This is a genomic window from Photobacterium obscurum, assembly GCF_026191635.1.
Lineage (GTDB): Bacteria > Pseudomonadota > Gammaproteobacteria > Enterobacterales > Vibrionaceae > Photobacterium > Photobacterium obscurum.
On the sequence record NZ_JAKRRW010000011.1, the window covers coordinates 1 to 57671 of the forward strand.

The following is a 57671-nucleotide window of genomic DNA, read 5'->3' on the forward strand; positions in this document are numbered from 1 at the left end:
GTATCTATTGCATTGTCAAATTATTACTTTAGCTCATCTACTGTCTCTGTTTTCCTCAAGCGTCCCACACCTTCTGCGATTGAAAGTAAGCTTTATATCAATACTATGAGCTGCCTCAGGCCTGATGGGACAAATGTCCTCCTCAATCTATTTTCTCCTCTTTATAATCCTCGCCAATAACTAAAAGCCATAAATGATGCCCTGAAACGGGCTCGCGAACATCCCCTTTCCGGCACCCCATTGCAATGCTGGAGAAACGACTCCAAGGATTAAAGATATGAATGTACTCGTTATTGATGGACATCCAAACCTGGCCCGGTCGGTCGCTAACTCGACCATTCTGGCTCACCAGACCCAGCAGACGAACTGGAGCATCAATCACGTTGCCCACTTTAACGGTGATATTAAGGTGGAGCAGGATTTGCTGCTCCGTGCTGATCTGATCGTGGTGCAGTTTCCGCTCTATTGGAGCACCTACCCGGCGGTACTGAAAAAGTGGGTTGACGATGTATTCACTTACGGCTTTGCATTCGGCCCGGATGGCAGCCGACTAAAAGACAAACCGGTGCTCTTCTCGATAACGGCCGGTGCAACCGAAGACTCCTACAGTGAAAGTGGGTTTAACTTCCTGCCTTTCGATGCCTATCAGGCAGCCTATGAGCACCCGTTCCGCGCAGCAGAAGTGAATATTGTCGACACCATTATCACGTTTGAAATGAATGCGAATCCGGAGGAAGGCGGCGATCAGGCCAACACTATCGCTCTGGCGCATACACATGCAAAATCTGTATTTGAGGCAATAAACCAACTGGCGGAGACATACGCATGATCCAGTCTGTTATCGGTATTGTTTCCCTACTCTGCGTGGGCTTTCTGTTCTCTGAAAACCGTCAACAAATCAGCTGGCGCGCTGTCAGTGGCGCCTTCGGCATCATTCTAACCGTGGCGTTTTTTGTACTGGCTACCGAAACCGGTGGCGAAGTACTGCTGTCGGTCTCCAATGCCGTCGGCAAGGTCTTTGGCTATGGCGTCGAAGGCATCCGTTTTGCCTTTGGCAGCTTGGTCAACTTCAGCGTAGACGGGATTGGTTTTGTCTGGGCGCTGCAGGTACTGCCGCAAATTATCTTTACCGCATCGCTGACTTCTCTGCTTTATTACCTGGGTATTATGCAGTGGTTTGTGTTTATTATCGGTGGCGGCTTGCAGAAAGTACTCGGTACTTCCCGTGCCGAGTCAATGAACGCAGCCGGTAATATCGTACTGGGCCAGACCGAAGCCCCACTGCTGGTGAAACCGTATCACCGCGTACTGACCCGTTCGCAGATCTTTGCTGTAATGGTGGGCGGCCTGTCCTCGATTGCCGGCTCGATCCTGGCAGGGCTTGCCGGAATGGGCGTTGAGCTGAACTACCTGATCATGGCGTGCTTTATGTCTGCGCCGGCCGGCTTGATGTTTGCAAAACTGATCATTCCTGAAACTGAAACGACCATTGATGAAGTGCCTGAGCTGCCTGACGACGAGAAGCCAAGCAGCTTCATTGATGCCGTCGCCAAAGGGGCTATCGCCGGGATGGGTATTGCCGCTATCGTTGGTGCGGTGATCATCTCCTGTATCGGTCTGATGGCCATGCTCAATGGTGGCCTGGGTGCCATTGGTGAGATATTTGGCGTACCGGAGCTAACTGTGGATGTCATCCTGGGTACGCTGTTTGCGCCAGTTGCCTGGCTGATCGGGATTCCATGGGAAGAAGCGATGACTGCAGGCTCGTTCCTTGGCCAGAAGATCGCAATGAATGAATTTGTTGCCTTCGCCAACATGGGTAATGTCGAGCTGACCCAGCGCTCAAACGCAATTATGACCATTGCACTGTGTGGCTTTGCCAATATCGGTTCTGTGGCCATGGTGTGTGGTGCCTTGAGCAAGATGATCCCTACTCGGGCCGGGGTGATCGGCCAGCTGGGTATGAAAGTACTATTGGCTGCAACTCTGGCAAACCTTATGAATGCCGCCATTGTCGGACTGTTTGTCTGATCCCCTAGAGTATGTCCCTAGCGCTGCGGGCAGAGCTTGAATACTGCTCGCAGCCTCCCTCTTTTTCCCAGTTTTAATCATTTAGGTAAGTTATGAGTAAACAGCCCCATATTTTGGTGGAGCCACATCAGGTCTCTGACAAAGTCATCGTGTGCGGCGAACCAGACCGAGTCAACCGAATCGCCGAGCATCTCAGCGACGTTGAGTTTCTGGCCGAGAACCGCGAGTTTCGTCTGGTACGCGGCTTATATAACCAGTCGTGGGTCACCGTATGCAGCACTGGCATTGGTGCCGCGTCCGCTCTGATTGCCCTTGAGGAACTGCAGCAGTGCGGAATGAAACAAATGGTCCGGGTTGGTTCTGCCGGAGCCCTGCAAAATGCGATCGCCCTTGGCGATATCATTATCGCCGAAGCGGCAGTGCGCGATGAAGGCGGGTCAAACAGCTATGTGAAGAACGCGTTTCCGGCCTGCTCTGATACCAGTTTGGTAAACGGTTTGAACGAGTACTGCGATCAGCAACAGATTAGCTTTCATTCTGGTGTAGTGCGCTCTCACGACAGCTTTTATACCGATGAGGAGCAGGAGATCTGCCGCTACTGGCATCAAAAAGGAGTACTTGGTGCCGATATGGAAACATCTGCTCTGCTTACCGTTGGTCGGCTGCGCGGCGTGAAAGTTGCTGCTATTCTGACCAACGTGGTTCTGTTTGAGCAGGATGTGCAGCAAGGGGTAACCGATTATGTGGCCGAATCAGCAGCTACCATGCAAGGTGAGCGCCACGCTATTCTGGCCGCCTTGCACGCACTGACCCGATAACCCAACGCTCGCTAGGCAAAGACAGTATGATTGGCAACCGGGATAATTCTGGTTGCCAATATAGTTTTTTGTGATATCGCAGCTATTAATCATCCGGCGAAGTGCGTATGTTGCCCGCTTCATTTTGTGAATGCGAACCAGTATGCAGTTGCACCCTTACCCGTCCACCCGGTTTACCTCAGTGTTAGCCCAGCGCCGCCAGGAATTTCAGCGCGCTTTGTATGACTGCCAAACCGGTACCCAAGTCTTTGAAGCCGGTGATACCATTCTCGAGCAGGGACAACCTATCCACCAGCTGTATGTGATCTCGGTGGGTAAGATTTCGATGCATATTTGCGCGCTGAATGGACGCCGTTTTCAGCTCGGAGAGCTCAATTGTGACCACCATATTTTTGGCGAAATGGAATTTTTTACCAGCCATCCCTGCCAGTGGAATGTAGTGGCCGATGATAGAATGGAAGCCGATGTCATTTGTGCTACCCAACTGCAGCAATGCCTGACCGAGCAGCCTCAACTGGCACTGTTTTTTGCTACCGCACTGGCTTGGGATTACCAAGAGTCGATGGACATCTACACCAACCGGGTGCTGCACCCTATTGCCTACAATATCGCGTTTGATTTATGGCAACGCGACATCAGCCACGCCTCCCTCGGCGCCTTCGATAAAGTCGAACACGAAGCGGAACGTTTTGGCACTTCCAGTAGAGTATACCGCCGAGCCCTGAACTCTCTCATCGAACAAGGGCTGATTGAAAAAAACGATAACCAGATCCAAATCCGTGACAGGCAAGCACTGGAGGCCTTTATCGCTATTCGTTAATTGGTCTGTATTTCGTTTGACGCCACCACATTTGGAATGGCCACCGATTTTATCGATGGCCTTTATCTTTTCTATTACCCGGCCATTCCTCTTACGCATTCTGATAGCGCTATATTGCTCCCAGAGTGAAAAAATGCCTGTCTCGTGACTCAAATACCCAAGCAGCAATTTACTCATTTGTCAGTTCAGCCAAAAACTCTTCAATTTTAACATTCCTATAAGGCATCTTATTTTTGACCGACTACTGAACTCACTTTTATTCGCCAGAGGCCAGAATTTCATCGCATTAATGGTCTATCTATTCACGTCTGTCATCAGTTATCTGCCCTTGAGCATTTAGCAAAGAAATAGGACGAACCACAAATAACAATAATGTCAATTTGAACAAATTCATTAATAAACAGTAGCTTAAACTGGTGCATTTCTATACATTATTAACAACCAGAAATATTCAATCGCCATCACACCTACAAACCATGATCCTGCTTCCAGTTTAAATATTGGCCACAGGCTTAATTTGCGTTCGAAATTTTGTTCCATTTTTTACCCATCACTACAAATAGGAATATTCCTTTAACGAAATCAATCGCACTTTTTATGCTTCACCGATTTCTTTCGGTCCGTTATCAGTAAAATTGTTTATAACTTTTAAGAATGCCTTTTGCATTCAAATTAATACTGTGAGCAGGAAGCTAGAGATTATGGAATATTTAGAGAGAATTAAGCGATTAGCTAAAATCCAGGGGATCAGCCAAAAACAACTTGGCGAGGCCCTAAGCCTTCAGCAAGGTACTATGAGCCGTAAGCTTTCAGGTAAATACGGTATTGAAGTCCGTGAACTTGAAAAGATTGCCGAGACACTGAGTACGTCAATCAGCTACCTGCTAACCGGCCAAATCGATACTGGTACCCAGGCAACCACGACCATCTCGAATGAACCTGCGCAAGGTACAACGAGTACCTATATCCCAATTATCCACCGTAAGGATTTCATCTCCTTCAGCAAAGGCGCAACGGTGGATGTTGTTAGCAAGCGCGCCATTCCAAACCACCTTGAGCGTGAAGAATGCCTGGGGTTACTGGTCGACAACGAGAACATTGCGCAATGTGCGCCGGTTGGTAGTTACGCGCTTGCAACACGTAAAGCCTCTTACCGCCCTAAGCAGCCTGTATTTGCCTCTGTACGCGGCAGCGAACCAGATTTCTACCACATGACCCAATTGGCTGATGGTGTCGTTTTCTCAACGTCGCAACCAGATTTCCCAAACCTGTTTGTGAACAATGATGAATTCCAAATCCATGGGTATATCATTCAATCTGACTGGGCGTATGACCGTTAAGTCATCTATACGTTATTTGTTTACGTGACTTCAGGTAAACAACCCGTAAAATAGCCGGGGTGGAGGTAATTATATGTCATCAGTTATCATCGCCTCAGCTAATCCTGCCAAAATCTCTGCAGTCGCTGACGCTTTTTCAACCGCCTTTCCGGAGCAAGTGTTCTCTTATAAAGGGATCAGTGTTGCCAGCGAAGTGCGCGATCAGCCTATGTGTGCCGACGAAACCCTAACTGGCGCCCGTAACCGGATCAACAATGCTCGCCGCGAGGTTCCTGATGCCGACTACTATGTCAGCATTGAAGCGGGAATCGACGGGCAATTTACCTTTGCCTGGATGGTAATAGAAAATGCCACTCAACGCGGCGAGGCACGCTCTGCATCTTTGCCATTGCCGCCGACAGCCCTGGATCAAATCCATCAGGGAATCGAACTGGGGGATGTCATGGACGAAATGTTTGAGCAGCGTAATGTCAAACAGCAAGGCGGGGCTATTGCCATGCTAACCAACCACAAACTCAGCCGCAGTTCGGTTTATCAGCAGGCTTTAATCCTGGCTCTGATCCCATTTATGAATCAGGAGCTGTTTCCGGCCTGATCACGAGTACGATAGCGTTATAGCCGATATAAAAAACCCTGTCGGTATGGGACAGGGTTCGCTCTTCACTTCATTCGACCAGTCAGTCAATGCACCTATTTGGTTTGATCCCGAAGCAATTGTGCCAGCCAGGTTTTCGTCGTGTCATCGTGGTGTTTTAGCTCATTCGAGCCACGGGTGATCGTCGCAACACCAACGCCTAACAACTCACTGATTTTGCGTTGGCTCCTGTCACCATTTAATAGCTCATGAAAAATATTAACCCGAGACAACAAAACGCTTCGCTCATCTGGCGTTAGTAGCAACTTCAGCAAAGTATCATCTTTTTGTTCAGTCGCAGCCTGGCGCACAATATCAATTACTTGCTGCCATTCAGTGAACTCAGGGGTTTCTGGAGTGGAAGACATTTTAACCTCATCAACGAGTACAGTTATCTACCTCGAATTCTATCTTGTTCTTTGCATACAACCAAGCCAGTGCCACGCCACCGCTCTGATTAATACTTTGCTTTTAGCTCATTCGGTTTTAACAGCGGGTTCTTCTTGCCTGTAAGATCGCCATAGTACACTTCAAACATCAAGATATTCTGGACATAACCACGGGTTTCGGTAAACGGGATCGCCTCGATAAACTCATAGACATCCAGCTGGCCATCCGTTTCCTGCCGCCAGCGCTTTACCCGGGTTGGGCCGGCATTGTATGCGGCAAAAGCAAAGATGCGGTTGTTATCATAGCGATCCAGCATCATTTTTAGGTAACCGCTGCCAAGGCGTATATTAACGCCTGGATCAAACAAGCTTTTCTTTCCCTGATAATTACGCCCGAGTTTTTTCGCCGTTTCTTTTGCTGTCGTTGGCATCAGCTGCATTAGCCCACGGGCGCCAACTGGCGACACCGCTTCTACATTGAGCGCACTCTCCTGTCGAGCTAAGGCCATCATCGTAGTTACCGGCAGTCCCCGTTTTTTACTGAAAAAATCAAACCACCACTTGTGTGCTATTGGGAAACGCAGCTCAATATAGTCCCACAGCTGACCTGAAATCGTTGCCTGCACCGCCAGGTGATGCCACTTATTGGCTGCTGCGTAGGTTGCCAGCATAACAACCTGGTCATTATCCATACCATCAAGTAAATAGTGCCATTCACGGTTGGCTGCAAATATCTTGTCTAGTGCTATCAGCTCTTTAATACGGAGTAGTGTTTCTGCATATTCGTGAGTCAGCAGGTTTGCGCCCGCAGATGTTTTGACCGGATAGACAATCGGCTTTCCGAGCACCGTTGCAGCCGCCACGCTATAGAAATCCCGCTGACCAAGGATCGAGCTATAAAGTTTATCTGCGGCTTTTTTCTTCCCCTGCTTAGCCAAAATATTAGCCTGCCAAAACGTCCAGCGCGTGGTTTCGCGGGCACTCAATGGTAAGCGGGCTATCCAGTGTTCCGTTTCTTTCCAGTTGGCCTCCCGGATTGCCATGCGGATCCGGCGCTCCAGTAATCCCACATTACGGCTAGCCGCCAGTTTCTTGTCTCGCCAGCTGATCAACTTTTTGTCTTCGGTTGAAAACAACCGACTGGCCGTATAATCCGCCAAACGCTGTCGCTTGGCTGCTGAAAAATGCTGGCCGTCCATCGTGCGCTGGTACTGCTTGACCGCCTCTTTCACATCATCGCGAACCAGGCGCTTATACGCTAGCACTGTCAGGCTCTGGTTGAACGGAGTCACTTTGCTACGCTTGGCAAAGCCGGCTACCAGTTCGGGATTGTCATACAGGTCAAGTACCGCTTTTCCGTTGGTCTTTCCACTGCCGGAAAGCTGCTTGTTCAGGTAGTTAAGGCGGTTACGATTCCCTTCCGCAAACACCAGTAACATACGATCTAAAATCACTGTATTACTTCGCTGGCCAGCCTTCTGCCATTTAGCGAGCAGCGGATCGCAGGCATCGCTAATCGACTTACCGGTCAGCCATAACGACTCTGCTCCCTGCCAGGCCACTTCCGTATTACCAAGCTTGCTCTGGGCATAATAATAATGGCACTTTAGCACCTCGCTCCGCGGCGGCATGGGCTGTACCTCAACAAAGTTCTGCCAGCGCTCGGCATTGGCCAGGTGTTGCAGGTAACGAGACTTAATCGTGGTACTAAAGGGTAGGCTCTTGTGCTCAGCGATAAACGCTTCAACCTGCTCTGGGGTCTTGTTTGTTAAATTGCGAGAGAAATCACGATAGTCGAGATAGGGAGACAAGGGATAGTCGTCGAGCTTTTTACGCAACTGACGATAGGCTTTGAGATTATTATCTTCCAGTGCAACACCCGCCCGCTCATACCATTCGCGCTGTTGTTCAAGTGAAGCTGCCTGACTGGCTGGCACAGCCAATATGCCCGCAGCAACTAGGACAACCGAAAAAAACTTACGGATAAATAAGCAAATCAAAACACAATCCTATTCCGGCTTCAGTCCGGTTGATTCCATCCAATGAACCATTCAGCCAATAACTATGCCCTTGGTTGCCTATATTACCTAGAGATTTTTTTCTAGTCGCTTGGTTCGCAGTTACAGCATCCAGGATCCGGCTGGTATTTATTCATCTTAAACGCTAATTATGAACAATGCTGTTAAACTTATGTCCAGAACAGGTAAAATACCCCTTTCCTTTAGATTAGAGATTGCAAACGGATATGGCTGAATACGTCTATACCATGTCGCGCGTGGGCAAAATTGTTCCGCCTAAGCGCCAAATTCTGAAAGATATTTCCCTTAGCTTTTTTCCTGGCGCCAAGATTGGTGTTCTGGGCCTAAACGGTGCCGGTAAATCGACCCTGCTTCGCATCATGGCAGGTATCGATACCGATATCGAAGGTGAAGCTCGTCCGCAGGCGGGCCTAAAAGTCGGCTACCTGCCACAGGAGCCGGTACTGGACGAAGAAAAAACCGTTCGTGAAGTGGTTGAAGAAGCGGTAGCAGACGTTAAAGAGGCGCTGACTCGCCTTGACGCGGTATACGCAGCTTACGCCGAGCCAGATGCTGACTTCGATGTACTGGCAAAAGAGCAAGGCGAGCTGGAAGCTTTGATCGAAACCAAAGACGGTCACAACCTAGAAATGCAGCTTGAGCGTGCTGCCGATGCCCTACGCCTGCCAGAATGGGATGCCCAGATCAAATTCCTGTCTGGTGGTGAGCGTCGCCGTGTAGCCATTTGCCGCCTGCTGCTGGACAAGCCAGAAATGCTGCTGCTGGATGAACCAACGAACCACCTTGATGCAGAATCTGTCGCTTGGCTTGAGCACTTCCTGGTTGACTACAGCGGTACTGTTGTTGCAATCACCCACGACCGTTACTTCCTGGACAACGCTGCAGGCTGGATCCTCGAACTTGACCGTGGTGAAGGTATTCCATGGGAAGGTAACTACACCTCTTGGCTAGAGCAGAAAGACGCACGTCTGAAGCAAGAAGCCTCACAAGAGAAAGCGCGCCAGAAAACTATCGAGAAAGAGCTTGAGTGGGTACGTCAGAACCCTAAAGGCCGTCAGGCGAAGTCGAAGGCACGTATGGCTCGCTTCGAGGAGCTTAGCACCACCGATCACCAGAAGCGTAATGAAACCAATGAACTGTTCATCCCGCCAGGCGAACGCTTGGGTGACAAGGTAGTAGAAGTCACCAACCTGACTAAATCGTTCGGCGATCGTGTTCTGATTGACGATCTGTCATTCAGCATGCCTAAAGGTGCGATTGTCGGCATCATCGGTCCGAACGGCGCAGGTAAATCTACCCTATTCAAGATGCTAAGTGGTACGGAGCAACCTGACTCGGGCACCATCGAGCTAGGTGAAACCGTTAGCTTGGCCTCTGTAGATCAGTTCCGTGACAGCATGAATGACAACAACACGGTTTACCAAGAGATCTCCGAAGGTGCCGACATCATCAAGATCAACAACTTTGAAATCCAAGCGCGTGCTTACTGCTCACGCTTCAACTTCAAAGGCAGCGATCAGCAAAAACGCATCGGCGATCTGTCTGGCGGTGAGCGTAACCGTGTTCACCTTGCCAAACTGCTTAAAGCCGGCGGCAACGTACTGCTACTCGATGAGCCAACCAACGACCTTGACGTTGAAACGCTACGTGCACTAGAAGAAGCACTGCTAGAGTTCCCAGGCTGTGCCATGGTGATCTCGCACGACCGCTGGTTCCTAGACCGAGTGGCGACCCACATTCTGGACTACCGTGACGAAGGTCAGGTTAGCTTCTTCGAAGGTAACTATACCGAGTACACCGACTGGCTGAAGAAAACCCTTGGCGCTCAGGCTGCAGAGCCACACCGTATTAAATACAAGCGTATTGCCAAGTAAGGTCTCTGACCGCATACCGAGAAGGGCTGCCTCTGGCAGCCCTTTTTGTTGGGCTTCTTTCTCCCTTATACCAACCGGGATAAATCAGTGTTCGGATAATAGCGCAGGAAAAATGATCAAATACTTATGTTAATTAGCATCATGCCTGATTTTTACTCTTTTCAATCAATCTCAGTGCCGGAGTAGCACATTTTTGTGATCGTATTCCTGGAGAAACATCCCATTTCTGATTACACTTAAGTGACTAATAAATCAAAAAAGTATTGCTATGGTTGAACGACGCCACTTTATCCGCATCCTCTACCAGACTCCAGCGACGTTACGTCACTCGCAGGGAGAATGGTCTGCGGAAGTCCGTGATCTTTCATTGCAGGGGATCCTGCTTACCTGTCCGGCAAACTGGACTCCCAGTTCGGATAAGCACTATAGCGTCAGTTTCTGCCTGCACGACAGTGATATCGAACTGAACATGGAAACTCAGTTAGTCCATCATGATAGCAATTACCTGCGTATGCAGATCCATCATATTGATATTGAAAGTGCCAGCCACTTAAAACGCCTAGTCGAACTGAACGTCGGTACGGATGAACTATTACATCGAGAACTAGAACAACTGGCAGATTTAAAAAAGCACCTTAACGAGTAGTAGTCATTCACCATGTCGGAAAGTATTTGTATCTCGGTCTCAGATAGCCGAGGCACCTCTCATTATTTAATCAACCGCTTTAAAAAACGCTATTTTGCCCTCGCTTGCGTCATTGTGTTGTCCATGATCGCGTCAGCCAGTTATAGCGTCTACAGCCTTTATCAACAAACAATTGAATCAGACCAACAGCTTAATGAGTTAAATGTACAAACCGAACAGCTGACGGCCTCCCTGTCGGAAGAAAGTGCCGCCAACCAGGCGCTTAACCAAGAACTGGCAGACAAAAAAGCAGCTCTGGCCTTACTGACCCAACGTATCGATGATGTCGAAACCATTCTGGGCCTGCAATCAAACGACGGTGAGGAACTCCCCTTAGAGCAGCGTGTTGACAGTGCTGCAATAAGCTCCGCAGTAAGGGGAACCCTGTTCCGACTGCTGCCAAACGGCAGCCCGACACCCGGGATCCGCATGTCTTCCCAGTATGGCGTCCGGATCCATCCGGTTACCGGACGACGCAAGTACCACCGCGGATTGGATTTCGCCGCAAATATCGGCACCCCTATCTACGCCCCGGCAGACGCCGTCATCGAGGTGATCCGCCCGAGCAAGAAAAAAGGCTCCGGCAATTTCCTCAAACTCAACCATTCAATGGGTTTTGCCACAACTTACTCGCACATGAAAAAATTTAATGTTAAGCGCGGTCAGTTCGTTCGCAAGGGCGATCTCATCGGCTGGTCAGGCAATACCGGACTATCAACCGGGCCACATCTGCATTATGAAATTCGTTTTCTGGGACGCGCGCTCAACCCTCGCCCATTTGTCGAGTGGACGCCGGATAACTTTGATTCGCTGTTTGAAAAAGAAAAGACTGTGCAATGGACGTCCCTATTGGAAATGGTTAATAACGTAGTTTCGATGCAAGTACAATTAACCCATGTCCCCGAACCACAAATGCCGATTAAAACGGCAAGCAATCAGTCGCTGTCACCAGAGCAGCGTAAGCTCTGATACCCCAAGCCTTCGCGGCAAAATAGCGCCACAAACAAAAAACGAGAGCCAAAGCTCTCGTTTTTGATCACGTTGCAAAGTGGCTTTAAAGAGCAACCTGCTCAAAGGCAGTTAGCGCCTCCTGCAAATCCTCCACCGCAATGATTTCAATACCATTCACCTTACGACTGGCATTGGCCTTGGGCACAATAGCCCGGGTAAAGCCTTGCTTGGCTGCTTCGCGAATACGCTCAATACCATTGGCCGCCGGACGAATATCAGCATTCAGGCCAATTTCGCCAAACACCAGTACATCCTGGGGGATAGGCGCATTCTTGAAACTAGAGAAAATTGCCAACAGTACCGCCAGATCTGCCGATGTTTCATCGATTTTGATCCCGCCGACACAGTTAACAAAGATATCCATATCAGACAGCATAACCCCGCCATGACGGGCCAATACCGCAATCGACATGGCCAAGCGGTTGGAATCATAACCCACCGTCAAACGACGAGGATTTTCCGTTACCGAGTTATTGCATAATGCCTGAACTTCCACCAGCAAGGGGCGAGTTCCCTCCCACAACGTGGTACAGGCAGATCCCGCATGGTTCTTGTTCGAGCGGCTCAAAAAAATCGCCGATGGATTTTTCACCTGTTTCATGCCAGTTTCCGTCATCGCGAAGAAGCACGACTCCGAATCCGCACCGAAACGGTTTTTCGACGTCCGCAACACCCTGAACTTTTCATCCGATGTCGATGACAAGGCAAACAGACCATCGACAATGTGGATCAGCTGCATCGGTCCCGCTACGTTGGAGTCTTTGTTGATATGCCCCACGATCATAAAGGTCACCCCTTCAGTCTTAGCGAAACGGGTCAAGGCGGCGGCTGACTCTTTGACCTGACTCGGGCTACCGGCCGCCGACTCATTATGGGCAACCGTCATGGTCTGAATCGAGTCAATAATCACAAATTCCGCTTTCTGCTGCGTAACATGATTCAATACTTGCTCGACAGATGTCTCGGCCACTACGTTGATCTTATCGATGTTCTGGGTACCCAGGCGCTTGGCACGCTGCGATATCTGATGGATAGACTCTTCACCAGAGACATACAGCGCGGACTTTTCGGCCGCAACCGAACCAATACTCTGCAGTAACAACGTCGATTTACCGGCTCCGGGATCACCGCAGAGCAGCAATACCGAACCCGGCACAATCCCACCGCCCAGCACTCTATCGAGTTCTGAAATACCGGAACCAAAACGGGGCAAATCCTTGCTTTCAACTTCTGATAGCTTCTGAATTTTTGTTGCAGCACCAGCATAACTACTGGTCGCTGACTGCGCCCCTGCGCCAATCGCGGATCGCGTTTTCGGGATTGTAAATTCTGTAATGGTATTCCAAGCAGCACAGGCACTGCACTGCCCCTGCCAACGAGGAAAATCTGCACCACACTCACTGCACACATAAGCGCGCTTTGTTTTGGCCATGTTTCACCTTAACTCTTGATCAACAGCACACTATTCCCGCAAAGAATACCGTAACTGGTACTTCCAGCTGCAAATCCTAATAACAAACTAAACTTTTGCTGCAAAATGCAGATAATAGACTAAGGACTAATGTATCAGAAAAAACTATGTGGCTGGACGACTATAAAGGACTAATAGAACAACTTATCCCTGTTTATGACAGCGAAGACTTTGAAGATGTCTTTCAAATGATGACACAGGAAACCAATGGCCCGGCTCGGCTCCAAATCAAAATGGAACTTAACCGGATCATGGCGCCTTGTCATCAGATTGTCGATCTTCGTGGCCGAGTCAAAGGAGAGTGCCGGCCATATGAACTGAACGGCCTGAAACACTGGTTAGATGATGTTGCGATAAATACCTACCACAAACGAATTAAAGTTTTTGGGGGGAAATATCGGGTCGGGCTATATGAAGCTCTGATGAATACCCGTAATAATTTCCGGATACTGCACCAGCAAGGCAAGCTGGAACCGAAGAAAGATCCATTACCGCAGCGCGATACCCAGTTCGATGCCAGCCTGATCCGCTTTGGCTACTACCTAACCCGGGGGGAAAATCGTCTGCAGATCGCCACCCAGGTCGATTTGGCTCTGCCTTTCAACCAGTCCGTGCACGGCATCACCTCCGATTTGTCATACTCAGGGGCCAAGTTCAAAGTCCCTTCGGCCTTCAAATACAGTCTGGGTCAAACGGTAACGGCAAAGTTTCCCAAGATGGCAGAAACATTCAACGATCCGCGCCTAAATCAAGGTACCGACTACCGGATCCTCGGTATTGATGACAATCAGGAGAATGACAGCTTCAAATGGCTGCGCCTGAAAACCATCAGCGACAACACTGCGATCAAAGATGCCATTGACCGCAGCCAGCAGGTTTCGCAACATCGAACCCGTAAAAACCATGAAGACAAAGTGATCCAGGCTAGAACCAAAGGCTATGAGCACTGTTTCCTCAAACATACCACCAGTATGCCGCTATTCTTTGCCGGTGATCAGCTAAAATACTCTTTGCTAACCGAGCATAACCGTCATATCTGGGACAGCTGGCATGATGAGAGAAACCAGCCGGTAATTAACCACCTGCTTTCTGCAGAACGCATGGCGACCCTCGGCAAAGCTGGTCTCAAGCAATGCAGTACGCTCATCTATAGCTTCTGCCATGAACATGACCAAAAGCGCTTCTTCTACTCAGCCGCCTTACCGGAAATGACCCTAGAGCAGCGTCATCTGTTCTGGCACATCGGTGCAACCAAAAAAAGCTGGCGAGTAACTCGTCTTACCGTTTACCCCATCAGTCAAGACGTTCAGGAACAGCTGCAAGAAATTGCACCAGATATGGTTGATCAGCTGAGTAGCCTTACCCATATCGGCGTGCTGCAGGATCTGACCAATGAACAGGCCCAGCAAGACTACCGCCTACCAGTAAAGCCGAAGCTACCCAGCAAAACCTTGCAGGCATTCCGTCACCTGAGAAACCCGGTTTCCGACGCTAAAGCCATTTACTTTGACCCCAAACCACAGCGTAGTGAGTCTCGGTTTCTCTTTCAGACCCCGATTGAGTTACATCACCCTGAATTTCCCTTAGTAACAGGGAGTACCCTTGATTTTTCAATCAGCGGGCTAAACATAAAGCTCAATCAACCTTTACCGGCTAAACGCGGCGATGAGGTAACCATTAAGTTTAATGACTTACAAAAACTGGATAAAAATGCTCCGCTTAGCCAGATGCCGTATAAAATTGTGCGGGTTAGCCCAGATCGCAGCAATATTCAACTGACAACCGGCAGCGGCAGCAATGCCTCGAGAGGGGAACAGTTTTTACGACGCCTGATCCAGCATAACGAGACTAAGCTCACGCTGGCAGAAGAAGTACTCCCGAGCGGCGAACTGCTGCTGGCCATGCACCAGATGCTACTGACACGCCTTAACGGTATTTCTTACTTTACGGAAAAGGTCGACCATAAAATAAAAGTCAAAGCGATTGGCTGTAACCTCCCTATGCCGCCATTAGCCAAACTGTTCAACCAGATCGCGGGCGGTCGCCAGTTCTCGCTTGAACCCATTTTCAGGCACCGAGTCAAACCCATGCTGGCGGAAACCATGCGGCCTATCGAAATCCGGAAACCCTATGTCCACGAGATGTACCTATGGGTCCAGAGAAAGGGCGAGACTATCACTCACCTCGAGAGCAAACTGAGCGATGAGTTTGACAGTATCGACGCACGTATTCGCTTCATCAAAAAAGCAAAGACGCAGGGAGAGTTTATGGCCCTTAGGATCAGCGCCGTACCTGTACTTAGCCCGATGACCGCATTAACCGGCAAGGAGCTTGGCGAACTGGCCCGTATGACGCTACACCGGGCACGGGCACTGGAAGTCGAGTTCAACTCGTTAATCGGCTGTGGTGAGATGTTCGATATTACCGATGAGGTGCTGGTACGATTGGAAATTGGGTAAATCGTTGCGAGTCTCTAGAAATGGCGAAAAATAGAAAAAGCGAGAGGCAAAGGCCTTTCGCTTTTTATCTGGTCTTGTGAGATAGAGTTTCTGGCTCCGATGACCAAAGATGGCCCCCTCCACTTTTCAAGGGGGAGAAGGTTAGCCATACCTTCAAGCGACAGCAAGCGCTGGTTGTTTCACACAACCCCATCCTAGCCCTCCCCTTCATAAGAGGAGAGAACACTCCCAAAACCCAGGACAACTCTTCCTATAAACTCGGAACCAGATATAGCCTGCACCTTCCCTACCAACCAATTCCCTGCGGAACCAGCGATGCCGAGAGAATACACATCACCGCGCCGAGATCGGCATAACGAACAGAAGCAGGTGCTTCCGCTTCAACCTTTGGCTTGGCATGGTAGGCTACACCCAACCCTGCAGCTTTGATCATCAGCAAATCATTGGCACCGTCACCAACGGCAACAGTATTGTGCAGCTCAATCTCATTCAGCTCTGCCAACTCGCGTAAGATATTCGCTTTCTCTTTTGCATCAACCACATCACCGACAACTTGGCCAGTGAGCTTGCCCTCGACAATCTCTAGGGTATTCGACTGGGCATAAAGTAAATTGAGCTCTTGTTTCAGGTAATCCGAAAAATAAGTGAACCCACCGGAGACAATCGCTGCTTTCCAGCCATAATGAGCCAGCGTCGCCACCAGCTCCCGCAATTCAGGTGTTAACGGCAGAGTCGAGCGTACCGTTTCCAGGATCGCCTCGTCAGCACCTGCCAAGGCTGCAACCCGCTGGCGTAGGCTCTGCTCAAAGTCTAGCTCCCCCAGCATGGCTCGCTCCGTCACTTCGGCGACCTGCTCTCCCACCCCGGCCAGTACGGCGATTTCATCAATGCACTCTATCTGGATTGCCGTAGAATCCATATCCATCACCACCAGTCCAGGCTCTGATAGATCGGGGAGATCATTGGTACAAGCAATATCAAGCTGATAATGGATGACCGCTTGCTTTAATGTTTCAGAAAAATCGTTGCCGATCAGCAACGCATCATACGATCCGACTTTCCATGCCGCTACGACGGCCAGCTCCTCGCAGGCACAAGCAGCTATTTGTTCAACCAACTCAGGAGTTATCTGCTGGCCGTAAATCAGCACGTTGGCTTTTTTGCGCGCCAAATTTGAAGCCGTAACGGTTTCAGGGAAGCGCTGTTGCAGTGAAGAGTGTTTTTTGATTGTTAGCACGTTTTGTACATCCATGTCTAAGATTGATAATAATCCACTGCTAACAAAGTACCCTATTGCAATTTATCTGGGCAAGTCCCAATATGGCATTCGTGCATTTCGGCCTTATTTCTGACATACGTTGATATAATGAAACTGAAAAAAACTCGATTACAGCGAGCATGGCAGTTCCTAGTGCTAATTATCTGCTTCAGCGGGTTAATTGCCATGCTGGAATACGGTTCGGATTTAAACCTCCGAAACTACCGGGCGCTCAGCGAGCAAACCCAGGCACTATCACGCATGGTTGTCCGCCAGGCTGCAGAAACCGCAGCCACGAATGTGATAGAGAATAACCAAGACAAGTTACAGGCATTGGTACAGCAACTCTCCACTGAGCCTCTGGTGCTTGATGCGAGTATTTATGACCTGGAAGGGATCACTATAGCCAAAACAGAAGATGCCATGCCATTAGAGCAGGTGACGGGGATTTCCACCCCGCTCTCGTTCGCCAGCTTTGGCCGCCAACAAATTATTGAGCCGATTATGGCCGAAGGGCAGATTGTCGGTTTTTTCCGTATGACACTCGAACACGGTAAGCTACTGGAGAAGGCCGCAAGCCAGGTCGATTATATGGCCAATGTTACCCGTGCCCTTATCCTGGCTGCATTGTTTATTGGCTTCTTGCTGGCCTTCACGTTTGGCCGTCGCAAAGACATCTGGCACTTCCCGTTCTTGCTGACCGCAAATTCGAAAGACTAAGTCTGCTCGCTTTTCTCGAAAGCAAGACATAAAAAAAGACGGCCAAGGCCGTCTTTTTTATTTTCAGACTCAGTAACGCTTATTCAGCATCACCCAGCAGAACAGATTCTAGCGCGATTTCCATCATATCGTTGAAAGTCAGCTGACGTTCTTCAGAAGTCGTCGCTTCACCACGTAGGATATGGTCAGATACCGTACAGATAGTCAGTGCTTTAGCACCGAACTCAGCAGCTAGACCGTAGATACCAGCGGCTTCCATTTCAACGCCCACGATGCCGTACTTCTTCATAGTCTGGAAGAAGTCAAAATCAGGGTTGTAGAACAGATCTGCAGAGAAGATGTTACCCACTTTAACGTCGATACCTTTGGCTTTTGCCGCTTCGACTGCATTTTGTACCATACCGTAGTCAGCCAATGCTGCGAAGTCGTGATCGCCAAAACGGATACGGTTAACTTTTGAATCAGTTGATGCACCCATACCGATAACAACATCACGTAGGTTTACATCGTCACGTACTGCACCACAGCTACCAACACGGATGATTTTCTTCACGCCGAAGTCTTTGATCAGTTCGGTCGCGTAGATTGAGCATGAAGGGATACCCATACCATGGCCCATAACAGAGATCTTACGGCCTTTGTAAGTACCTGTGTAACCGTACATATTACGTACGTTACACACTTCTTTTGCGTCATCTAGGAATGTTTCAGCAATGTATTTAGCACGTAGCGGATCACCCGGCATTAGAACTACGTCTGCGAAATCACCCATTTCTGCATTAATATGTGGAGTAGCCATCGTAATTTCCTTCCATTTATCCGTCAGATTAATTCGCACCAACGGCAATTACTTAGTATTAGGTTGCTGTTTCGAACTACATCAAATATAGAACGAAACAGCGGCAGGGATAAGTTAACGAGCTTTACAGGAATGACTTACCGTATTCCATGTCAGACGTACCATAGTACTCTGCCAGGCTCTGACCGATATCGGCAAATGTCTCGCGACGGCCCAATGAGCCCGCTTTCACTTTAGGACCGGTTACCAAAACAGGGATATGCTCGCGAGTATGGTCGGTACCTTCCCATGTTGGATCACAGCCGTGGTCCGCTGTCAGGATAAGTACGTCATCTTCCTGAAGTAGCTCAAGGATCTCAGGTAGGCGCTTATCGAAGTACTCAAGCGCAGCAGCATAACCTGCAACATCACGACGGTGACCGTAAGCCGAGTCGAAATCTACAAAGTTGGTGAAAACCAGGCTGTTGTCGCCAGCTTGCTTGATTTGTTCAAGGGTTGCTTCAAACAGTGCCGGGATACCGGTTGCTTTCACTTTCTTGGAGATACCGCAGCCTGCGTAGATATCAGAAATCTTACCGATAGAGATAACGTCACCGCCTTTCTCGTCTACCAGCTTCTGCAGCAGTGTCGCTGCAGGTGGCTCAACAGACAGGTCGCGACGGTTACCCGTACGCTCGAACTGACCTTTGCCAGCACCGATGAACGGACGCGCGATCACACGGCCGATGTTGTAGTCTTCCAGCTCTTCGCGAGCAATCTGGCAAAGCTCCATCAGGTTATCTAGACCGAATGTTTCTTCGTGACAGGCGATCTGGAATACAGAATCCGCTGAAGTGTAGAAGATTGGCTTGCCGGTTTTCATGTGCTCTTCACCCAGGTCATCAAGAACCTGAGTACCTGATGCATGGCAGTTACCCAAGAAACCTGGTAGGCCGGCACGCTCAAGAATGCGATCAGTCAACTCTTTCGGGAAGCTGTTTGAGTGATCAGTAAAGTAACCCCAGTCAAACAATACTGGTACACCAGCAATTTCCCAGTGACCCGAAGGTGTGTCTTTACCAGACGATAGTTCTTTTGCGTGGCCGTATGCACCCGTAATTTCAGCATCAGCATCCAGGCCTTCAGGGAAAGTGCCTGAAGACTCTTCGCACGCTTTGCCCAAACCAAGCTTATTCAGGTTTGGTAGGTGAAGAGGACCACTACGCTCGCCATTGTCAGCTTCGCCGCGAGCACACTTCTCGGCAATATGGCCAAGAGTGTTCGAGCCTACATCACCGAAGTCAACGGCATCTTCTGTCGCACCGATACCGAAAGAGTCGAGAACTAGGATAATTGAACGTTTCATTTTAACTCCATTAAACATCTTCAGGGCGAACGCGGCGGTAAACCTCAGGGGTCGGTTCTGGCTTCTGGTCAGCAACAGTAATGTTGTTACGAACAGCCTGAGCCGCTTCTTCCCATTGTGCTTCGGTGCGAGCATGAATAACGGCTAGCGGGGTCTCTGCGTTCACTTCATCACCAAGGCGAATCATATCGCTCAGACCAACTGCATAGTCGATAGTGTCTGTTGCTACGCGGCGGCCACCGCCCATACCAACAACGGCCATACCTAGACCGCGCGTGTCCATTGCATATGCATAACCTGTGGTTTCTGCAAATACCGGCTTCACGATTTCCGCTTTTTCTAGATAGTTGTCGTAGTTTTCCATGAAGTCAGCCGGGCCACCTAGACCTGCAACCATCTTACCGAAACACTCTGCGGCTTTACCGTTGTCCAGTACTTCCTGCAGTTTCGCGTTCGCTTGTTCCAAATCAGTCGCTAAGCCACTGTTAACAAGCATTTCGGCACACAATGCCATGGTCACAGCAAATAAGCGAGGGTTGCGGTACTCACCGGTTAGGAACTGAACGGCTTCACGTACTTCCAGTGCATTACCTGCAGTTGAAGCCAGAACCTGGTTCATGTCGGTTAGCAGCGCCGTCGTTTTGGTGCCAGCACCGTTAGCCACAGCAACAATAGATTTTGCCAGCTCTTCCGATGCTTCGTAAGTTGGCATGAATGCGCCTGAACCTACTTTAACGTCCATCACTAGCGAGCCTAGGCCAGCAGCCAGTTTCTTCGACAGAATAGATGCGGTGATCAGCGAGATGTTATCAACGGTTGCTGTCACATCACGGGTTGCGTATACACGCTTGTCCGCCGGTGCCAAGTCGCCAGTCTGGCCGATAATTGCCACACCCGCTTCTTTGGTCACTTCACCGAACACTTCGTTAGTCGGGGTAATGTTGTAGCCAGGAATAGATTCCAGCTTGTCTAGCGTACCGCCAGTGTGGCCCAGGCCACGGCCTGAAATCATAGGTACGAAACCACCACATGCTGCCACCATTGGGCCAAGCATTAGCGAAGTTACGTCACCCACACCACCGGTAGAGTGTTTGTCGACAATAGGGCCGTCAAAGTTCATGTGGCTCCAGTCGATAACCATGCCTGAGTCACGCATTGCACAAGTCAGGGCAACACGCTCGTCCATGGTCATGTCGTTAAAGTAAATTGCCATTGCAAATGCAGCAATTTGGCCTTCAGAGACAGTGTCTTTAGCAACACCTTGGATGAAGAAGTTAATTTCGTCTGCAGATAGTTCGATGTTGTCGCGTTTTTTTCGGATGATTTCTTGTGGTAAATACATGGTATTCCCCAATCAGATTATAATTTGTAGGGCAGATGAATATTTACCTTGCGTTGCCAATTTTTGGGAAAGAGGCCCCACAGTATGATTCTCAGCCGCACAGGTGCCGCTCGTGCCGCACAGTGGCAAGAACCAAACAGTAAATAATCACAGGTCAAAAAAGTAAGGTGGCAATAAATGCCACCTCACGAGATAAGATTAGTAGCCGCCTTCAGCTGCTTTTTCGCCTTCACCTAGCGTGTGAAGCAGGTTAGCTAGTAGGCTTGATGCACCGAAACGGTAGTGCATGTTGTCAGCCCACTCAGCACCGTGGATGCGGTCAGCCATATCTAGGTATTGCTGTGCATCTTCAGCGGTACGAACGCCACCTGCTGGCTTGAAGCCAACAGTTTTCGCTACGCCCATGTCTTTGATCACGTTCAGCATGATCTCAGCATACTCAGGGGTTGCGTTAACTGGCACTTTACCAGTAGACGTTTTGATAAAGTCAGCGCCTGCTTTGATTGAGATTTCAGAAGCTTTCTTGATCAGTTCTTCTGTTTTAAGCTCACCAGTTTCGATGATAACTTTCAGCAGAATGTCGCCACACGCTTCTTTACACTGCTTAACCAGCTCGAAGCCAACTTCTTCGTTACCAGCCATCAGAGCGCGGTACGGGAATACTACGTCAACTTCATCAGCGCCGTAGGCTACCGCAGCTTTAGTTTCAGCTACCGCAATCTCGATATCGTCGTTACCGTGTGGGAAGTTAGTAACAGTTGCAATACGGACTTCTGGTGTACCTTGCTCACGCAGTTGCTTCTTAGCAACAGGAATGAAACGTGGGTAGATACATACTGCTGCTGTGTTACCTACAGCTGTTTTCGCGTTCTTACACAACTCGATCACTTTTGCATCAGTGTCGTCATCGTTCAGAGTGGTAAGATCCATTAGTTTAAGTGCACGTAGTGCAGCAGCTTTTAAATCGCTCATGACTATCTCCAGTCCAGTTATTTTCTACCAAGCTTATAGAAACTGTTCCATACGCTCGACGGCAATCTGTTGCTATACCGTCAAACGGCCCGCCTACAGCGAACAGTTAGATGAGCGGACTTGGTTCCTTGAAGACTCAGGGAAACAATGCGAGATTGTTTTTCCTGATTGATATCCTTTTCACCGCGCAAAATACTCAGACTACCTGAGCGTCTTGCAAACCCTGCTGTTCAGCAAACCGTGACAATACTTCCATCACGGTTGGGAAACGCTGAAACAGCAATCGTCAGTTTGTGATGGTGCACACCAATAATACCAAGCAACGATACGCCTCACCATCAAAGTCGTGTTTCCATTTGTGGACAATGTGTTTACCGCTAGAAATGAATATAAGCCCCTGTTACAGAACATAAATTTTCATTACGTGAAAAAGCGTTCCACTATCCACTGGTATGCGATACCTCCGGTATACACCCCGAAAATTCCCATTACTCCGGGCAGTACCGGAGGGGCAGGAATAGGTAACTTAATCGCTGAAAACAAGACCCCAACGATGAAACCAGCCAATAGCGCTAATATGACATCATACATAACCTTTCTCTCTGTCTTTTACAGCACAAAGAAGAGTGTAGTCTGCCGTTAGTCAGGTGTCGCTGGTTACCAATATGAATAAACTTTCTACAACGGATGGTAGCAAAGGGAGATCTCTGAAAACGGAGCGCAATCGATTTTATGATACAAAAAAGCCACGCGTTGCATGTTTTTACCAAATCTGTTGATCGAATTTAAGGGGGGAAAGTAAAGATCCTAGATCCTAGATCCTAGAAAAGAGTATCACGATAAAGGAAAGAGGTTCTGGGTTCTGGGTTCTGGGTTCTGGGTTCTGGGTTCTGGGTTCTGGGTTCTGGGTTCTGGGTTCTGGGTTCTGGGTTCTGGGTTCTGGGTTCTGGGTTCTGGGTTCTGGGTTCTGGGTTCTGGGTTCTGCAAGCAAGCTCGCCGAGCAACGACAAAAAGTCAAACACCTCGATAGTCGAACTTTAAACTAGCTTCTAACTTTTGCTCTTTCCAGGAACCAGGACCTGCTCTTCCTAGGGTCTGCTCTGAAAACAAAAACGCCACAGCTTAGCTGTGGCGTTTCATATTCTTGCTGAACGAGTCAGTAATTACATTGCGTTGATAGTCACGAATAGACCAGCAATAGTTGCAGACATTAGGTTAGATAATGTACCTGCCGCTACAGCTTTCATACCAAAGCGTGCAATATCGTGGCGACGGCTTGGAGCCAGACCACCCAGACCACCAAGTAGGATTGCTACAGAAGATAGGTTAGCAAAACCACATAGTGCGAAAGAAATAATTGCAGAAGTCTTCTCAGAAAGAACTACTTCAGCACCTTCAGCTAGGTAAGGAGCAAAGTTCAGGTAAGCAACGAATTCGTTCACAATCAGTTTCTGACCGATGAAAGAACCAGCGATTGTTGCTTCTTCCCATGGCACACCGATTAGGAATGCTAGTGGAGAGAATACATAACCCAGGATTAGCTCTAGAGTCAGTTGAGGCATACCGAACCAACCACCGATACCACCCAGCATACCGTTGATTAGAGCAATCAGGCCGATGAACGCTAGTAGCATTGCACCTACGTTAAGTGCTAGTTGCATACCAGAAGACGCACCACCAGCAGCCGCATCGATCACGTTTGCTGGTTTGTCAGCATCGTTTTCATCCATACCAGGGATTTGCTCGATTGGCTCTTCAGTTTCAGGCTTGATGATCTTAGCGAATAATAGACCACCAGGAGCTGCCATGAATGATGCCGCGATTAGGTATTCTAGAGGTACACCCATAGATGCATAACCCGCTAGTACACCGCCGGCTACAGACGCCAGACCACCACACATTACTGCAAACAGCTCAGATTGAGTCATTTTTGGCACGAACGGACGGATAAGCAATGGCGCTTCCGTTTGACCAACGAAAATGTTAGCTGTCGCAGACATTGATTCCGCACGAGAAGTGCCTAGTACTTTCTGTAGACCACCACCAAGGAAGTTGATAACAACCTGCATAATACCTAGGTAGTAAAGAACACTGATCAATGCAGAGAAGAATACGATAACAGGTAGTACACGCAGAGCGAATACAAAACCACCGCCACCGAACACTTCAAACATTTTATCTGACGTCAAACCACCAAACAGGAAGTTAATACCGTCATTACCGTAACCAATTACATTAGCAACAGCTTGTGATGCGCCGTAAAGCACGTCACGACCTACAGGTACATAAAGTACAAATGCACCCAAGAAGAATTGGATGGCAAATGCACCACCAACAGTACGTAAATTAATAGCTTTGCGGTTATCCGATAACAGTACAGCTAGAGCTAGCAGTACTACCATCCCAACCAGGCTCATAAACACGCTCATAGTTTATGGCTTCCCTTTTATAGTTAAGTTTGGCGTCTCGACAATTCGGCTCATTAAGAGTCCGGCGCATTATACTCATACGGAGACCTAAAAAAATAATGCGAACATCACACTTTCCAAGGAAAGGGAGTGAAAGTTTAATCACAAACGTGACATAAATCACAAAGCAAAACAGCGCAAAAGCAACCGTTTAGCGCAACCGTTTGCTTTATGGATCTAGATCACATCGAAATTTGAAATAGTTCAGCCGTTGTTAAGCTGGTGATCTTTTCAATTTCCGACTTGGATTCCTTTCTGATGTCCACAAGCTCCTGGACAATATTGCGGAGCCTGTCAGGGCGGTTTGGCTGCCCCTGATACCCAGCAACAGGCATATCCGGCGCATCGGTCTCAAGCATCAGTGCTGCCAATGGCAGTGAAGCAATTGTATTGCGAGTTTTATTCGCACGGCGATATGTAATCGTTCCCCCAACGCCAATTTTGATACCTAGATCAATAACCTGCTCAGCCTGCGAGAGACTTCCACTGAAACCGTGATAAACACCGCCAGCAATCGGTGGGTTTTGTCTCAAAATACGCAGCAATTCAGGGTAGGCTTTTCGGCAGTGAAGTATGACTGGTAGTGCATATTTATTTGCCAATGCCAACTGTGCGCTCAGCAATTCAATCTGTTGTTCCCGATCCGCATCCGCAATGGCAAAGTCTAGCCCACATTCACCGACGGCAACGCACTTTTGATTGTTTTCACCAGCTCCTCCGACGACTTCTTCCAATCTATTTGCAAGCCGTGACAACGAATCTACGTTGTGCTCATTACTGAAAAATGGGTGCAGGCCGAGGGCATAGTACAAATTATCAAACTGTCGGCAGAGTTGCTGAACCTCCTGCCAATTGCGCTCCCCGACAGACGGGATGACAATCTTGCCTACGCCTGCGTCATTAGCCAGCTCAAGATAATGGGCAGGATCGGAAGCAAAGGGCTCGAAATCGAAGTGGCAATGACTATCAATGAACATCATGGCATTCCTTCATAAACAGATCACTCAGGCTTTTTACCCCTACTTTGTTGAAATGGTGCTGTAGGCTCAGAGGTAAGTTTCGCAGCGTTCTCATCATATCTGACAGGTGCACAACAGCGGCGGTTTTCGGGGATCAGCCCCATGCGTTTACACCAACGATCGTATCTTGCAACCCACAGCCTCAGCCAACTCAGCATCTATTTCTCCTTATCCACTATCAGTTCGACGGTTTGGCTACCATCACGATCATACTACGCCCGGTGACCAGAATGGTACTGTACGGATACTGCGGAGCATCCTCGATAGTATAAATATCGCCGGGGCTGCACTTGGCCGTATTCACCAGCAAATGCCAGTCGCGACTATCCCGGTTTGGCAACGTGAACTCAAGCGGGTCCCAATAAGCATTACAGATAACATACAACTCATCCATGGTGATCGGGTGGTTAACGGTCAGCGCCAAGGAGTGGGAGTTTTCCGACCAATCAGGCTGGTTAGGCTGGAGACCGTGCCAGCAGATCCCCACATTTTCTACCACCGAGCTGAGTGACATATGCATATTCCAGTCAATGGTCGGCTCGGCTCGCCGGATCTGGCTAAGTAGAGTAACAAAACGCAGCATATCAGCATGTTTATCCACCAGCCGCCAATCAAACCAACTGATCTCATTGTCTTGGCAGTAGGCGTTGTTGTTGCCCTGCTGGGTCCGCCTGACTTCATCCCCCATACCGATCATCGGTGTACCCAGCGATAGAAACAGCGTTGCGAGCATATTTTTGCACTGTCGGTTCCGCAGTTCATCAATTTCAGCAATCTCCGTCGGCCCCTCCACCCCATAATTACTAGACAGATTATGATTATCACCGTCACGATTCCCTTCTCCGTTGGCCTGGTTATGCTTTTCGCTGTAACTCACCAGGTCATTAAGGGTGAAACCGTCATGGACACAGATAAAGTTCACCGAGCGGTGGGGGGAATGGCGGTGGCTGCAATAGATATCGGGAGAGCCTAATACCCGTGACGCCAAGCGGCTGACACAACCGTTGTCTCCTCGCCAGAAGGCCCGTACATCGTCGCGATACTTCCCATTCCACTCATTCCAGCGGTCACCGATAAATGAACCAACCTGATACAAACCGGCTGCATCCCAGGCCTCGGCAATAATCTTGGTACTGCTGAGGATCGGATCCGAGTCGATCGACCACAGCAGGGGGGGCTCTTTCATCGGTTGCCCTAAGCTGTCTCTGGCCAGCACCGACGCCAGGTCAAAGCGGAAACCGTCTACTTTCATTTCGGTGACCCAGTAATGCAGGGCATCGATGATCATCCGGCGCAGCACACTGTGGTTGGCGTTACAGGTATTACCGCAGCCACTGTAGTTGGCATACGCGCCATTTTTCTTGTCCAGCAGGTAATAGGCGCCGTTCTGCAGCCCCTTGAAGCAAAATGTCGGACCGTTCTCATCCCCTTCGGCCGTATGGTTAAACACCACATCCAGAATCACTTCAATACCGGCTTTATGCAGCTCCCTGACCATGGTTTTAAATTCGTTGATCGCCACCAGCGGATCTTTCTCGACACTGTAATCAGCATGTATGGCAAAGAAATTAATAGGGCTGTAACCCCAGTAATTTTGCCTGCCATCCGGCGCATCGAATACATCGAACTGCTGCACCGGCATCAACTCGACAGCTGTTACTCCAAGCGATTTCAGGTATGGGATCTTGTCGACAATACCAGCAAACGTGCCCTGTTTAGCCGCCTCTACCCCTGATGAAGGGTGTTTGGTAAACCCACCGACATGCATCTCGTAGATCACGGTATCGGTCAGAGAGTGGCGCGGAGCCTGAGCTCCCTGCCAGTCAAAGGCACGGTGATCCACCACCATGCTTTTCATGCATGCATCCATATTCGAGCCGGGGGCAATGGCCCGCTGACGGCAATAGTTCTTGCCGATGCAGATGGCATGGCTATATGGGTCAATCAATACTTTATCTTTATCGAAGCGCAGTCCACGCTCTGGCTTCCACGGTCCACTGACCTGAAACGCATACACCTGGCCATGGCCGATGTTGGCGATAAACACAAACCAGTAATGCCCGCGCTTGTGAATAATAGGATCAAGCTCAAATGACAAAAACGGACTCTCACTTTCCGCACTCGCAAAAAGATGCATTGTCACCCGAGTCGCATTTTTGGAGTAGAGGCTGAAGTTGACCCCCTGCTCTTTTACTGTCGCCCCAAGCGGAAACGGCTCACCCGGCCAAGAGTAAATCTCGGTACCACCAGCAAGTTCTTTCATTTTCCGATCCTCCACCAATATGCATCCAAGGGAATAATAGTCCCAGATACTCATCATGAAAGAGACCCATGCCGGATACGCCAAAATGCATAAAAAAAGCCGTCACAATTGTGACGGCTTCTGCTTTTTGTAGGCTAGCTGCCCAACCAGAAACGATTAATGCTCACGGGTTGCGCGGAAATCGATATCTGGGAAGCGTTCTTTGGCCAGGTTAAGATTAACCATTGTAGGCGCAATATAGCTTAGGTTATCACCACCATCCAATGCCAGGTTCTGCTGGTTTTTACGCTTAAACTCTTCCAGCGTCTTGCTATCATCACACTCGACCCAACGGGCTGTCGCCACGTTAACCCCTTCGTAGATAGCTTCTACGTTGTACTCTGCTTTCAGACGGGCAACAACCACATCAAACTGAAGTACACCAACTGCACCAACGATCAAGTCATTGTTTTGCAGCGGGCGGAATACCTGTACCGCACCTTCTTCCGAAAGCTGGACAAGGCCTTTAAGCAGCTGCTTCTGCTTCAGTGGATCTTTCAGGCGGATACGGCGGAATAGTTCCGGTGCAAAGTTCGGGATTCCCGCGAACTTCAGGTTCTCACCCTGGGTAAAGGTATCACCAATCTGGATGGTACCGTGGTTATGCAGACCGATAATGTCACCCGCATAGGCTTTTTCTGCACGCGCACGGTCACCGGCCATAAAGGTTACCGCATCCGAAATACTGACATTCTTACCGGTACGGACATGGTTCATTTTCATGCCCTGGCTGTAAGTACCCGAAACGATTCGCATGAAGGCAATACGGTCACGGTGCTTCGGATCCATATTCGCCTGGATCTTAAATACAAAGCCAGAAAACTTCTCTTCCGTCGCCTCGACTTCACGCTCGTTCGCCTTACGCGGTTGCGGTGCAGGTGCCCATTTGGTCAGACCATCAAGCATATGGTCAACACCAAAGTTACCCAGAGCAGTACCGAAGAACACCGGCGTTAGCTCACCACTTAGGAATAGCTCTTGGTCGAACTCGTGCGATGCACCGATAACCAATTCCAGCTCTTCACGTAGCTGCTCAGCCAGATCTTCACCAACGGCTTCATCAAGCTCAGGGTTATCCAAGCCTTTAATAATGCGCTGCTCTTGGATCGTATGACCCTGGCCAGTGCTATACAAAATCGTCTCGTCGCGGTGGATATGGTAAACACCCTTGAACTCTTTACCACAGCCGATCGGCCATGACACTGGCGCACATGCCATGTTCAACTCGGTTTCTACTTCATCAAGCAGTTCCATCGGATCGCGGATATCACGGTCCAGTTTGTTCATGAAGGTTACGATTGGCGTATCACGCAGACGGGTAACTTCCATTAGCTTACGGGTACGATCCTCGACACCTTTCGCAGCATCGATCACCATCAGGCATGAGTCAACCGCTGTTAGCGTACGGTAGGTATCCTCGGAGAAATCTTCGTGTCCCGGAGTATCAAGCAGGTTTACCAGACAATCGTTGTACGGGAACTGCATTACCGAGGTGGTTACCGAGATCCCACGCTCTTTTTCCATTTCCATCCAGTCTGACTTGGCATGCTGGTTCGAGCCACGGCCTTTAACCGTACCGGCTTTCTGGATCGCGTTTCCGAATAACAGTACTTTTTCGGTAATTGTTGTTTTACCCGCATCCGGGTGAGAAATGATTGCAAACGTACGGCGTTTGTTCACTTCAGGTAGAAAAGACATAAGCGTTGATAATCCTGTGAGAGATTTCAATAATCGAGCAGCAACCCACTAAATAGCCTGTAATGCGTTGCCGGGCTCCTAAAATAAAAACCTAAATAGTGACCTATCTAGGCTCATCATCTGCGCTGGCAGAAAATAAATCTTTTGTAACTACAATCAATTACATGTTGACCTCTATCACGCGCAGCGTTATGGATGAATAATGGGAGCCTTAAAGATGGCGGAATTATACGCAAACTCCGCAAAAAGAGACAGCGGTAACACCGCTCAGTTGTAATCAAGTCTGTCGGTGCAGCTGCTATATCATCAGATACGTCATGATTAACGCATCTTCACGCCCCGTATCTGAGGGGTAATAGCCCACACGGCGGTTAATTTCATTAAAGCCAAGGGCTTCATAGAGATGATAGGCACGAGTGTTGCTAGCCCTCACCTCCAGCCAGATCTCTTCGGCATTAAGCGCCGATAGCTGATCGATGAAGCCTTCTAGCAATAGCTTGCCGTAACCTTTGCCCTGACACGCCGGATCAACGGCAATGTTCAGCAAGGTCGCTTCACCAGCCACATTCTGGCCAAAACAATACCCCGCCACCTTGCCGTCAACCAGCAGGGCAAAATTGGCAGCAATCTTATTGGGTGCCTTGCGGATCATCGACTCGGCCCAAGGGAAAGCATGAGCAGCCTGCTCGATACGCCATACATCATCCAGGTGATGCGGCTCTAGCGGAACAATTTTATGAATCATATGAACAAATCTGTTGCCAAAGGGCTTTTTTACTCGCTGGGTTGGTATGCATTTGTTGCAGTGACACCGAGGTCAGCAGTTGGCATCCCACGGGGTGTCCCGCCTGAACGCCCGCTAACCAGCACCAGGTCAAATGATGCTCTCGGATCTGCTCCAAAGCCTGCGGTGGCAATAATAGCGCCTGCTCAGGGGTAAGCTTCATGCTTTTTAGAATCCGTCCAAATAGCCAGCGGTCATGTTCATCCAGCTCTTCTGAACAGACAAATAGCAATTTGCAACTTTCGGGAAGGTCAATGACAGGCACTTGCATGTCCGGGAAAAATGACGGTTTTCTCACCTGCCAATAGGTTAGCCCCATCTCCTGCAATATCTGTATCTCTCGTTGATTCATCCTATTACCATGTTCTCGGTGGTGGCATCACTTCGGCTGGCGATCCTAACAGATCCCGACGCTAAATCAGAGCCGCTGTATAGCGAATAATACCAAACTGAATAATAATCGGGTCTATCCGCAAGAATAAAAAATACCACCCGCAGGTGGTATTTTATCCATTACGTCGCATCAAACAGCTAGATGTCTGAAAATTCAGTGCTGTATTCTACCAGCCCGCTTTTTCCAGCTAAGCTGCCAGGGATCAGCTCTACGACCATAAACGCCTCATCCGGCACAGGCCAGCTACAGTTCAACCCATGTTCGGATGCCTTAACAAAGCCCGCTTTCGGATAGTAGTCGCTGTGCCCCAACACTACGGCTACCGGATAGCCCAGCTCTGCCAGAATACTTTTCGCTTCTTCCATCAGTGCAAGGCCGATGCCCTGGCGCTGATATTCAGGCTTTACCGCCAAAGGCGCAAGCCCTTGCCAGTTATCATCTTGCCCCTCGACCGTGACCGGACTAAAAAACAGGTGCCCGATCAGCTCCCCTTCGTCGCTGCATGCCACCAGAGACAAAGTCCGGTTACCATTTTCCCGCAGTTTCATCACCAGATTAGCTTCTGCCTCAGTATCAAATACCGTTTTGAGCAAACTGTCGATAGGAAGGATATCCGCCGGCGCTTCGGTTCTAATGAGCATTCATTACCTCTTTATCAGCAACCATGTCCTGCATTCCTTTCTGGATGAAGTCGGCCGATTGCTGCAATACATACTTAACGGGTGCCGGTAGCGAATCCAGATCGATGCTATCCATCAGGTTCTTCACTTCCAGCCCTAATTCCGTATCTCCTTCGATACGAAGGCGACGCTGGAAGAAGAGTGTATCAGGATCTTCCTTACGAGCGGCAATTAATACCAAATCATTGCACTCACCGCTAAAGCTCACGTCTTCCTGCCCTGCGTGTTCCGAGACGACCAACTGCTCATTCTGGTAACTGATAAACCAGCGCAAGCCGAGATCCCTCACTTCTACTTTCAGCCAGCGGTCTTCCAAAAACTCAAAGTCACCGTCTTCCAACGCTTCTTTGAAGACCATTGCCAACCCTTCAAGCATGATTTTTTTCTGAATCGCAAAAGGGGTCAACTTAGCAGGCACACGGATCAAAGCCGGGCCATGCTGTACCATGTGCTTTCGTAGTTGAGCAATCACTGTTTTTATTTCCTGTCTCTATCGCAATTATTTTCTGATTGTATGGCAATAACGGGGGGACTTTTTATGCCTTGAGTCAAAAAAAACGTTTCTCTGGTCGCAAAGTTTGGAATTGCGGCTTCATCACGGGTTATAGTACCAGCTACTGATATTTTACGGCTCCTCCCAGCCAGATTCTAACGCATACGGATATACGACTCTTCAATGCCGACTGAGCAACTCAACTACTGGTTCCCGCTGCTGACTGATAACAGTCCATTTATGTTCGCAGTGTTAGATCCTGATCATAACTACCTGGTCGTCAACAACCGCTATTGTGAAGTAAGCGGCCTTGAACGCGAAGAATTAGTCGGGCGGAATGACAAAGACATTCTCGGCCAGGTATTCTATGACTCCCTACGCCCTTATTACGAACGCGCATTTAATGGCGACTCCGTTGAAGGCGAAGTGGTTCTGAATGACAACCGCCATGATACCAGCATGCATTTCAGCCTGGTGCCACTTCGCGATAAGCTTGGAAATATCCCTTATATCGTATTGCACTCCGCCGATACATCGGAACGCCAGGTCCTGGTTAATTCACTCCAGGAGCTGGAACATCAGCTCAACCAGCTCAATGAACTCATCACTGATGGCAGCTGTATCGTCGAGGGGGAGATCATTATCTCTGCCAACCAGACCGCTGCGAATTTGTTGGGCTTTGACTCCCCTCGCGATCTGATCGGCGAAGAACTTGGCCGGCTGTTAATCGACAGCCACAGTCAGCGAATTCTGGGGGATCAGATCAGCCAATTGGGCAAAAATGAGCAGCGAAAATGTCAAACCAGCCCCCGCTGTAGTACCGATCGGCCGTTAAATGTCTCAGCTTCCGATATCACCTTGTTGGGCTCGCCAGCCAAACTCATTCTGCTACAGGATACCTCTGAACGTACCGTGCAACAGGGGCAGGTTGAACAATTGGTCCACACCGATCCGCTGACCGGACTGTATAACCGCCATGGTTTCAGTCGCCGCCTGGAGCAGCTGATCAACAATGAAACGCCGCTGGTGATGCTCTATCTGGATCTTGATAACTTTAAAAATATCAACGATTCGCTCGGCCACCATATTGGTGATCGGGTACTACAGGAAATCTCACAGCGCCTGCGCCGCCTGCTGCCGGAAACGGCGATTATCGGCCACCTGAGCGGCGATGAGTTTGCCATCATCCTGCCTGAGCCCGAGCATGACCGCACGGGAGAATTGATTTCGCAACAGATAATTGCCCTGATCAACCAGCCGTTTGATCTGCACCACTTTAGCAAGCACCTTGCCTGCTCCATCGGCATGGTCAGCTACCCCGGCAATGGCAATGACGCCAGGATCCTGCTGCAAAATGCTGATACTGCCATGTATGAAGCTAAAAACCGCGGTCGCAACCGGCTGGTAAAGTTCACCGAGGAGATGAACAAAGAAGCCCGGATGCGCCTGTGGCTTGAAATAGAGCTGCAAAAGGCCTTGCAACAAAATGGGCTCGAAGTCTGGTACCAACCCAAGGTCAGTGCCCGCGACTTTGTCATTGACGGTGCAGAAGCCCTCGTTCGCTGGAAGCACCCGGTCGAAGGCTATATCAGCCCGGGTCAGTTCATCCCGGTCGCCGAGCGCTCCGGCCTGATTGAGCAACTGGGCCAGGTGGTGATGAAAGAAGTCTTCACCACCGTAAGAAAATGGAAGCAGCAGGGTTTGCTGGCCGGGCGCGTAGCCATCAACCTCTCCCCTCAGCAATTTGGCAACCCGAATTTGATCAGCTTCGTCAACAAGCTGAAAAAAAGCACCGGGGTTAACCCAAGCGACATCACGTTCGAACTGACAGAGAGTGCGGTAATGAGCGATGGCGAGCATACGATCCAGATGCTCAATGCCATCAAGAAACAGGGCTTTGCCCTGTCTATCGATGACTTTGGCACCGGCTATTCATCGCTATCTTATCTTGCCCGCTTCCCACTCGATGAACTGAAAATTGACCGAGCGTTTATCAAAGATATTGAATCTGTGCCCAAGCAGGTAACCCTGATAGAGAACATCATAAACCTCGGCAAAGCACTAAGCATGAATATCGTGGCAGAGGGGGTCGAGACTCGCCAGCAGGCAACGCTGCTGTCTAACCTCAATTGTGACTATATTCAGGGCTTCCACTTCTACAAGCCACTGCCAAAGAATGAGCTGGAGGCGATTTTACTCAAGCACAGTCGACATCAAGACTAACCAAATCATTTTTGATACAGTCAAAATCGCAAAATAAGTTGTCCTAAATCAACAAAACCTGCCTGATATCAAAACAAGGGGGCATCAAGCCCCCTAGTATTTGCTCCATTACTTTATTCCCACACTGGTAGATAAAAATAATATGGAGCTACTTTGCCCCGCTGGTAACCTTCCGGCGCTGAAGACTGCCATTGATAACGGTGCGGACGCCGTGTACATCGGTTTTAAAGATGACACCAATGCCCGCCATTTTGCAGGTTTAAACTTTACAGGTCGCAAACTCGAAAAAGCCGTGCAGTATGTGAAAGATCACGACCGCAAACTGCACGTTGCCCTAAACACCTTTGCCCACCCGGATGGCTTCGAGCGTTGGAAAAACGCCGTCGACAATGCAGCTGCAATGGGGGTTGATGCCCTGATCGTGGCTGATATTGCCGTACTGGATTACGCTGCGACAAAATACCCAGATCTGGAGCTGCACCTGTCAGTACAGGCGTCAGCAACCAACACTGCAGCCATTGATTTCTACAAGCAGAACTTCAATGTCAAGCGCGTGGTTCTGCCTCGCGTACTGTCGATCCACCAGGTAAAACAGCTAGCGCGCAACACCGATATGCAATTGGAAGTCTTTGCCTTCGGTAGCTTGTGTATCATGTCTGAAGGTCGGTGCTACCTGTCTTCCTATATGACCGGTGAATCACCAAACACGGTAGGTGCCTGCTCACCAGCAAAATACGTTCGCTGGCAAGAAACCTCGCAAGGGCTGGAGTCACGCCTTAACGATGTGCTGATCGACCGCTACGAAGCGGGAGAAAACGCCGGTTACCCTACCTTGTGTAAAGGGCGCTTTGAGGTCGACCTGGATGGCGAGAACAAGCGCTACCACGCCCTGGAAGAACCAACCAGCCTAAATACCCTAGAAATCCTGCCGGAGCTGTTCAAGGCAAATATTGCCTCGGTGAAAATTGAAGGTCGCCAGCGCAGCCCTGCCTATGTCGAGCAAGTAACGCGTACCTGGCGTGCCGCGATCGATCGCTACCAAGCAAACCCGGAAGGCTATCAGGTTGATCCGGCGTGGAATGCCTGCCTGGGCAATGTTTCAGAAGGTAAGCAAACGACTCTTGGCGCTTATCACCGTAAATGGCAATAAAGGAGAACATTATGAAATACTCGCTTGGGCCACTCCTTTATTTCTGGTCAAAAAACGATGTCGAAGCCTTCTACCAGCAGGCAAAAGACGCCAGTACCGATATTATCTATCTGGGTGAGACGGTATGTTCTAAACGCCGTGAAATGAGACCAGCCCACTGGTTTGATATCGCCAAGGAGCTCTCGGCAGCCGGCAAGCAGGTTATCCTATCAACAATGGCACTGCTGGAAGCGCCGAGTGAAGTCAATGTAATGAAAAAATACATTGATAACGGTGAGTTCATCGTCGAGGCCAATGATGTGTCGGCCATTCAGATGGCACACGACCACAAAGTACCGTTTGTAGTCGGCCCAGCAGTCAACTGCTACAACGCCCAGACCCTGAATCTGTTTTTGAAAAAAGGGATGACACGCTGGTGTATGCCGGTCGAGCTGTCGCGGGAATGGCTGCAGAACGTCGTGAGTGAATGCGAAAAAATGGGGTTCCGCGAACAGTTTGAAACCGAAGTGTTCAGTTACGGCTACCTGCCGCTGGCCTACTCAGCACGTTGCTTTACCGCCCGTGCCGAAGATCGCGCCAAAGATGACTGCGAAACCTGCTGCATCAAATACCCGAACGGAATCGTCGTGAACAGCCAGGAAGAGCAGAAAGTCTTTACCCTGAACGGGATTCAGACCCAGTCAGGCTATTGCTACAACCTGATCAACGATCTCAAAGGTATGGAAGGCTTGGTCGATGTCGTACGGCTCAGTCCGCTAGGCCTTGATACCCTGCCACTCGTCGATCAATTCCGTGACAACGAGCAAGGTGGCACCCAGCATAAACTAGAAGGCGGCCATCACTGCAACGGTTACTGGCATAACCTTGCGGGATTAAATATCGCCTAACCTGCCTCATGTTGAAACGATAAAAAAGCCGCGAACATCGCGGCTTTTTTTATAAATCGCAGGAAACCCACTAGCCAAGTTCGGCCGGCTGGTTGGCCTGGGCCTCTGCCATTAAGCGGCTTAGTTCCAGCAGTGAGAAGCGGTGTTCGACGAACTCATACACGTTGCCTGACAATGCCAGTTTGTACAGCATCAGAGCCGATTGAAAATCCTTTTTATAGTGGTACAACTTGGCCATGTAGAAGTACGCTTCGGTCAAATGCTCTGCCAGCACTTCATTGCTTTCACTTTCAGAAGCGATCTGCTCCAGAAACTCACTTTCAGTGAGCTCTCCCAGATATAACCGTACAACCTGCCAGCCCCAGTTCTGCTTGTCGCTCACGTCATAACGTTGCTGTAGCTTGTCCTGGGCACTCTCAGGAGTGCGCTCCAAATCCACCAAATATAACCAGATTACCCGGTATGGATCATTCACATTCTGCTGGTAATGGGCGTTCAGATCTTCATGGGCCAAGTCATAACGGCCACCGTAATAGAGGGCTATTCCACGGTTACGCTGGGCAAAAGGATGACGAAGGTTCAGCTCCAGGGTGGAATCAAATGCTTCGTAGGCCGCATCAAAGTGTGCACTCTGGGTAAAGTACACCCCCAGAATATTAAAGACATCAGGCTGATCAGGCTTTAGTGACAATGACTGGTTGAAATCAAGGCGGGCAAGATCGCGTAATCCAATGCTGTCATGCAATAATCCGCGCTCGTAATAGATTTGTGCCAGAGTGTCATTATCCAGATCACTACGTTGAAGCAGCTGATCGATACGAGCCAGCTGGATCTGCTGCTGGATTGTTGGCTGGTAAGGCACCGCCATTGGAGGATGTGTCCAGTTCGACTGGGGGGCGGCGGTACAGCCTGCCAACATCATTATCATCGCAAGACATGCGAATTTTAACCTGTTTGCAATCAATGCAATTCTCCCTGAGGTGATACAGTCTTCTTACTAGCTTATACCATCATTATCAAGATGGCGGCTATCGAGCTTTGCTCAATATACGCCTAAGTAACTAATGGGTATAAAAAAGGGGCTTAATAGCCCCCTTTATAACATGCTTTTAGAAGAAAGACTTAAGCTTCTGGCTTTTCGTCTGCTGCTGGTGCTGGGCTTTGCTCAGCAACCGCTTCTTTCATGCTTAGGCGAATACGGCCCTGACGGTCGATTTCAAGTACTTTAACCTGAACTTCCTGACCCATCTGTAGATGATCAGCAACTTTCTCGATACGCTCCTGAGCGATTTGAGAAATGTGTACCAGACCTTCCTTCGTACCGATAACAGATACAAACGCACCGAAGTCAACGATACGCATAACTTTACCAGTATAGATACGGCCTACTTCAACGTCAGCAGTAATTTCTTCGATGCGACGGATAGCTTCTTTCGCAGCTGTACCTTCTGTCGCGGCGATCTTCACTGTACCGTCGTCTTCGATTTCGATAGTTGTACCCGTTTCTTCCGTTAGAGCACGAATAACTGCACCACCTTTACCGATAACGTCTTTGATCTTCTCTGGGTTGATCTTCATTGTGTGAATGCGAGGAGCAAACTCAGAGATATCTTCACGGTGAGTACCGATTGCATCATCCATCACGCTAAGGATGTGCTTACGCGCACCTTTCGCTTGGTTTAGAGCAATCTGCATGATCTCTTTAGTGATACCTTCGATTTTGATATCCATCTGCAGTGCAGTGATACCGTCGTCAGTACCTGCTACTTTAAAGTCCATATCACCAAGGTGGTCTTCGTCACCCAGGATGTCAGAAAGAACAACGAAGTCATCGCCTTCTTTCACAAGACCCATCGCGATACCCGCAACAGACGCTTTGATTGGCACACCAGCATCCATAAGCGCCAGAGATGTACCACATACAGAAGCCATTGAAGATGAACCGTTAGATTCAGTGATCTCAGACACAACACGTACTGTGTATGGGAATTCTTCAACAGATGGCATTACCGCTGCAATACCACGCTTAGCCAGTTTACCGTGGCCGATTTCACGACGCTTAGGAGAACCAACAAAACCAGTTTCACCTACACAGTATGGAGGGAAGTTGTAGTGCAGAAGGAAGTGATCTTTCTTCTCACCCATTAGGCTGTCGATGATTTGCGCATCACGTTGTGTACCAAGCGTAGCAGTAACAAGCGCCTGAGTTTCACCACGAGTGAACAAAGAAGAACCGTGAGTACGCGGAAGAACACCAGTGCGTACGTCTAGCGCACGAACCATGTCTTTTTCACGGCCATCGATACGTGGGTTGCCCGCAATGATGCGGCTACGTACAACGTTTTTCTCTAGAGAGCTTAGCATGTCGCGGATTTCGCGCTCGTCAAGCTCTTCGTTTTCGCCGATAAGTGCTTCAACGACATCGTTCTTGATTGCGCCAACTTCGTCGTAACGCGCCATCTTTTCAGTGATTTGGTACGCGTCAGCCAGACGAGATTCTGCTTTTTCTGCAACCTGTGCTTTCAGCTCAGTGTTTTCTTCTGGTGCAGTCCAATCCCATGCAGGAGTCGCTACTTCAGCGGCAAACTCGTTGATTGCATCGATAACAACTTGCTGCTGGTCATGACCGTATACTACAGCTTGTAGCATTTGCTCTTCAGACAGGCGATCAGCTTCAGACTCAACCATAAGAACAGCGTCTTTCGTACCAGCAACTACAAGATCCAGACGGCTCTCATCTAGTTCAGTGTTGCTTGGGTTAAGAACGAACTGGTCATTGATGAAACCAACACGTGCTGCACCGATAGGGCCATTGAACGGGATACCAGAGATTGCAAGTGCTGCAGACGTTGCAATCATAGTGATCATGTCTGGGTTTACGTCTGGGTTTACTGAAACCACAGTCGCGATAACCTGAACTTCGTTTTTGAATGCATCTGGGAATAGCGGACGGATTGGACGGTCAATCAGACGTGCAGTCAGTGTCTCTGCTTCAGAAGGACGACCTTCACGCTTGAAGAAACCACCTGGGATTTTACCTGCAGCGTATGTACGCTCTTGGTAGTTAACTGTTAGCGGGAAGAAGTCCTGGCCTTCAACTGCCGCTTTTTTACCAACAACTGATACGAATACAGATGTATCGTCCATGCTAGCCATAACAGCTGCAGTCGCCTGACGAGCCATAACACCAGTTTCTAGGGTAACCGTGTGGTTACCGTACTGGAAAGTCTTTACGATAGGATTCACGTGAATTTCCTTAAATTTATTCCGCTTTCTATTTGCGTCGTTAAGTATATCTGACACAAGGAAAAGCGTCATGTGATGAAAGACACTTTACAGTGATTTCACGTATCGCGACTAATGAAAATTCTCTCAGAGAGGAAGAACTGTCATTAGCCGCGACCTGAAGGTCGACGAAAACGACTCGTGATATCACGGTGCAAAAATGTCAGTGATAGTTCATCAATCTACTCGCTACAGGATCATTCAATCAGCAATGACGATGCAGGTATCGGATGAAGCTGTAAGAAGGGATAGTAATGAACATAAAAAGAAAGGAGCCATAAGGCTCCTTTCTCAAAAGCAATCTTAGCGACGTAGGCCTAGACGCTTGATTAGGTCTTGGTAACGATCTAGGTTCTTACCTTTTAGGTAGTCTAGAAGCTTACGACGACGAGAAACCATACGTAGTAGACCACGACGGCTGTGGTGATCGTGTTTGTGGTTAGCGAAGTGGCCTTGAAGGTGGTTGATTTGTGCTGTTAGCAGTGCAACCTGAACTTCAGGAGAACCAGTGTCGTTTTCACATTGTGCGTATTCAGCAACGATTGCTGCTTTAGTTTCTGCATTCAGAGACATAACTCTATCCTAATACAAGATGTTTCAAATTTGTGCCAGCCAATCTCTGATTCAGCCGACACCCGAGCCGCGGATTATACTTGGAGCCCATCCTAACAGCAAGGGGATATTTGTAATAAAAGGAGAGTGGCCAGGTACGAGTTACAAGGTGGGTCCTGGGTCCTGGGTCCTGGGTCCTGGGTCCTGGGTCCTGGGTCCTGGGTCCTGGGTCCTGGGTCCTGGGTCCTGGGTCCTGGGTCCTGGGTCCTGGGTCCTGGAGGCAGAAATAAAAGAGCAGAATGTTCTTGTCAAACATTCTGCTCTTAAAGACATAACTCAAAGCCGCTCTTCCTAGTACCTAGGACCCAGACAGCCAGAACCTGTCGTTAGTCTTGCTTATTCGCCATTACGCGCTTCGGAGCCAGCATGCCCTCTTTGTCGATAGTACCGACGCCGATAAATTCACGCTGCTCACCCACGGTAATGCGGACCAAGGTGCCTGTTTCAGGCACGCGGCCGGCCTGTACCGGGTTACCGTTTAAGATATACACGGCCAACGCTGGCAAGATGTTCACTTCCGGCAAGTCCTGTACCGCACTGTCTGTCGGCAACAATAGCGGATCAAGCAACTCGCTTGGCGCAATCTCCTGCTCGTTTGCCTGATCAAGCAATGCCTGAAGTTGCTCCAAGGTTACCATGCGTTCCATCGGATAGTTGGAAACTCCGGTACGACGCAGGTAAGTCACGTGCGCACCGCAACCTAGCATCTCTCCCAGGTCATCAACAATCGTGCGGATGTAGGTACCTTTCGATACATGCAGCTCCATCTCGACTTCGTTGTTGTCGAAACGAATAAGCTCGACAGAGAACACGGTGATCTTACGCGACTCGCGAGGAACTTCGATCCCTTCGCGGGCGTATTCATACAACTTACGGCCTTGGTATTTCAGTGCCGAGTACATCGACGGAATTTGATCCGTGGTGCCACGGAACTTGGCAATGCAGCGCTCGAGCTGGCCGCGGTCAACCTTCACTTCTCGGGTTTCCACCACTTCACCGTCGGAGTCCGACGTATCCGTGCGTTCACCCAGCTTGGCAATAACGCGGTAGCGCTTGTCGGAATCGAGCAAGAACTGCGAAAACTTCGTCGCCTCACCAAAGCAGATAGGCAGCATACCGGTAGCCAGGGGATCCAACGCGCCCGTATGGCCCGCTTTTTGCGCGAAAAAGATACGCTTTACTTTCTGCAGCGTATCGTTCGAGCTCTGTCCGGTAGGTTTGTCGAGGAGAATAACCCCGTCGACTGGGCGACCCTTACGACGACGTGCCATGGATTACTCCTCGCCTTCTGCTTCTGGTTCATCGCCACGACGATCTTCGTCATCGCGAACCGCTTTAGACACAAGGTTTGAAATACGCATACCTTCAGTCAATGACTTATCAAAGATGAAGTTTAGCTCTGGGGTAACACGCAGGCGAATTTGCTTACCAAGCAACGAGCGAATATACGGTGCCTGTTCACGCAGCGCTTCCAGGCTTTCTTGTGGCGTTTGCTCACCTACAGTCAGGAAGGTTACATAAACTTTCGCGTAACCCATGTCGCGTGATACGTCGACGCTCGAAATGGTTGCCATCGCAATACGCGGATCGCGAACTTCACGCTGTAAGATAACCGCCAGCTCTTTTTGCAGTTGCTGGGCAACGCGCTGGGTACGGCTGAATTCTTTTGCCATTTTATCTATCTCTCTTAAAGAAGAGAGCTCTCTTGAAGAGTAAGGCTCTCTTGACAGAATGGGGAGCCGAAGCTCCCCATTGGATTATTTATTTTACCTTGAAATACAACTACCTTGGCATTTAGTCCAGAGTACGTTGAATCTCAATGATTTCATAAACTTCGATCTGGTCACCAACGCGAACGTCATTGTAGTTCTTAACGCCGATACCACATTCGTAGCCGTTCTTAACTTCCTGAACGTCATCTTTAAAGCGACGTAGTGATTCTAGCTCACCTTCGTAGATAACAACATTATCACGTAGGACACGGATAGGGTTGCTACGCTTGATGGTGCCTTCAGTAACCATACAACCAGCGATAGCGCCGATCTTAGGTGACTTGAACACGTCACGTACTTCCGCCAGACCCATGATTTCCTGCTTGAATTCAGGAGAAAGCATACCGCCCATTGCCGCTTTAACTTCGTCAATCAGCTGATAGATGATTGAGTAGTAACGCAGATCCAGGTTCTCGGTTTCAATCGTACGGCGCGCAGATGCATCAGCACGAACGTTGAAGCCAAGGATGATAGCGTTAGATGCAGCAGCCAGTACGGCGTCAGTTTCAGTGATACCACCAACACCAGAACCTACGATGTTAACTTTAACTTCTTCAGTTGACAGCTTACGTAGAGAATCGGCGATTGCTTCTACAGAGCCCTGTACGTCAGCTTTCAGTACAACGTTCAGTTCAGCAACTTCACCGGCAGTCATGTTAGAGAACATGTTCTCCAGTTTCGCTTTCTGCTGGCGAGCCAGTTTAACATCACGGAACTTGCCTTGACGGTAAAGTGCAACTTCACGCGCTTTACGCTCGTCACGAACAACGGTGGCTTCGTCACCTGATGATGGAACACCAGACAGACCTAGGATCTCAACAGGAATTGAAGGACCAGCACTTTCAATTTCTTTACCTAGCTCATCGCGCATTGCACGAACACGGCCATGCTCAAGGCCACAAAGAACGATATCACCTTTACGCAATGTACCTTCTTGTACCAGAACAGTTGCAACCGGGCCACGGCCTTTATCAAGACGAGATTCTACAACCACACCCTTCGCCATGCCTTCTTCAACTGCTGTCAGCTCAAGAACTTCAGACTGAAGTAGAATTGCTTCTAGAAGACCGTCAATGTTAGTACCTTGCTTCGCAGAGATGTGAACGAACATGTTCTCACCGCCCCACTCTTCAGGGATAACATCGTACTGTGCCAGTTCGTTCTTAACGTTGTCTGGGTTAGCGTCTTCTTTATCGATCTTGTTCACAGCAACAATCAGAGGAACATCAGCCGCTTTCGCGTGCTGGATAGCTTCGATTGTCTGTGGCATCACGCCATCGTCTGCTGCAACAACCAGAACAACGATATCCGTCGCCTGAGCACCACGAGCACGCATAGCAGTAAACGCTGCGTGTCCCGGAGTATCAAGGAAGGTGATCATGCCGTTGCCAGTTTCAACGTGGTATGCACCGATGTGCTGGGTAATACCACCCGCTTCGCCAGAAGCAACGTGAGCCTTACGGATGTAATCAAGAGTTGATGTTTTACCATGGTCAACGTGACCCATGATAGTAACAACCGGCGCACGAGGAACTACGGCTAGGTTTTCATCACGGTCAGACAGTACCGCTTCTTCCAGCTCGTTCTCTTTGCGAAGAATTACTTTGTGGCCCATTTCTTCAGCCACAAGTGCTGCTGTTTCTTGGTCGATAACTTGGTTGATAGTCGCCATTGCGCCCATCTTCATCATCACCTTGATAACTTCAACGCCTTTTACAGACATCTTATTAGCAAGCTCAGAAACAACAATCGTTTCACCGATCACAACATCAGACTTAGCAACTGTTGCTGTTTTATCGAAGCCATGCTGCATAGAGGTTGGCTTGCTAACCTGCTTCTTGCCGCGACCACGTTGGTTACGACCACCGCGACCGCCACTACGGTCGTCAGTTTTAGCGCCGGCTTTTTTCTTCTTGCGGCGGCGACCGCCTTCTTCTTTGCGGTCTTGCTCGTCTTCAGCTGCGCGTGCGTAGCTAGACGTTGTAGTATGATAATCAGTTTTTTCCATACTTGCTGTAGCCTGATCAGGTTTTGACCAGTTCTTCTCGTTTTGTTCTGCCATCTTGCGTGCCTCTTCTAGCTGGCGCTGACTCTCTTCTTCGGCTTTACGCTTGGCTTCCTCTTCCCGGCGACGTTGTAGCGCCTCAGCTTCTTTTTTAGCCTGTTCATCAGCGGCGGCGCGTTTAGCTTTTTCTTCAGCTAAACGCTTGTCCTCAGCGTCACGATCCAGCTTATCCTCAGCGTCACGTTTGGCCTTCTGTTCTGCATTTTGCTTGGCTTTTTCTTCAGCCAAGCGCTTGTCTTCAGCTTCACGCTTCGCTGATTCTTCAGCTTCACGTTTCGCCTGCTGTTCCGCTTCACGCTTTGCTGCTTCTTCTGCAGCACGCTTAGCAGCGTCCTCAGCTTCACGCTGGGATGCTTCTTCCGCTTGACGCTTGGCTTCTTCAGCAAGGCGCTGTTCTTCTTCAAGCGCAGAACGTTTTACGTAGGTGCGCTTTTTGCGCACTTCTACCTGAACACTTTTATTCTTGCCACCAGTGCCCGAAACACTCAGCGTGCTTCGAGTCTTGCGTTGCAGAGTAAGGCGTGTAGGAGCCTCGCCAGTGTTGCTTTCGCCACCATGTTCTTTCTTAAGGTGAGATAACAACGACTGCTTTTCTTGTTGGCTTACGCTTTCTTCAGCTTTCTTGCTGATACCAGCATCGGCAAACTGTTGAAGCAAACGATCAATCGGAGTACCAATTTCCTCGGCTAATGCTTTAACTGTAACCTCTGACATGCTGCTCCTCCCTTGCTTTTAAAATTTACGCTTCGTCGCTGAACCAGCAAATATTACGCGCGGCCATGATTAGCTCGCCCGCTTTAGCTTCGTCCATGCCTTCGATGTCGGTCAGGTCATCAGTGCCCTGATCAGCCAGATCTTCAAGCGTACTTACACCTTTCGCAGCCAGTTTGAACGCCATCTCGCGCTCAAGACCGTCAAGGCCAAGCAGGTCTTCAGCAGGCTCAACACCTTCGAAAGACTCTTCTTGAGCAAGAGCTAGTGTTGTCAGCGCTTCTTTAGCACGGCTACGTAGCTCGTCGACCATCTCTTCTTCAAGACCTTCAACGGCCATTAGCTCGTTAACTGGTACGTAAGCGATTTCTTCAAGTGTGGTGAAACCTTCTTCAACCAATACAGTTGCGAAGTCTTCATCAATATCAAGATGCTTAGTAAACACCTCGATGGATTCCTGTGCTTCTTCCTGATGCTTCTTCTGCAGATCTTCTACAGTCATCACATTCAGTTCCCAGCCAGTTAGCTGAGATGCCAGACGCACGTTCTGGCCACTGCGGCCGATTGCCTGAGCAAGATTATCCTTCTCAACAGCAATGTCCATAGTGTGGTTGTCTTCATCGACGATGATAGAGCTAACTTCTGCCGGAGCCATCGCATTGATAACGTATTGCGCTGGGTTTTCGTCCCAAAGCACGATATCGATACGCTCGCCACCAAGCTCGCCGGATACCGCCTGAACACGTGCACCGCGCATACCTACGCAAGCACCAACAGGGTCGATACGCTTGTCGTTAGTCTTCACTGCAATTTTTGCACGAGAACCAGGATCACGGGCTGCGCCCATTAGCTCAATCAGCTCTTCGCCAATTTCTGGTACTTCGATACGGAACAGCTCAGAAAGCATATCGGCCTTAGAGCGAGTCATGAATAGCTGGAAGCCACGCGCTTCAGGGCGTACTGCGTACAGCAGACCACGTACACGGTCACCTGGACGGAAGTTTTCGCGAGGAAGCTGGTCATCACGCTGGATCACAGCTTCTGCGTTGTTACCAAGGTCAATGATAACAGCATCACGGTTTACTTTCTTTACAACACCGGTGATTAGTTCACCTTCGTTGTCAATAAACTGTTCAACAATCTGAGCGCGCTCAGCTTCACGTACTTTTTGTACGATAACTTGTTTTGCAGTTTGAGTCGTAATACGGTCGAAAGTTACAGATTGAATTTCATCTTCAACGTAACCATCTAGCTCGATGGTTTCATCTTCAAACTGTGCAGCTTCCAAGGTGATCTCAAGCGTTGGCTGAGTCACTTCTTCAACCGCTTTCCAGCGACGGAAAGTTTCGAAGTTACCCGTTTTACGGTCGATAGCAACACGAACGTCAATTTCTGCTTCGTATTTTTTCTTTGTAGCTGTCGCCAGTGCGATCTCAAGTGCTTCGAAGATACGCTCACGAGGAACAGCTTTTTCGTTGGATACCGCTTCAACGACAGCCAAGATTTCTTTGTTCATTTCTAATGCCCCAATTTTAGCGGTTAGAATTTTGGAACCAGGTTGGCCTTGGAAATATTGCTCAGTGCAAATGTTTCTTCTTTGCCATCTACTTTCAGAGTGACTAGCTCGCCTTCGACAGCAATGATGTCACCTTTCCACTTACGGCGATTGTCCATCGCCATTTTCAATACCAAGCTGACCTCGTGGCCAATAAATTGCTGGTAATGTGCAGCTTTGAATAACGGCCTTTCAAGACCAGGGGAAGATACCTCCAGGTTATAAGCCACAGTAATTGGATCTTCTACATCCATTACCGCGCTAATTTGGCGGCTCGCCTCGGCACAATCATCAACAAAAATACCGTTCTCATGGTCGATAAAAACGCGTAACGTTGAGTGCTCACCTGCACGGATAAATTCCAAACCGACTAATTCATAGCCTAAAGCCGTTACTGGCGCTTCAAGCAGTTCGGTTAATTGCATCTCTAAAGCTGTCAAAACAACCCCCTGGAAACAAAAAAAGGGCACTAAAGCCCAGTAGATACCTGAATGGTCATTTTTCAGATAATAAAAAACCCCGAATTACGGGGTTTTTTATCACTGGACCCTGATTGCCACAGCCCTGGGCTATGACAGAAAAAACAAACTTCCCTAATAGAATAGTCGTTTTTTCGGAAAGTGGTTGCGGGGGCCGGATTTGAACCAACGACCTTCGGGTTATGAGCCCGACGAGCTACCAAGCTGCTCCACCCCGCGTCCGTAATCTGACGCGATTATATCGCTCAGATGTTACTCTTTCAAGTAACGAATAATGGTGCCGAGAAGGGGACTTGAACCCCTACACCTTGCGGCACTAGCACCTCATGCTAGCGTGTCTACCAATTTCACCATCTCGGCTAAATCTTTAATTACTGAGGAATGTCGCTATTTGCAGGAACACTCTCAGCTTTATCTACAACTTGCTCTGTTGCTGGGGCACTTAGGTCTTCCCAGCCGCTGGTTTCTTTTGCTTGCTTAGCACTGATGTTGCCAAGAACAAGACTGATAACAAAGAAAACAGTTGCACAAACTGCGGTCATTCGGGTCAAAAAGTTTCCAGAGCCGCTCGCGCCGAACAGGGTACCTGATGCGCCAGCCCCGAATGAAGCTCCCATATCTGCGCCTTTACCTTGTTGAACCAATACTAGGCCAATAACACCAAGCGCAGCCAACAGATAAATCACAAGTAGAATTTCGTACATGGGTTCCACCTATGGTTAAATTGTTGTGCCGGCTTTGCTAAAGCAGTGCCAGCGCACCCCTTCACTCAAGGAGCGCAGAGAATACTAGCGAAAGCCTTAAGGACTGACAAGTAAAATTTCACCAAAAAGCTATAACCGTGAATTACTTGACCAAGTTTTAAGCAAAGCCGACCTGAAAATTACATTTTTCCGCCATTCACCTTAGCAGTTATCTTTAACCGCCTGGGCAATCGCCAATGCAGATTCTTTAACTAAATCAGCATCTTCACCCTCAACCATCACTCGAATCAAAGGCTCGGTACCTGATTTACGCAACAGAACCCGGCCGCTGTCACCCAGTTTAGCTTCTACTGCCGCCTGTGCTGACAATACCGCATCGGATTCAAGCGGATTTGTATTACCAGAAAAACGGACATTCTCCAGTACCTGAGGGAACATGGTCATGCCGTCTGACAACTCCTTCAGTGACATTTTACTCCCTACAATCGAAGCCATCACCTGCAGGCCGGCAACGATACCGTCCCCCGTAGTCACTTTATCAAGCATGATAACGTGGCCAGAGTTCTCAGCACCAATCAGCCAGTTGTGCTTTTTAAGCTCTTCCATCACGTAACGGTCGCCGACTTTGGCACGGACGAACGGAATACCCAGGTTCTTCAGCGCAACTTCCATACCTAGGTTGGTCATCAGGGTACCGACGACACCGCCTTTCAGCTCACCGCGGCGCAAGGCATCACGGGCAATGATATAGGCAATCTGGTCACCATCAACCTTGTTGCCTTCCTCATCGACCATGATCACGCGATCACCGTCACCATCAAGTGCGATACCAAAGTCGGCCTTCTCTTCTAACACCTTGGCCTGAAGTGCCGCAACATCAGTTGCGCCAACTTTATCATTGATGTTGGTACCGTTTGGCTCACAACCAATGGTGATCACCTCTGCACCTAGCTCTTTGAACACGTTAGGAGCGATGTGATAGGTCGCACCGTGCGCACAGTCAACCACGATTTTATAACCGGCAAGGCTTAGCTCGGAAGGAAATGTACCTTTACAGAACTCGATATAGCGGCCGGCAGCATCGTCAATCCGGTTTGCCTTACCTAGCATCGCAGACTCCACACAGGTCAGTGGCTTTTCCATTTCAGCTTCAATCGCTAATTCAATTTCATCCGGCAATTTTGTGCCCTCTGATGAAAAGAATTTGATGCCGTTATCATAATACGGGTTGTGAGATGCAGAAATGACAATACCCGCCTCGGCGCGGAAAGTTCGAGTCAGGTATGCCACAGCCGGCGTCGGCATCGGACCAGTAAAGGCCGCCTGCAGACCAGCTGCCGCCAAACCAGCTTCCAATGCTGATTCCAGCATATAACCAGAAATACGGGTATCTTTACCAATGATAACTTTTTTCGTGCCCTGCTTTGACAGTACGCGGCCAGCGGCCCAGCCCAGTTTCAACACAAAGTCCGGTGTGATTGGCGCCTGTCCAACCAAACCACGAATACCATCAGTTCCAAAGAACTTACGTTCAGCCATTTTCAGCTCCTAGCAATTTATTTTTTATCCTGCCCTATCCCACACAAAGCAACTATCGAGAATTATCGATAATTATTGTGCTTGGGATAACGTCATTCGACACACTTTCAAGACATCAACGGTTTCCTGTGCGTCGTGGACTCGAATAATCTGTGCACCTTTCATGGCGGCTATCGCTGCGCATGCCAGGCTTCCAGCCAAACATTCGGCAGGTTTTTTATCCAGTAATTTAAATATCATCGATTTACGCGACATACCAACCAGCAGCGGTAAACCAAATTGATGAAACTTATCTAAGTGCGCAAGCAGCTGGTAATTGTGCTCTAGCGTCTTACCGAAACCGTACCCAGGATCCAGCAATAGCTGCTCGCGACGAATACCAGCCTGCTCACAGGCGGTGATCCGTTCAGCCAAAAAGTCACTGACATCACTGATCAGATCGTTATAGCTCGGCTGGGTTTGCATTGTACGCGGTTGCCCCTGCATATGCATTAGGCAAATAGGTACATCGGCCTGTGCCGCGGCAGCCAGCGCCCCAGGCTCTTGCAAAGCGCGAATATCATTGATCAGGTCAGCCCCAGCTTTTACGGCCTCCGTCATCACCTGCGCTTTACTGGTATCAATTGAAATCCAGCAATCAAAGCGCTGGCGAATCGCCTCAATCACCGGTACGACCCGGTCAAGTTCATCAGCCAGCACCACATCAGCCGCTCCTGGGCGGGTTGACTCACCACCGATATCAATAATGCTGGTTCCGGCATTAAGCATCGACTCTACATGGTAGAGTGCATTATCCAATTGATTAAACTTACCGCCATCAGAAAATGAATCCGGGGTAACATTGAGGATCCCCATAACGTGGGAATAAGAAAGATCGAGTGTCTTCTCTTTGCTCGTCAGAATCATCACTATTTTCCTTCCTACCAAACCGGAGCATTATCACGCTATCCCGTTTGGGGTTATAACAAGCTGGATAAAAAAAACCCCGAGGCAGCTCGGGGTTTTATTATTCAGAACAACAATTAAGCTTGAGGCTTATCGTCTTCTTTATCTTCGCTCTTCGGTGCATCTGCACTTTGGTCAGCCGGTTTTTCTTCCGCTGGCGCCTCGGCTTTTTCCGTTTCAGAAGCCTTTAACGTATCACCTTCATCGCTCCAGCCTTTCGGTGCGCGAATTTCAGCTTTACGTGCCATTAGATCGTCAATCTGGCCAGCATCGATAGTTTCATACTTCATCAGCGCATCTTTCATAGCATGCATGATATCCATATTCTGAGTCAGAATTTCACGCGCTCGCTCGTAGTTACGATCAATCAGCGCACGAACCTCAGTATCAATTGCTCGCGCTGTTTCATCAGACATATGTTTAGTCTGCGTTACAGAACGACCTAGGAATACCTCGCCTTCATCTTCAGCATAAAGAAGAGGACCAAGTTTGTCAGAGAAGCCCCACTGGGTCACCATCTTACGCGCAATGTCAGTTGCACGTTCGATATCATTGGATGCACCAGTAGAAACTTTGTTAACACCGTAGATAAGCTCTTCGGCCAAGCGGCCACCGTATAGGCTTGAAATCATCGACTCCAAGAACTCACGCGAATGGCTGACACGATCTTGCTCAGGCAGGTACATGGTCACACCCAGTGCACGGCCACGTGGAATGATCGAGACTTTGTAAACCGGATCATGATCTGGTACCAAGCGACCAATAATCGCGTGGCCAGCTTCATGGTAAGCCGTCGATTCTTTCTGCTCTTCAGACATTACCATTGACTTGCGCTCTGCGCCCATCATGATTTTGTCTTTGGCCAGTTCGAATTCCACCATCGATACCGTACGCTTATTGCCACGTGCGGCAAACAGGGCAGCTTCGTTAACCAGGTTAGCCAGATCCGCACCAGAGAAGCCTGGTGTACCACGTGCGATCAAGGACGGGTCAACATCATTGTCCAGTGGAACTTTGCGCATATGAACTTTAAGGATCTGCTCACGGCCACGAACATCTGGCAGCCCAACCACAACCTGACGGTCAAATCGACCAGGACGAAGTAATGCTGGGTCCAGTACGTCTGGGCGGTTCGTTGCAGCGATAACGATAATACCTTCGTTACCTTCGAAGCCATCCATTTCAACCAGCATCTGGTTAAGTGTTTGCTCACGTTCATCGTGACCACCACCCACACCAGCGCCACGCTGACGGCCTACCGCATCGATTTCATCAATGAAGATGATACAAGGTGCCGCTTTCTTCGCTTGATCGAACATGTCACGGACACGGGATGCACCCACACCAACGAACATTTCAACAAAATCAGAACCGGAAATGGTGAAGAACGGTACTTTGGCTTCACCAGCAATAGCTTTAGCCAGTAGGGTTTTACCCGTACCAGGAGGACCAACCATCAATACACCCGTCGGGATCTTACCGCCCAGCTTCTGGAAGCGGCTCGGATCACGCAGGTAATCCACCAGCTCTTTCACGTCTTCTTTCGCTTCGTCACAGCCTGCAACGTCACTAAAGGTCGTTTTGATCTGGTCTTCACCCATCATACGCGCTTTAGATTTACCGAACGACATGGCGCCTTTGCCACCGCCGCCCTGCATCTGACGCATGAAGAAAATCCAAACACCAATAAGAAGCAGCATTGGGAACCAGGAAATGAAGATTGAAGCCAGCAGGCTTGGCTCTTCAGGTGGTGTACCCATCACCTTCACATTAGCGTTAATAAGGTCGTCTAATAGCTTCTGGTCGTTATAGACAGGCAGATAAGTGACGTATCGCGTGTTATCACGCTTGTATACCGTGATCTCACGATCATTGAATCGCGCTTCCCTTATCTGATCCTGACCGATTTCACGGACAAAAGTTGTATAGTCGACTTGACGGCCAGCACTATCGCCCGGGCCGAAGCTCTGAAATACAGACATCAGAACCACAGCGATGACCAACCACAAAATCAAGTTTTTTGCCATGTCACTCAAGGTGTTAACCTCGCGATAACTTAAAGATGAATTTAGGGTACTACAGTTTATAGCCTGTAGCTACAATATAGACCTCACGAGAGCGATCTCGTGACGAATCTGGTTTACGAATTTTGACCACTTTGAACATGCTACGAACTTCAGCCAGGTATTGGTCAAAGCCTTCACCTTGGAAAACTTTTACCGCAAAGCTACCGTTCGGCGCAAGTACTTGCCTACACATATCTAATGCTAGTTCAACAAGATACATTGCTCTAGGTTGATCAGCAGCCAAATTGCCGCTCATGTTAGGCGCCATATCTGACATCACGACATCAACCATATCAGGCTGAATACGTTCAAGCAGTGCATCTAACACGGACTCCTCACGAAAGTCACCTTGCAAGAAGCTGACCCCTGGTAGCGAGTCCATAGGTAGAATGTCACAAGCAATAACCTGCCCGTCATCACCTACAACTTCAGCCGCATACTGCGACCAACCACCCGGAGCAGCACCAAGGTCAACAACTGTCATCCCTGGTTTCAGCAACTTATCCTTATTTTGAATCTCTTCAATTTTAAAGATAGCGCGAGAGCGATAGCCTTTTTTCTGGGCTTCCTGAACATATTTATCATCAAAATGTTCTTTCAGCCAACGTCCGGAGCTACCCGATTGTTTTTTTCGACTCATGATTTACCTAATGAGTTAGCGTACTTATAAAGTATACTTGACCACTTTACAGTGACGTATACTAAACAAATTAGTCTTCTAGACTAGATGGCGTTAGAATACCCTGTTTTCAACCCTTATCATCAAAAAATAGAGTCATCATGAATCTAAGCACCAAACAGAAGCAATACCTGAAAGGCCTTGCTCACAACCTTAAACCTGTTGTCCTTATGGGTGCAAACGGTCTGACTGAAGCAGTATTGGCCGAAATCGAACTCGCGCTTGACCACCATGAGCTTATCAAGGTTAAGGTTGCTGCAGAAGAGCGTGAAACTAAGGTTTTGATCGTGGATGCTATTGTTCGCGAAACTAAAGCTGAAAAAGTACAGGTTATCGGTAAAACGCTAGTGCTATACCGTCCGAGCGAAGAGCGTAAAATCGAGCTTCCTCGCAAATAAAAAAGGCCGCCGATGCGGCCTTTTTTACACGGAAATATTGGCAAGGAGCGCCACTATTTTCTACCAGCCGAAACATTCACTAACAATAAAACCAGTACGATGGCCTGTTAGACGTATTCAACTTCAGTAATTTCGAATTCTTTTTGACCGCCTGGAGTGGTAATTGTTACTTCGTCATCCAGCATTTTGCCAATCAAGCCACGCGCAATCGGAGAATTAACGGAAATTCGACCTGCTTTGATATCAGCCTCGTCATCACCAACAATCTGGTACTGCACTTCATCTTCAGTGTCGACATCAATCAAGGTAACCGTTACACCGAAAATCACCTTACCGGTATTTTCCATTTTGGTGACATCAATTACCTGAGCCACAGAAAGCTTGTATTCGATATCGCGGATCTGCGCTTCACAGATACCCTGCTCTTCACGTGCAGCATGGTACTCTGCGTTTTCCTTCAGATCGCCCAACTCACGTGCTTCACCAATCGCCTGTGAAATAATTGGACGACGCTTCATTAATGTTTCCAGTTCATCACGTAGCAATTTCTCGCCACGCACCGTCATTGGAACCTTATCCATAACTTTACTTACCTCAACGCCTGTTAAGCGATTAACACTTTATTAGGGCAAAAAAAAGCTAGTCCAGCACTGTCACTGAACCAACATCGTTAATAGGGAACAGAATTCATTCTAAACAAAGATGAGCCAGAGATCACCCTAGATACCGCCTCAAGTAAGATCTGATACAGAATCGAGATCGGAGACAGCAAAATTGCTACAGGATTAATTTGAATATTAATGTGTTTAATCTCACAAAAACACTCAATAATACAATTTTAACCACCACTAAAAAGCTCAACCAAGTTCTAAATACAACTAAAACATCACATCCGGACGGAACTTTCCACACAGTAGTTAAACCATTGATATACACCAGTATAAATTCATAAAAACCACAAAACCCCATGCCCAAAAAGTATTTTTCAGTTTTTTTTACTAACTACTCCCTGCCAAGAACCAGTAAAAAGAACACCATGCATTTAGCACTCTCATGCATACAACAAAATAATTCCAAAAGGATTCGACAATGAACAAGAAACTGATTGCTTTGGCAGTAGCAGCAGCATCTATCTCTTCTGTAGCAACAGCGGCAGAAGTATACTCAGACGAAGTTTCTAGCCTAGCTGTAGGCGGCCGCTTTGAAGCTCGTATGGTTATGGCTGATAACGAAGCTGGTGATAGCAAAGTTACTGACGCAACTCGTGTACGTGTAAACATCGCCGGCAAAACAGATATCACTGAAGACATCTACGGTATCGGTTTCTGGGAAGGTGAATACACAGACGGCAACGACCTTGACAACCGTCACCTAAATGCAGGTATTGGCGGTGAGTTCGGTCAGGTTCGCTACGGTAAGACTGACGGCTCTCTAGGCATGCTAACAGACTTCACTGATATCATGGCTTTCCACGGTAACGAAGCGGGTAACAAGCTAGCTGCTGCTGACCGTACAAGCAACAACCTTGCTTACGTTGGTTCTTTCGACATCGCTGGCGACAACCTGACGGTTAAAGCGAACTACGTGTTTACTGGTGAAAACGAAGGCTTAAACGAAGCGACTAACACTAAGTACACTTACGATGTTGACGGTTACTCTGTTGCCGCTATGTACGCAATGGACATGGGTCTAGCATTCGGTGCAGGTTACGGCGAGCAAGACGGTCAGGCTTCACTAAACACCGAAACTGGTAAGCAGGCATTCGGTGCAGTTTCTTACACATTTGGCGACTTCTACCTTGCAGGTCTTTACCAAGACTCACGCAACACTGAAGTACACGGTCTAAACGTAGACGAGTCTCGCGGCTACGAATTCGCAGCATCCTACACAATGGGTAAAACGGTATTCATCGCGACTTACAACTACCTAGAAGACACGGACAACGACAAAGATCTACGTGACTCTATCGCAGTTGACGCGACTCACTACTTCAACAAGAACTTCCGCACTTACGCATCTTACAAGTTCAACAACCTAGACACAGATTCATCAGTTGGCATCACTAAAGCGAAGACTTCTGACGAGTTCGTTCTTGGCGCACGTTACGACTTCTAATCCCAATTGGGTTAAGAGCGTTACATGCTAAAAAAGGCGCAGACCTACGGGTCGGCGCCTTTTTGCTATATAACCTTTTTACGATAAAATATGACCATTATTTTTTGATGGCTTTTAACTTCATGTTCCGTGTATTTCCTTGGCTGCTTGGTTTGCTGCTCAGCCTGCCTGTATCGGCCAATTTCTCCCCCCAGCCAGCAATCAACCAGCTACCGGTCGGCCATGATGTCGCCCTGCTGATCACTGACACTGCCACAGGTGAGCCACTTTACGCCCAGCGTGAAAGCCAGCTGCAAGCCCCCGCAAGCACCCAGAAACTGATCACGGCACTGGCAGCCAAACTCTACCTCGGTGATAGCTTTCGCTTTACCACTGATTTAGAGCGCAATCATGACGATATTATTATTCGTTTCAGCGGCGATCCTACACTTTCTCGCCAGCAACTCGCAGCTCTGCTGACTCAGCTGAAGAAACACAGGCTCTCCACCATTAAGGGGAATATAATTCTTAACGGCTCGGTATTCAGTGGCTACGAACGCGCACCAGGCTGGCCATGGGATATTCTCGGGGTTTGCTACAGTGCACCATCAAGCAGCATTTCTCTGGAACATAACTGTGTGCAGGGCGCGCTATACAGCAATAAGGCTCTGGGCCAGCTAACACGGGTCAATGTACCTGCCCACCAGCCAATCAAGGTTGCCAGTGACGCGGTCATTGTCAGCAAAGAGCAACAAAAAGCCCGCTACTGCGACCTGACCCTGACGGCAGACAGCAGTAACAATTACCAGCTAAGTGGGTGCTTACCTAAACGCGACCAGCCCCTGCCGCTCAACTTCGCGGTACAAAACACCATTGACTACACAGAGGCCGTGATCCGCAGCGAACTGAAGCGGGCGGGAATCCGCTTTGATGGCAAAGTTGTTCGCGACGACAAAACACACGGCAAGCGCATTGCCCGCCATACCTCCGAGCCGCTGGACGAGCTGCTCGATATCATGGTCAAGGAGTCGGACAACCTGATAGCCGATAACCTGGCCAAGACTATCGGCCACAACTACTTCAAACAGCCGGGCACCTTCAACAACGGTGTCGCCGCTATCAAAGCGATCTTAAAAGACCAGGCGGGCATCGATTTAACCAAGGCTGTGCTCGTTGATGGTTCGGGCCTATCACGTAACAACCGTCTGACCGTATCGCAAATGATGGAAGTGGTTACTTACCTCTACCAGCATGACAAAACGCTGGAACTGCTGAAAACCCTGCCGGTCAGTGGCCAGAGCGGCACCCTGCGCTACCGCCAGAGCATCCGCCACCAGCCGCTTCAGGGTAACATTGCCGCCAAAAGCGGCTCGCTGTTCGGCACCTACAATCTTGCCGGCATCATGACGGCAAAATCTGGGAAAAAGCTGCTTTTCGTGCAGTTTACTACCAACTACCACCCAGAAGAGCCTGCTGAAGATGCACCAAAAGTTGCCCCGCCGATTGAGCGGTTTGAGCGTGAGCTATATCGGAAATTGTATGAGAGTTTCTAGAGACGAACTGAGAGTCGAGAAGATTCAATTTGGCACTAGTTACGGGGCGTTTCACAAAAGATAAAGCAACAAAGGATACTCCTCCCCTTCATAAGGGGAGGGAATAAAGCATAATTCCTAAGCTAACCCCAGCATCCAGTTCACTGTGGTGAAATAGATCATCATCCCGGTAATATCGACCACCGATGCCAGTACCGGGCTTACCAACACTGCAGGGTCAAGTCGACAGGCACGGGCCACCATCGGCAGTACGCCACCAATGGTCGTCGACAATACCACCTGAAAGGAAATCGCCATACCAATCGCCAACGCAATGTCGTACAGGTTCATTCCCATCGGTAACGTCGAACTATCACTGAACATCATCACCCGCCCAACGATAACCAATGCCAATACCGCGGCAATCACAATGGCAACACGGAATTCTTTCCACATCACCGCCAGCCAGTCACGGCAGCGTATTTCTTCCATGGCCAGTGCCCTGACCACCAGTGTTGCCGCCTGAGAGCCGGTATTACCGCCTGCCGCCGCAATCACCGGCATATAGATAGCCAAGAGCACCAGCTGGCTCAGGGTATCTTCGTAATGGGAAATGATCAGCCCCGAAACGATGCCCAATAATGCCAAGCCAACAATCCAGCCGATACGCTCGCGCACATGACTAAATACACTGTTCTTCAGATAGTGCCCTGCAGGCTCAGCCTCAGAGCAAATCAACCCCAGTCCACTGGCCAGATGGCGCATACGGACCTGCTCGTTCATCTCGTCCAGTAGATCCAACAAGGTCTGGACATGACGGAGCGGACATTCATGTAGTACCGCAATCGCTTCTGAAATCGGCATTTTCGCCAGCAGTTTTGCCTGCTCGTCAATACTGTATTTCAGGAATGCATTACGTACAGCCAGAACATCGTTCTGGCCAAGATTTTCTGTTGCAGTTACAGCCTGGGCTGCATAGTTCATTACCGCCATGGCGAATCTCCCGATTGGCAATGCCCGCCTTTTCAGGCGCAGCATGGGTAACGACCACCGAAATGCTGCTATACACCAGAGAGAACGTGCCAGAAACTACCGGCGAAGTACTACGTAATAGTACGTATAAGCCGACA

The 57671-nt window shown here is 49.0% G+C and carries 51 protein-coding genes and 2 tRNA genes; 19 read left to right on the forward strand and 34 right to left on the reverse strand.

Annotated features, from left to right (window positions below):
• The 7 genes from MD588_RS14470 to yjjX all read left to right on the forward strand — a co-directional run.
• Window positions 1-180: hypothetical protein (locus MD588_RS14470; protein WP_265698086.1), on the forward strand; the 180-nt coding region annotated here is incomplete at its 5' end.
• 97 nt (window positions 181-277) lie between these two features.
• On the forward strand, window positions 278-829 hold the full coding sequence (locus MD588_RS14475; RefSeq protein WP_265698087.1) for an NAD(P)H-dependent oxidoreductase: 552 nt from the start codon (window positions 278-280) through the stop codon (window positions 827-829).
• Window positions 826-2031, forward strand: coding sequence for a NupC/NupG family nucleoside CNT transporter (locus MD588_RS14480; protein ID WP_265698088.1), 1206 nt, complete (start codon window positions 826-828; stop codon window positions 2029-2031). Before MD588_RS14475 ends, MD588_RS14480 begins: the two co-directional genes overlap by 4 nt.
• A 92-nt stretch (window positions 2032-2123) precedes the next feature.
• Entirely contained in the window at window positions 2124-2849 is a 726-nt protein-coding gene (locus MD588_RS14485) for a nucleoside phosphorylase (RefSeq protein WP_265698089.1), read from the forward strand.
• Window positions 2850-2991: 142 nt separating this feature from the next.
• Entirely contained in the window at window positions 2992-3669 is a 678-nt protein-coding gene (locus MD588_RS14490) for a Crp/Fnr family transcriptional regulator (RefSeq protein ID WP_265698090.1), read from the forward strand.
• A 701-nt stretch (window positions 3670-4370) separates the two neighbouring features.
• Window positions 4371-5009, forward strand: a complete 639-nt coding sequence (locus MD588_RS14495; protein ID WP_265698091.1) for a helix-turn-helix domain-containing protein — start codon at window positions 4371-4373, stop codon at window positions 5007-5009.
• A 73-nt stretch (window positions 5010-5082) separates the two neighbouring features.
• Window positions 5083-5604 carry an inosine/xanthosine triphosphatase gene (gene yjjX / locus MD588_RS14500; protein ID WP_265698092.1) on the forward strand — a complete coding sequence of 174 codons (522 nt, stop codon included), beginning with the start codon at window positions 5083-5085 and terminating at the stop codon, window positions 5602-5604.
• 95 nt (window positions 5605-5699) lie between these two features.
• On the opposite strand, the gene trpR is transcribed toward yjjX, so the two are convergent.
• A complete protein-coding gene (trpR, locus tag MD588_RS14505) occupies window positions 5700-6011 on the reverse strand; it encodes a trp operon repressor (RefSeq protein WP_265698094.1) in 312 nt (103 codons plus the stop codon).
• An 89-nt stretch (window positions 6012-6100) separates the two neighbouring features.
• Entirely contained in the window at window positions 6101-8032 is a 1932-nt protein-coding gene (gene sltY, locus MD588_RS14510) for a murein transglycosylase (protein WP_265698095.1), read from the reverse strand.
• A 245-nt stretch (window positions 8033-8277) separates the two neighbouring features.
• On the opposite strand from sltY, the gene ettA reads away from it, so the two are divergent.
• The 3 genes from ettA (at window position 8278) to MD588_RS14525 (ending at window position 11599) form a co-directional block, all read left to right on the forward strand.
• Window positions 8278-9945 (forward strand): energy-dependent translational throttle protein EttA, encoded by a 1668-nt coding sequence (gene ettA / locus MD588_RS14515; RefSeq protein ID WP_265698096.1) that lies wholly within the window; start codon window positions 8278-8280, stop codon window positions 9943-9945.
• Window positions 9946-10213: 268 nt separating this feature from the next.
• Window positions 10214-10591: a PilZ domain-containing protein gene (locus tag MD588_RS14520; protein WP_265698097.1), complete on the forward strand. Its 378-nt coding sequence runs from the start codon at window positions 10214-10216 to the stop codon at window positions 10589-10591.
• 12 nt (window positions 10592-10603) lie between these two features.
• Window positions 10604-11599, forward strand: a complete 996-nt coding sequence (locus MD588_RS14525; protein ID WP_265698098.1) for a M23 family metallopeptidase — start codon at window positions 10604-10606, stop codon at window positions 11597-11599.
• 85 nt (window positions 11600-11684) lie between these two features.
• On the opposite strand, the gene radA is transcribed toward MD588_RS14525, so the two are convergent.
• Window positions 11685-13073 (reverse strand): DNA repair protein RadA, encoded by a 1389-nt coding sequence (gene radA, locus MD588_RS14530; protein ID WP_265698099.1) that lies wholly within the window; start codon window positions 13071-13073, stop codon window positions 11685-11687.
• A gap of 146 nt (window positions 13074-13219) precedes the next feature.
• Here radA and MD588_RS14535 point away from each other — a divergent pair, with 146 nt between their 5' ends.
• Window positions 13220-15571: a PilZ domain-containing protein gene (locus tag MD588_RS14535; protein WP_265698100.1), complete on the forward strand. Its 2352-nt coding sequence runs from the start codon at window positions 13220-13222 to the stop codon at window positions 15569-15571.
• 286 nt (window positions 15572-15857) lie between these two features.
• Here MD588_RS14535 and serB read toward each other — a convergent pair whose 3' ends face one another.
• Window positions 15858-16823 (reverse strand): phosphoserine phosphatase, encoded by a 966-nt coding sequence (serB, locus tag MD588_RS14540; RefSeq protein WP_265698101.1) that lies wholly within the window; start codon window positions 16821-16823, stop codon window positions 15858-15860.
• Window positions 16824-16937: 114 nt separating this feature from the next.
• On the opposite strand from serB, the gene MD588_RS14545 reads away from it, so the two are divergent.
• A complete protein-coding gene (locus tag MD588_RS14545; RefSeq protein WP_265698102.1) occupies window positions 16938-17549 on the forward strand; it encodes a YtjB family periplasmic protein in 612 nt (203 codons plus the stop codon).
• Window positions 17550-17628: 79 nt separating this feature from the next.
• Here the strand turns inward: MD588_RS14545 and deoD are convergent, their stop codons facing one another.
• From deoD to ubiT, 13 genes are all read right to left on the reverse strand, one after another.
• Window positions 17629-18348, reverse strand: coding sequence for a purine-nucleoside phosphorylase (gene deoD / locus MD588_RS14550; protein ID WP_265698103.1), 720 nt, complete (start codon window positions 18346-18348; stop codon window positions 17629-17631).
• Window positions 18349-18472: 124 nt separating this feature from the next.
• A complete protein-coding gene (locus tag MD588_RS14555) occupies window positions 18473-19693 on the reverse strand; it encodes a phosphopentomutase (protein ID WP_265698104.1) in 1221 nt (406 codons plus the stop codon).
• Window positions 19694-19703: 10 nt separating this feature from the next.
• The gene (deoA, locus tag MD588_RS14560; protein ID WP_265698105.1) at window positions 19704-21035 is read right to left on the reverse strand and encodes a thymidine phosphorylase; all 1332 of its coding nucleotides are present in this window, start codon (window positions 21033-21035) and stop codon (window positions 19704-19706) included.
• A gap of 198 nt (window positions 21036-21233) precedes the next feature.
• Entirely contained in the window at window positions 21234-22007 is a 774-nt protein-coding gene (deoC, locus tag MD588_RS14565) for a deoxyribose-phosphate aldolase (protein WP_265698106.1), read from the reverse strand.
• A gap of 420 nt (window positions 22008-22427) precedes the next feature.
• Window positions 22428-22598: a XapX domain-containing protein gene (locus MD588_RS14570; RefSeq protein WP_265698107.1), complete on the reverse strand. Its 171-nt coding sequence runs from the start codon at window positions 22596-22598 to the stop codon at window positions 22428-22430.
• 572 nt (window positions 22599-23170) lie between these two features.
• A complete protein-coding gene (locus MD588_RS14575) occupies window positions 23171-24436 on the reverse strand; it encodes a NupC/NupG family nucleoside CNT transporter (RefSeq protein WP_265698108.1) in 1266 nt (421 codons plus the stop codon).
• 221 nt (window positions 24437-24657) lie between these two features.
• Window positions 24658-25452: a TatD family hydrolase gene (locus tag MD588_RS14580; RefSeq protein WP_265698228.1), complete on the reverse strand. Its 795-nt coding sequence runs from the start codon at window positions 25450-25452 to the stop codon at window positions 24658-24660.
• Window positions 25453-25672: 220 nt separating this feature from the next.
• The gene (glgX, locus tag MD588_RS14585) at window positions 25673-27757 is read right to left on the reverse strand and encodes a glycogen debranching protein GlgX (protein WP_265698109.1); all 2085 of its coding nucleotides are present in this window, start codon (window positions 27755-27757) and stop codon (window positions 25673-25675) included.
• A 156-nt stretch (window positions 27758-27913) separates the two neighbouring features.
• A complete protein-coding gene (prfC, locus tag MD588_RS14590) occupies window positions 27914-29494 on the reverse strand; it encodes a peptide chain release factor 3 (RefSeq protein WP_265698110.1) in 1581 nt (526 codons plus the stop codon).
• A gap of 298 nt (window positions 29495-29792) precedes the next feature.
• Entirely contained in the window at window positions 29793-30239 is a 447-nt protein-coding gene (gene rimI / locus MD588_RS14595) for a ribosomal protein S18-alanine N-acetyltransferase (RefSeq protein ID WP_265698111.1), read from the reverse strand.
• The gene (locus tag MD588_RS14600) at window positions 30229-30630 is read right to left on the reverse strand and encodes a DNA polymerase III subunit psi (protein WP_265698112.1); all 402 of its coding nucleotides are present in this window, start codon (window positions 30628-30630) and stop codon (window positions 30229-30231) included. The genes rimI and MD588_RS14600 overlap by 11 nt, the downstream gene beginning before the upstream one ends.
• A gap of 179 nt (window positions 30631-30809) precedes the next feature.
• Window positions 30810-31313, reverse strand: coding sequence for a GNAT family N-acetyltransferase (locus MD588_RS14605; RefSeq protein ID WP_265698113.1), 504 nt, complete (start codon window positions 31311-31313; stop codon window positions 30810-30812).
• Window positions 31303-31824 (reverse strand): ubiquinone anaerobic biosynthesis accessory factor UbiT, encoded by a 522-nt coding sequence (gene ubiT / locus MD588_RS14610; RefSeq protein ID WP_265698114.1) that lies wholly within the window; start codon window positions 31822-31824, stop codon window positions 31303-31305. The genes MD588_RS14605 and ubiT overlap by 11 nt, the downstream gene beginning before the upstream one ends.
• Window positions 31825-32028: 204 nt before the next feature.
• On the opposite strand from ubiT, the gene MD588_RS14615 reads away from it, so the two are divergent.
• From MD588_RS14615 to MD588_RS14625, 3 genes are all read left to right on the forward strand, one after another.
• The gene (locus tag MD588_RS14615) at window positions 32029-34068 is read left to right on the forward strand and encodes a sensor domain-containing protein (protein ID WP_265698115.1); all 2040 of its coding nucleotides are present in this window, start codon (window positions 32029-32031) and stop codon (window positions 34066-34068) included.
• A gap of 142 nt (window positions 34069-34210) precedes the next feature.
• Window positions 34211-35218 (forward strand): ubiquinone anaerobic biosynthesis protein UbiU, encoded by a 1008-nt coding sequence (gene ubiU, locus MD588_RS14620; protein ID WP_265698116.1) that lies wholly within the window; start codon window positions 34211-34213, stop codon window positions 35216-35218.
• Between the two features lie 11 nt (window positions 35219-35229).
• Complete coding sequence (locus MD588_RS14625) at window positions 35230-36105, forward strand: U32 family peptidase (protein ID WP_265698117.1); 876 nt, start codon at window positions 35230-35232, stop codon at window positions 36103-36105.
• 70 nt (window positions 36106-36175) lie between these two features.
• Here the strand turns inward: MD588_RS14625 and nlpI are convergent, their stop codons facing one another.
• Window positions 36176-37069, reverse strand: a complete 894-nt coding sequence (gene nlpI, locus MD588_RS14630; RefSeq protein ID WP_265698118.1) for a lipoprotein NlpI — start codon at window positions 37067-37069, stop codon at window positions 36176-36178.
• A 158-nt stretch (window positions 37070-37227) separates the two neighbouring features.
• Window positions 37228-39351 (reverse strand): polyribonucleotide nucleotidyltransferase, encoded by a 2124-nt coding sequence (gene pnp / locus MD588_RS14635; protein WP_265698119.1) that lies wholly within the window; start codon window positions 39349-39351, stop codon window positions 37228-37230.
• A 199-nt stretch (window positions 39352-39550) separates the two neighbouring features.
• Between pnp and MD588_RS26135 the strand changes: the two genes are divergently transcribed.
• Complete coding sequence (locus MD588_RS26135) at window positions 39551-39697, forward strand: DeoR family transcriptional regulator (RefSeq protein WP_407676573.1); 147 nt, start codon at window positions 39551-39553, stop codon at window positions 39695-39697.
• On the opposite strand, the gene rpsO is transcribed toward MD588_RS26135, so the two are convergent.
• The 13 genes from rpsO to rlmE all read right to left on the reverse strand — a co-directional run bounded on the left by rpsO (window position 39694) and on the right by rlmE (window position 52478).
• Window positions 39694-39963 carry a 30S ribosomal protein S15 gene (rpsO, locus tag MD588_RS14640; protein WP_005369538.1) on the reverse strand — a complete coding sequence of 90 codons (270 nt, stop codon included), beginning with the start codon at window positions 39961-39963 and terminating at the stop codon, window positions 39694-39696. The genes MD588_RS26135 and rpsO overlap by 4 nt on opposite strands.
• Before the next feature lie 365 nt (window positions 39964-40328).
• The gene (gene truB, locus MD588_RS14645) at window positions 40329-41273 is read right to left on the reverse strand and encodes a tRNA pseudouridine(55) synthase TruB (RefSeq protein ID WP_265698121.1); all 945 of its coding nucleotides are present in this window, start codon (window positions 41271-41273) and stop codon (window positions 40329-40331) included.
• Between the two features lie 3 nt (window positions 41274-41276).
• Window positions 41277-41675 (reverse strand): 30S ribosome-binding factor RbfA, encoded by a 399-nt coding sequence (rbfA, locus tag MD588_RS14650; protein ID WP_265698122.1) that lies wholly within the window; start codon window positions 41673-41675, stop codon window positions 41277-41279.
• A 121-nt stretch (window positions 41676-41796) separates the two neighbouring features.
• On the reverse strand, window positions 41797-44553 hold the full coding sequence (infB, locus tag MD588_RS14655; RefSeq protein WP_265698123.1) for a translation initiation factor IF-2: 2757 nt from the start codon (window positions 44551-44553) through the stop codon (window positions 41797-41799).
• Between the two features lie 25 nt (window positions 44554-44578).
• Window positions 44579-46066 carry a transcription termination factor NusA gene (gene nusA, locus MD588_RS14660; RefSeq protein ID WP_265698124.1) on the reverse strand — a complete coding sequence of 496 codons (1488 nt, stop codon included), beginning with the start codon at window positions 46064-46066 and terminating at the stop codon, window positions 44579-44581.
• Window positions 46067-46089: 23 nt separating this feature from the next.
• Window positions 46090-46545, reverse strand: a complete 456-nt coding sequence (gene rimP / locus MD588_RS14665) for a ribosome maturation factor RimP (protein WP_265698125.1) — start codon at window positions 46543-46545, stop codon at window positions 46090-46092.
• Window positions 46546-46726: 181 nt separating this feature from the next.
• A tRNA-Met gene (locus tag MD588_RS14670) sits at window positions 46727-46803 on the reverse strand.
• Between the two features lie 56 nt (window positions 46804-46859).
• A tRNA-Leu gene (locus tag MD588_RS14675) sits at window positions 46860-46944 on the reverse strand.
• A gap of 11 nt (window positions 46945-46955) precedes the next feature.
• Window positions 46956-47288: a preprotein translocase subunit SecG gene (secG, locus tag MD588_RS14680; protein WP_265698126.1), complete on the reverse strand. Its 333-nt coding sequence runs from the start codon at window positions 47286-47288 to the stop codon at window positions 46956-46958.
• A gap of 201 nt (window positions 47289-47489) precedes the next feature.
• Window positions 47490-48827: a phosphoglucosamine mutase gene (gene glmM, locus MD588_RS14685; RefSeq protein ID WP_265698127.1), complete on the reverse strand. Its 1338-nt coding sequence runs from the start codon at window positions 48825-48827 to the stop codon at window positions 47490-47492.
• A 72-nt stretch (window positions 48828-48899) separates the two neighbouring features.
• Complete coding sequence (folP, locus tag MD588_RS14690; protein WP_265698128.1) at window positions 48900-49733, reverse strand: dihydropteroate synthase; 834 nt, start codon at window positions 49731-49733, stop codon at window positions 48900-48902.
• Between the two features lie 116 nt (window positions 49734-49849).
• On the reverse strand, window positions 49850-51808 hold the full coding sequence (gene ftsH, locus MD588_RS14695; RefSeq protein WP_265698129.1) for an ATP-dependent zinc metalloprotease FtsH: 1959 nt from the start codon (window positions 51806-51808) through the stop codon (window positions 49850-49852).
• 40 nt (window positions 51809-51848) lie between these two features.
• On the reverse strand, window positions 51849-52478 hold the full coding sequence (gene rlmE / locus MD588_RS14700; RefSeq protein WP_265698130.1) for a 23S rRNA (uridine(2552)-2'-O)-methyltransferase RlmE: 630 nt from the start codon (window positions 52476-52478) through the stop codon (window positions 51849-51851).
• A gap of 140 nt (window positions 52479-52618) precedes the next feature.
• On the opposite strand from rlmE, the gene yhbY reads away from it, so the two are divergent.
• Window positions 52619-52915, forward strand: a complete 297-nt coding sequence (gene yhbY, locus MD588_RS14705) for a ribosome assembly RNA-binding protein YhbY (RefSeq protein ID WP_007464838.1) — start codon at window positions 52619-52621, stop codon at window positions 52913-52915.
• A 107-nt stretch (window positions 52916-53022) separates the two neighbouring features.
• On the opposite strand, the gene greA is transcribed toward yhbY, so the two are convergent.
• Window positions 53023-53496 carry a transcription elongation factor GreA gene (gene greA / locus MD588_RS14710; protein ID WP_265698133.1) on the reverse strand — a complete coding sequence of 158 codons (474 nt, stop codon included), beginning with the start codon at window positions 53494-53496 and terminating at the stop codon, window positions 53023-53025.
• A gap of 508 nt (window positions 53497-54004) precedes the next feature.
• Here greA and MD588_RS14715 point away from each other — a divergent pair.
• Window positions 54005-55030, forward strand: a complete 1026-nt coding sequence (locus MD588_RS14715; protein WP_265698134.1) for a porin — start codon at window positions 54005-54007, stop codon at window positions 55028-55030.
• A gap of 122 nt (window positions 55031-55152) precedes the next feature.
• Window positions 55153-56562: a serine-type D-Ala-D-Ala carboxypeptidase gene (gene dacB / locus MD588_RS14720; protein WP_265698135.1), complete on the forward strand. Its 1410-nt coding sequence runs from the start codon at window positions 55153-55155 to the stop codon at window positions 56560-56562.
• Between the two features lie 117 nt (window positions 56563-56679).
• Here the strand turns inward: dacB and MD588_RS14725 are convergent, their stop codons facing one another.
• The gene (locus tag MD588_RS14725) at window positions 56680-57534 is read right to left on the reverse strand and encodes a magnesium transporter (protein ID WP_265698136.1); all 855 of its coding nucleotides are present in this window, start codon (window positions 57532-57534) and stop codon (window positions 56680-56682) included.
• Window positions 57535-57671: the final 137 nt, after the last annotated feature.

Excerpts from the sequence above, each read along its gene's own strand:
- MD588_RS26135 (WP_407676573.1), top strand. The coding sequence starts at position 39,551 with ATGTCAGTGATAGTTCATCAATCTACTCGCTACAGGATCATTCAATCA.
- glmM (WP_265698127.1), bottom strand. The coding sequence starts at position 48,827 with ATGGCTGAACGTAAGTTCTTTGGAACTGATGGTATTCGTGGTTTGGTT.
- MD588_RS14545 (WP_265698102.1), top strand. The coding sequence starts at position 16,938 with ATGAAACTGAAAAAAACTCGATTACAGCGAGCATGGCAGTTCCTAGTG.
- MD588_RS14490 (WP_265698090.1), top strand. The coding sequence starts at position 2,992 with ATGCAGTTGCACCCTTACCCGTCCACCCGGTTTACCTCAGTGTTAGCC.
- ettA (WP_265698096.1), top strand. The coding sequence starts at position 8,278 with ATGGCTGAATACGTCTATACCATGTCGCGCGTGGGCAAAATTGTTCCG.
- deoC (WP_265698106.1), bottom strand. The coding sequence starts at position 22,007 with ATGAGCGATTTAAAAGCTGCTGCACTACGTGCACTTAAACTAATGGAT.
- dacB (WP_265698135.1), top strand. The coding sequence starts at position 55,153 with ATGTTCCGTGTATTTCCTTGGCTGCTTGGTTTGCTGCTCAGCCTGCCT.
- trpR (WP_265698094.1), bottom strand. The coding sequence starts at position 6,011 with ATGTCTTCCACTCCAGAAACCCCTGAGTTCACTGAATGGCAGCAAGTA.
- folP (WP_265698128.1), bottom strand. The coding sequence starts at position 49,733 with ATGATTCTGACGAGCAAAGAGAAGACACTCGATCTTTCTTATTCCCAC.
- nusA (WP_265698124.1), bottom strand. The coding sequence starts at position 46,066 with ATGAACAAAGAAATCTTGGCTGTCGTTGAAGCGGTATCCAACGAAAAA.
- truB (WP_265698121.1), bottom strand. The coding sequence starts at position 41,273 with ATGGCACGTCGTCGTAAGGGTCGCCCAGTCGACGGGGTTATTCTCCTC.
- glgX (WP_265698109.1), bottom strand. The coding sequence starts at position 27,757 with ATGAAAGAACTTGCTGGTGGTACCGAGATTTACTCTTGGCCGGGTGAG.
- MD588_RS14485 (WP_265698089.1), top strand. The coding sequence starts at position 2,124 with ATGAGTAAACAGCCCCATATTTTGGTGGAGCCACATCAGGTCTCTGAC.
- greA (WP_265698133.1), bottom strand. The coding sequence starts at position 53,496 with ATGGATAAGGTTCCAATGACGGTGCGTGGCGAGAAATTGCTACGTGAT.
- MD588_RS14535 (WP_265698100.1), top strand. The coding sequence starts at position 13,220 with ATGTGGCTGGACGACTATAAAGGACTAATAGAACAACTTATCCCTGTT.
- radA (WP_265698099.1), bottom strand. The coding sequence starts at position 13,073 with ATGGCCAAAACAAAGCGCGCTTATGTGTGCAGTGAGTGTGGTGCAGAT.
- infB (WP_265698123.1), bottom strand. The coding sequence starts at position 44,553 with ATGTCAGAGGTTACAGTTAAAGCATTAGCCGAGGAAATTGGTACTCCG.
- MD588_RS14495 (WP_265698091.1), top strand. The coding sequence starts at position 4,371 with ATGGAATATTTAGAGAGAATTAAGCGATTAGCTAAAATCCAGGGGATC.
- MD588_RS14625 (WP_265698117.1), top strand. The coding sequence starts at position 35,230 with ATGAAATACTCGCTTGGGCCACTCCTTTATTTCTGGTCAAAAAACGAT.
- rbfA (WP_265698122.1), bottom strand. The coding sequence starts at position 41,675 with ATGGCAAAAGAATTCAGCCGTACCCAGCGCGTTGCCCAGCAACTGCAA.
- rimI (WP_265698111.1), bottom strand. The coding sequence starts at position 30,239 with ATGATTCATAAAATTGTTCCGCTAGAGCCGCATCACCTGGATGATGTA.
- MD588_RS14480 (WP_265698088.1), top strand. The coding sequence starts at position 826 with ATGATCCAGTCTGTTATCGGTATTGTTTCCCTACTCTGCGTGGGCTTT.
- MD588_RS14555 (WP_265698104.1), bottom strand. The coding sequence starts at position 19,693 with ATGAAACGTTCAATTATCCTAGTTCTCGACTCTTTCGGTATCGGTGCG.
- MD588_RS14725 (WP_265698136.1), bottom strand. The coding sequence starts at position 57,534 with ATGGCGGTAATGAACTATGCAGCCCAGGCTGTAACTGCAACAGAAAAT.
- yjjX (WP_265698092.1), top strand. The coding sequence starts at position 5,083 with ATGTCATCAGTTATCATCGCCTCAGCTAATCCTGCCAAAATCTCTGCA.
- serB (WP_265698101.1), bottom strand. The coding sequence starts at position 16,823 with ATGGATGTACAAAACGTGCTAACAATCAAAAAACACTCTTCACTGCAA.
- MD588_RS14570 (WP_265698107.1), bottom strand. The coding sequence starts at position 22,598 with ATGTATGATGTCATATTAGCGCTATTGGCTGGTTTCATCGTTGGGGTC.
- MD588_RS14615 (WP_265698115.1), top strand. The coding sequence starts at position 32,029 with ATGCCGACTGAGCAACTCAACTACTGGTTCCCGCTGCTGACTGATAAC.
- MD588_RS14575 (WP_265698108.1), bottom strand. The coding sequence starts at position 24,436 with ATGAGCGTGTTTATGAGCCTGGTTGGGATGGTAGTACTGCTAGCTCTA.
- deoD (WP_265698103.1), bottom strand. The coding sequence starts at position 18,348 with ATGGCTACTCCACATATTAATGCAGAAATGGGTGATTTCGCAGACGTA.
- MD588_RS14605 (WP_265698113.1), bottom strand. The coding sequence starts at position 31,313 with ATGCTCATTAGAACCGAAGCGCCGGCGGATATCCTTCCTATCGACAGT.
- ubiU (WP_265698116.1), top strand. The coding sequence starts at position 34,211 with ATGGAGCTACTTTGCCCCGCTGGTAACCTTCCGGCGCTGAAGACTGCC.
- MD588_RS14520 (WP_265698097.1), top strand. The coding sequence starts at position 10,214 with ATGGTTGAACGACGCCACTTTATCCGCATCCTCTACCAGACTCCAGCG.
- MD588_RS14525 (WP_265698098.1), top strand. The coding sequence starts at position 10,604 with ATGTCGGAAAGTATTTGTATCTCGGTCTCAGATAGCCGAGGCACCTCT.
- prfC (WP_265698110.1), bottom strand. The coding sequence starts at position 29,494 with ATGTCTTTTCTACCTGAAGTGAACAAACGCCGTACGTTTGCAATCATT.
- yhbY (WP_007464838.1), top strand. The coding sequence starts at position 52,619 with ATGAATCTAAGCACCAAACAGAAGCAATACCTGAAAGGCCTTGCTCAC.
- MD588_RS14580 (WP_265698228.1), bottom strand. The coding sequence starts at position 25,452 with ATGTTCATTGATAGTCATTGCCACTTCGATTTCGAGCCCTTTGCTTCC.
- MD588_RS14715 (WP_265698134.1), top strand. The coding sequence starts at position 54,005 with ATGAACAAGAAACTGATTGCTTTGGCAGTAGCAGCAGCATCTATCTCT.
- deoA (WP_265698105.1), bottom strand. The coding sequence starts at position 21,035 with ATGTATTTACCACAAGAAATCATCCGAAAAAAACGCGACAACATCGAA.
- rpsO (WP_005369538.1), bottom strand. The coding sequence starts at position 39,963 with ATGTCTCTGAATGCAGAAACTAAAGCAGCAATCGTTGCTGAATACGCA.
- rlmE (WP_265698130.1), bottom strand. The coding sequence starts at position 52,478 with ATGAGTCGAAAAAAACAATCGGGTAGCTCCGGACGTTGGCTGAAAGAA.
- MD588_RS14600 (WP_265698112.1), bottom strand. The coding sequence starts at position 30,630 with ATGAATCAACGAGAGATACAGATATTGCAGGAGATGGGGCTAACCTAT.
- secG (WP_265698126.1), bottom strand. The coding sequence starts at position 47,288 with ATGTACGAAATTCTACTTGTGATTTATCTGTTGGCTGCGCTTGGTGTT.
- MD588_RS14475 (WP_265698087.1), top strand. The coding sequence starts at position 278 with ATGAATGTACTCGTTATTGATGGACATCCAAACCTGGCCCGGTCGGTC.